This is a genomic window from uncultured Flavonifractor sp., from assembly GCF_944385615.1.
Lineage (GTDB): Bacteria > Bacillota > Clostridia > Oscillospirales > Oscillospiraceae > Flavonifractor.
On sequence record NZ_CALWXV010000001.1, the window covers coordinates 1 to 55696 of the forward strand.

Annotated in this window: 58 protein-coding genes and 1 pseudogene (1 of these 59 cut by a window edge); 32 read left to right on the forward strand and 27 right to left on the reverse strand. The window is 59.0% G+C overall.

What is annotated here, in order from left to right:
- Positions 1-102: 102 nt before the first annotated feature.
- The 6 genes and pseudogenes from Q0J75_RS00005 to Q0J75_RS00030 all read right to left on the reverse strand — a co-directional run bounded on the left by Q0J75_RS00005 (position 103) and on the right by Q0J75_RS00030 (position 2791).
- The gene (locus Q0J75_RS00005) at positions 103-504 is read right to left on the reverse strand and encodes a hypothetical protein (protein ID WP_297195729.1); all 402 of its coding nucleotides are present in this window, start codon (positions 502-504) and stop codon (positions 103-105) included.
- Between the two features lie 17 nt (positions 505-521).
- Positions 522-695: pseudogene (locus Q0J75_RS00010) on the reverse strand (transcriptional regulator); the annotation flags it as partial.
- A gap of 106 nt (positions 696-801) precedes the next feature.
- Positions 802-984 carry a transposase gene (locus Q0J75_RS00015; protein ID WP_297195730.1) on the reverse strand — a complete coding sequence of 61 codons (183 nt, stop codon included), beginning with the start codon at positions 982-984 and terminating at the stop codon, positions 802-804.
- 160 nt (positions 985-1144) lie between these two features.
- Positions 1145-1486, reverse strand: coding sequence for a cyclophilin-like fold protein (locus Q0J75_RS00020; RefSeq protein ID WP_297195731.1), 342 nt, complete (start codon positions 1484-1486; stop codon positions 1145-1147).
- 187 nt (positions 1487-1673) lie between these two features.
- On the reverse strand, positions 1674-2213 hold the full coding sequence (locus Q0J75_RS00025) for a flavodoxin family protein (RefSeq protein WP_297195732.1): 540 nt from the start codon (positions 2211-2213) through the stop codon (positions 1674-1676).
- Positions 2210-2791 carry a sugar O-acetyltransferase gene (locus Q0J75_RS00030; protein ID WP_297195733.1) on the reverse strand — a complete coding sequence of 194 codons (582 nt, stop codon included), beginning with the start codon at positions 2789-2791 and terminating at the stop codon, positions 2210-2212. Before Q0J75_RS00030 ends, Q0J75_RS00025 begins: the two co-directional genes overlap by 4 nt.
- A gap of 144 nt (positions 2792-2935) precedes the next feature.
- On the opposite strand from Q0J75_RS00030, the gene Q0J75_RS00035 reads away from it, so the two are divergent.
- Both Q0J75_RS00035 and Q0J75_RS00040 read left to right on the forward strand, forming a co-directional pair.
- The gene (locus Q0J75_RS00035) at positions 2936-3832 is read left to right on the forward strand and encodes a LysR family transcriptional regulator (RefSeq protein WP_297195734.1); all 897 of its coding nucleotides are present in this window, start codon (positions 2936-2938) and stop codon (positions 3830-3832) included.
- Positions 3833-4132: 300 nt separating this feature from the next.
- Complete coding sequence (locus Q0J75_RS00040) at positions 4133-5716, forward strand: hypothetical protein (RefSeq protein WP_297195735.1); 1584 nt, start codon at positions 4133-4135, stop codon at positions 5714-5716.
- Positions 5717-5832: 116 nt separating this feature from the next.
- Here the strand turns inward: Q0J75_RS00040 and Q0J75_RS00045 are convergent, their stop codons facing one another.
- Both Q0J75_RS00045 and Q0J75_RS00050 read right to left on the reverse strand, forming a co-directional pair.
- Positions 5833-7122 carry a cation:proton antiporter gene (locus Q0J75_RS00045; protein ID WP_297195736.1) on the reverse strand — a complete coding sequence of 430 codons (1290 nt, stop codon included), beginning with the start codon at positions 7120-7122 and terminating at the stop codon, positions 5833-5835.
- 155 nt (positions 7123-7277) lie between these two features.
- The gene (locus Q0J75_RS00050) at positions 7278-7862 is read right to left on the reverse strand and encodes a TetR/AcrR family transcriptional regulator (RefSeq protein ID WP_297195737.1); all 585 of its coding nucleotides are present in this window, start codon (positions 7860-7862) and stop codon (positions 7278-7280) included.
- Between the two features lie 152 nt (positions 7863-8014).
- Here Q0J75_RS00050 and Q0J75_RS00055 point away from each other — a divergent pair, with 152 nt between their 5' ends.
- Positions 8015-8263: a TIGR03905 family TSCPD domain-containing protein gene (locus tag Q0J75_RS00055; RefSeq protein ID WP_297195738.1), complete on the forward strand. Its 249-nt coding sequence runs from the start codon at positions 8015-8017 to the stop codon at positions 8261-8263.
- A 76-nt stretch (positions 8264-8339) separates the two neighbouring features.
- Here the strand turns inward: Q0J75_RS00055 and Q0J75_RS00060 are convergent, their stop codons facing one another.
- Both Q0J75_RS00060 and Q0J75_RS00065 read right to left on the reverse strand, forming a co-directional pair.
- The gene (locus Q0J75_RS00060; RefSeq protein ID WP_297195739.1) at positions 8340-10487 is read right to left on the reverse strand and encodes a 5'-nucleotidase C-terminal domain-containing protein; all 2148 of its coding nucleotides are present in this window, start codon (positions 10485-10487) and stop codon (positions 8340-8342) included.
- Positions 10488-10677: 190 nt separating this feature from the next.
- The gene (locus Q0J75_RS00065; protein WP_297195740.1) at positions 10678-11193 is read right to left on the reverse strand and encodes a DUF6512 family protein; all 516 of its coding nucleotides are present in this window, start codon (positions 11191-11193) and stop codon (positions 10678-10680) included.
- 263 nt (positions 11194-11456) lie between these two features.
- Here Q0J75_RS00065 and spoIVB point away from each other — a divergent pair, with 263 nt between their 5' ends.
- From spoIVB to Q0J75_RS00085, 4 genes are all read left to right on the forward strand, one after another.
- Positions 11457-12518 (forward strand): SpoIVB peptidase, encoded by a 1062-nt coding sequence (spoIVB, locus tag Q0J75_RS00070; RefSeq protein ID WP_297195741.1) that lies wholly within the window; start codon positions 11457-11459, stop codon positions 12516-12518.
- Between the two features lie 253 nt (positions 12519-12771).
- Positions 12772-13539, forward strand: a complete 768-nt coding sequence (gene spo0A / locus Q0J75_RS00075) for a sporulation transcription factor Spo0A (protein WP_297195742.1) — start codon at positions 12772-12774, stop codon at positions 13537-13539.
- Between the two features lie 144 nt (positions 13540-13683).
- Complete coding sequence (locus tag Q0J75_RS00080; RefSeq protein ID WP_297195743.1) at positions 13684-14286, forward strand: pentapeptide repeat-containing protein; 603 nt, start codon at positions 13684-13686, stop codon at positions 14284-14286.
- A gap of 75 nt (positions 14287-14361) precedes the next feature.
- A complete protein-coding gene (locus tag Q0J75_RS00085) occupies positions 14362-15741 on the forward strand; it encodes an alanine/glycine:cation symporter family protein (protein ID WP_297195744.1) in 1380 nt (459 codons plus the stop codon).
- Positions 15742-15789: 48 nt separating this feature from the next.
- Here Q0J75_RS00085 and Q0J75_RS00090 read toward each other — a convergent pair whose 3' ends face one another.
- Positions 15790-17553, reverse strand: a complete 1764-nt coding sequence (locus tag Q0J75_RS00090; protein WP_297195745.1) for a CvpA family protein — start codon at positions 17551-17553, stop codon at positions 15790-15792.
- A gap of 266 nt (positions 17554-17819) precedes the next feature.
- On the opposite strand from Q0J75_RS00090, the gene Q0J75_RS00095 reads away from it, so the two are divergent.
- The gene (locus tag Q0J75_RS00095; protein ID WP_297195746.1) at positions 17820-19478 is read left to right on the forward strand and encodes a Na/Pi cotransporter family protein; all 1659 of its coding nucleotides are present in this window, start codon (positions 17820-17822) and stop codon (positions 19476-19478) included.
- A 131-nt stretch (positions 19479-19609) separates the two neighbouring features.
- On the opposite strand, the gene gatB is transcribed toward Q0J75_RS00095, so the two are convergent.
- The 4 genes from gatB to aspS are packed head-to-tail and all read right to left on the reverse strand — an operon-like array spanning position 19610 to position 24079.
- Positions 19610-21031 (reverse strand): Asp-tRNA(Asn)/Glu-tRNA(Gln) amidotransferase subunit GatB, encoded by a 1422-nt coding sequence (gene gatB, locus Q0J75_RS00100; RefSeq protein WP_297195747.1) that lies wholly within the window; start codon positions 21029-21031, stop codon positions 19610-19612.
- The gene (gatA, locus tag Q0J75_RS00105) at positions 21028-22470 is read right to left on the reverse strand and encodes an Asp-tRNA(Asn)/Glu-tRNA(Gln) amidotransferase subunit GatA (RefSeq protein WP_297195748.1); all 1443 of its coding nucleotides are present in this window, start codon (positions 22468-22470) and stop codon (positions 21028-21030) included. Before gatA ends, gatB begins: the two co-directional genes overlap by 4 nt.
- A 10-nt stretch (positions 22471-22480) precedes the next feature.
- Complete coding sequence (gene gatC / locus Q0J75_RS00110) at positions 22481-22768, reverse strand: Asp-tRNA(Asn)/Glu-tRNA(Gln) amidotransferase subunit GatC (RefSeq protein WP_297195749.1); 288 nt, start codon at positions 22766-22768, stop codon at positions 22481-22483.
- A 12-nt stretch (positions 22769-22780) separates the two neighbouring features.
- Positions 22781-24079 carry an aspartate--tRNA(Asn) ligase gene (aspS, locus tag Q0J75_RS00115; protein ID WP_297195750.1) on the reverse strand — a complete coding sequence of 433 codons (1299 nt, stop codon included), beginning with the start codon at positions 24077-24079 and terminating at the stop codon, positions 22781-22783.
- A gap of 476 nt (positions 24080-24555) precedes the next feature.
- Between aspS and Q0J75_RS00120 the strand changes: the two genes are divergently transcribed.
- The 3 genes from Q0J75_RS00120 to Q0J75_RS00130 all read left to right on the forward strand — a co-directional run bounded on the left by Q0J75_RS00120 (position 24556) and on the right by Q0J75_RS00130 (position 26622).
- Positions 24556-25125, forward strand: a complete 570-nt coding sequence (locus Q0J75_RS00120) for a uracil-DNA glycosylase (protein ID WP_297195751.1) — start codon at positions 24556-24558, stop codon at positions 25123-25125.
- A 107-nt stretch (positions 25126-25232) separates the two neighbouring features.
- Entirely contained in the window at positions 25233-25706 is a 474-nt protein-coding gene (locus Q0J75_RS00125) for an RNA polymerase sigma factor (protein WP_297195752.1), read from the forward strand.
- On the forward strand, positions 25699-26622 hold the full coding sequence (locus Q0J75_RS00130) for a hypothetical protein (protein ID WP_297195753.1): 924 nt from the start codon (positions 25699-25701) through the stop codon (positions 26620-26622). The genes Q0J75_RS00125 and Q0J75_RS00130 overlap by 8 nt, the downstream gene beginning before the upstream one ends.
- Before the next feature lie 46 nt (positions 26623-26668).
- On the opposite strand, the gene Q0J75_RS00135 is transcribed toward Q0J75_RS00130, so the two are convergent.
- Genes Q0J75_RS00135 through Q0J75_RS00150 form a run of 4 tightly spaced genes read right to left on the reverse strand, consistent with a single transcriptional unit; the run spans position 26669 to position 28229 of the window.
- Complete coding sequence (locus Q0J75_RS00135; RefSeq protein ID WP_297195754.1) at positions 26669-27121, reverse strand: hypothetical protein; 453 nt, start codon at positions 27119-27121, stop codon at positions 26669-26671.
- Positions 27122-27134: 13 nt separating this feature from the next.
- On the reverse strand, positions 27135-27437 hold the full coding sequence (locus tag Q0J75_RS00140; protein ID WP_297195755.1) for a hypothetical protein: 303 nt from the start codon (positions 27435-27437) through the stop codon (positions 27135-27137).
- Between the two features lie 3 nt (positions 27438-27440).
- Positions 27441-27653 carry a helix-turn-helix domain-containing protein gene (locus tag Q0J75_RS00145; RefSeq protein WP_297195756.1) on the reverse strand — a complete coding sequence of 71 codons (213 nt, stop codon included), beginning with the start codon at positions 27651-27653 and terminating at the stop codon, positions 27441-27443.
- A gap of 12 nt (positions 27654-27665) precedes the next feature.
- A complete protein-coding gene (locus Q0J75_RS00150) occupies positions 27666-28229 on the reverse strand; it encodes a DUF2975 domain-containing protein (protein WP_297195757.1) in 564 nt (187 codons plus the stop codon).
- Between the two features lie 145 nt (positions 28230-28374).
- Between Q0J75_RS00150 and Q0J75_RS00155 the strand changes: the two genes are divergently transcribed.
- The 4 genes from Q0J75_RS00155 to rpsU all read left to right on the forward strand — a co-directional run bounded on the left by Q0J75_RS00155 (position 28375) and on the right by rpsU (position 32679).
- Complete coding sequence (locus Q0J75_RS00155) at positions 28375-28857, forward strand: RNA polymerase sigma factor (protein WP_297195758.1); 483 nt, start codon at positions 28375-28377, stop codon at positions 28855-28857.
- Entirely contained in the window at positions 28851-29798 is a 948-nt protein-coding gene (locus Q0J75_RS00160) for a hypothetical protein (RefSeq protein ID WP_297195759.1), read from the forward strand. Before Q0J75_RS00155 ends, Q0J75_RS00160 begins: the two co-directional genes overlap by 7 nt.
- Before the next feature lie 134 nt (positions 29799-29932).
- Positions 29933-32353, forward strand: a complete 2421-nt coding sequence (leuS, locus tag Q0J75_RS00165) for a leucine--tRNA ligase (protein WP_297195760.1) — start codon at positions 29933-29935, stop codon at positions 32351-32353.
- A 143-nt stretch (positions 32354-32496) separates the two neighbouring features.
- Positions 32497-32679, forward strand: a complete 183-nt coding sequence (gene rpsU, locus Q0J75_RS00170) for a 30S ribosomal protein S21 (RefSeq protein ID WP_009259223.1) — start codon at positions 32497-32499, stop codon at positions 32677-32679.
- A gap of 56 nt (positions 32680-32735) precedes the next feature.
- Here the strand turns inward: rpsU and Q0J75_RS00175 are convergent, their stop codons facing one another.
- On the reverse strand, positions 32736-33518 hold the full coding sequence (locus Q0J75_RS00175; protein ID WP_297195761.1) for a hypothetical protein: 783 nt from the start codon (positions 33516-33518) through the stop codon (positions 32736-32738).
- Positions 33519-33598: 80 nt separating this feature from the next.
- Between Q0J75_RS00175 and Q0J75_RS00180 the strand changes: the two genes are divergently transcribed.
- The 10 genes from Q0J75_RS00180 (at position 33599) to Q0J75_RS00225 (ending at position 42728) form a co-directional block, all read left to right on the forward strand.
- Positions 33599-34108 carry a YqeG family HAD IIIA-type phosphatase gene (locus tag Q0J75_RS00180; protein WP_297195762.1) on the forward strand — a complete coding sequence of 170 codons (510 nt, stop codon included), beginning with the start codon at positions 33599-33601 and terminating at the stop codon, positions 34106-34108.
- A complete protein-coding gene (locus Q0J75_RS00185; RefSeq protein WP_297195763.1) occupies positions 34105-34950 on the forward strand; it encodes a TIM barrel protein in 846 nt (281 codons plus the stop codon). The genes Q0J75_RS00180 and Q0J75_RS00185 overlap by 4 nt, the downstream gene beginning before the upstream one ends.
- A gap of 52 nt (positions 34951-35002) precedes the next feature.
- A complete protein-coding gene (locus Q0J75_RS00190) occupies positions 35003-36064 on the forward strand; it encodes a M24 family metallopeptidase (RefSeq protein WP_297195764.1) in 1062 nt (353 codons plus the stop codon).
- A 350-nt stretch (positions 36065-36414) separates the two neighbouring features.
- Positions 36415-36984 (forward strand): elongation factor P, encoded by a 570-nt coding sequence (gene efp / locus Q0J75_RS00195; RefSeq protein WP_087335698.1) that lies wholly within the window; start codon positions 36415-36417, stop codon positions 36982-36984.
- A 101-nt stretch (positions 36985-37085) separates the two neighbouring features.
- Positions 37086-37553 (forward strand): CD1247 N-terminal domain-containing protein, encoded by a 468-nt coding sequence (locus Q0J75_RS00200; protein WP_297195765.1) that lies wholly within the window; start codon positions 37086-37088, stop codon positions 37551-37553.
- Between the two features lie 195 nt (positions 37554-37748).
- Positions 37749-40196 carry a ferrous iron transport protein B gene (gene feoB, locus Q0J75_RS00205; RefSeq protein WP_297195766.1) on the forward strand — a complete coding sequence of 816 codons (2448 nt, stop codon included), beginning with the start codon at positions 37749-37751 and terminating at the stop codon, positions 40194-40196.
- Positions 40197-40200: 4 nt separating this feature from the next.
- Positions 40201-40365: a FeoB-associated Cys-rich membrane protein gene (locus Q0J75_RS00210; protein WP_297195767.1), complete on the forward strand. Its 165-nt coding sequence runs from the start codon at positions 40201-40203 to the stop codon at positions 40363-40365.
- Between the two features lie 14 nt (positions 40366-40379).
- Positions 40380-41108: an NAD-dependent protein deacylase gene (locus tag Q0J75_RS00215; protein ID WP_297195768.1), complete on the forward strand. Its 729-nt coding sequence runs from the start codon at positions 40380-40382 to the stop codon at positions 41106-41108.
- 103 nt (positions 41109-41211) lie between these two features.
- On the forward strand, positions 41212-41667 hold the full coding sequence (locus tag Q0J75_RS00220; protein WP_297195769.1) for an AlbA family DNA-binding domain-containing protein: 456 nt from the start codon (positions 41212-41214) through the stop codon (positions 41665-41667).
- Positions 41668-41798: 131 nt separating this feature from the next.
- Positions 41799-42728: a helix-turn-helix domain-containing protein gene (locus Q0J75_RS00225; RefSeq protein WP_297195770.1), complete on the forward strand. Its 930-nt coding sequence runs from the start codon at positions 41799-41801 to the stop codon at positions 42726-42728.
- Between the two features lie 39 nt (positions 42729-42767).
- Here the strand turns inward: Q0J75_RS00225 and trxA are convergent, their stop codons facing one another.
- The 3 genes from trxA to Q0J75_RS00240 are packed head-to-tail and all read right to left on the reverse strand — an operon-like array spanning position 42768 to position 44260.
- A complete protein-coding gene (trxA, locus tag Q0J75_RS00230) occupies positions 42768-43082 on the reverse strand; it encodes a thioredoxin (RefSeq protein ID WP_297195771.1) in 315 nt (104 codons plus the stop codon).
- Between the two features lie 30 nt (positions 43083-43112).
- A complete protein-coding gene (locus Q0J75_RS00235; protein ID WP_297195772.1) occupies positions 43113-43964 on the reverse strand; it encodes an NAD(P)/FAD-dependent oxidoreductase in 852 nt (283 codons plus the stop codon).
- Positions 43946-44260 (reverse strand): ArsR/SmtB family transcription factor, encoded by a 315-nt coding sequence (locus Q0J75_RS00240; RefSeq protein ID WP_297195773.1) that lies wholly within the window; start codon positions 44258-44260, stop codon positions 43946-43948. The genes Q0J75_RS00235 and Q0J75_RS00240 overlap by 19 nt, the downstream gene beginning before the upstream one ends.
- A 154-nt stretch (positions 44261-44414) precedes the next feature.
- On the opposite strand from Q0J75_RS00240, the gene Q0J75_RS00245 reads away from it, so the two are divergent.
- From Q0J75_RS00245 to Q0J75_RS00275, 7 genes are all read left to right on the forward strand, one after another.
- Positions 44415-44678, forward strand: coding sequence for a metal-sensing transcriptional repressor (locus Q0J75_RS00245; RefSeq protein ID WP_297195774.1), 264 nt, complete (start codon positions 44415-44417; stop codon positions 44676-44678).
- A 210-nt stretch (positions 44679-44888) separates the two neighbouring features.
- Entirely contained in the window at positions 44889-47411 is a 2523-nt protein-coding gene (locus tag Q0J75_RS00250; RefSeq protein ID WP_297195775.1) for a heavy metal translocating P-type ATPase, read from the forward strand.
- Positions 47412-47631: 220 nt separating this feature from the next.
- Positions 47632-48834 carry a BMP family lipoprotein gene (locus tag Q0J75_RS00255; RefSeq protein ID WP_297195776.1) on the forward strand — a complete coding sequence of 401 codons (1203 nt, stop codon included), beginning with the start codon at positions 47632-47634 and terminating at the stop codon, positions 48832-48834.
- 177 nt (positions 48835-49011) lie between these two features.
- A complete protein-coding gene (locus Q0J75_RS00260; protein WP_297195777.1) occupies positions 49012-50541 on the forward strand; it encodes an ABC transporter ATP-binding protein in 1530 nt (509 codons plus the stop codon).
- Positions 50542-51732 carry an ABC transporter permease gene (locus tag Q0J75_RS00265; RefSeq protein ID WP_297195778.1) on the forward strand — a complete coding sequence of 397 codons (1191 nt, stop codon included), beginning with the start codon at positions 50542-50544 and terminating at the stop codon, positions 51730-51732.
- Complete coding sequence (locus tag Q0J75_RS00270; protein WP_297195779.1) at positions 51729-52691, forward strand: ABC transporter permease; 963 nt, start codon at positions 51729-51731, stop codon at positions 52689-52691. Before Q0J75_RS00265 ends, Q0J75_RS00270 begins: the two co-directional genes overlap by 4 nt.
- Before the next feature lie 64 nt (positions 52692-52755).
- The gene (locus Q0J75_RS00275; protein ID WP_297195780.1) at positions 52756-53220 is read left to right on the forward strand and encodes a helix-turn-helix domain-containing protein; all 465 of its coding nucleotides are present in this window, start codon (positions 52756-52758) and stop codon (positions 53218-53220) included.
- A gap of 83 nt (positions 53221-53303) precedes the next feature.
- Here the strand turns inward: Q0J75_RS00275 and ribE are convergent, their stop codons facing one another.
- The 4 genes in view from ribE to ribD are tightly spaced (at most 17 nt apart) and all read right to left on the reverse strand, a layout consistent with a single transcriptional unit that may run on beyond the window.
- A complete protein-coding gene (gene ribE, locus Q0J75_RS00280) occupies positions 53304-53771 on the reverse strand; it encodes a 6,7-dimethyl-8-ribityllumazine synthase (RefSeq protein ID WP_297195781.1) in 468 nt (155 codons plus the stop codon).
- A gap of 1 nt (position 53772) precedes the next feature.
- Positions 53773-55002 (reverse strand): bifunctional 3,4-dihydroxy-2-butanone-4-phosphate synthase/GTP cyclohydrolase II, encoded by a 1230-nt coding sequence (locus Q0J75_RS00285; protein ID WP_297195782.1) that lies wholly within the window; start codon positions 55000-55002, stop codon positions 53773-53775.
- A gap of 17 nt (positions 55003-55019) precedes the next feature.
- On the reverse strand, positions 55020-55649 hold the full coding sequence (locus Q0J75_RS00290) for a riboflavin synthase (protein WP_297195783.1): 630 nt from the start codon (positions 55647-55649) through the stop codon (positions 55020-55022).
- Positions 55630-55696, reverse strand: partial view of a bifunctional diaminohydroxyphosphoribosylaminopyrimidine deaminase/5-amino-6-(5-phosphoribosylamino)uracil reductase RibD gene (gene ribD, locus Q0J75_RS00295; protein WP_297195784.1) — the end only. The gene runs 1040 nt beyond the window's last position; 67 of the gene's 1107 nt are visible here — the last part of the coding sequence; the start codon falls outside the window, past its right edge — the gene reads right to left on this strand; its stop codon occupies positions 55630-55632. The genes Q0J75_RS00290 and ribD overlap by 20 nt, the downstream gene beginning before the upstream one ends.

Below are 55696 nucleotides of genomic sequence, written 5' to 3' on the forward strand. Positions count from 1 at the left end.
ACAAGACCCCCTGATGTAGTCTATTTTCCTACATCAGGGGGCCTTTTGTCACTGTCCGTTTTTACTGGACCGGTTCATTTGATTCGTCAGTTAGCTCTCTTTCTATTTGCTGGATAGAAATGCTGTGAGTGAATTGATTTTATCGTCAATACCTTTCATTCTATCACTTATCCCACTTTGGCAGATAATTTGTTGCGCATTAAGCGTTTCATTTATTATTTCTTTCTCGCGATGCTTACGATTTTGACTATCATCTATTTGCTCCAACATTTCGAATTTTAATATTATTTGATCATTTTCAATATCTTTTTGGGTAAATCCAAAATAACCTGGATTCCTCATTAATTCAAATAAATGAGTAGCGCAACGTACCAATACAAAAACAGATTCGCCAATATATAGTGGTGCATTGTCACCATCTGGTTTAATAACACTTGCCTTATATATGCCTGCTCCAATAGCTTTTACCAAATCTTCTGAAAAGAAATCAATTTTAATTTTCATTGATAGACTCCTTTTAATCATTTTTTGCTCTCGTTTAACGTTTCCGCTAGTAAATCGCTTAATTCCTTTGATATAACTCCAGCAATCTTCTGAGTCCTATCAAACTCCGGATAGTGATAGCGCCACTTGTCGTAATCCTCTAGGGTAAACAGGGTATGCATGAGCCCCACATAGGAGTCTATGTCCAGGACGTAGGATATCAATGACCTCTTCTTTTTCGCCCAGTTGTTTACGCAAAGTGCGGATTTCAGCCTTCAACTCCCGAATGCGCAACTGTTTCTGGTTGTAGCGATTGACCTACTCCAACTGCATCGCTGTGGCCTTCAGCCAGTTGCGCAGGGGGTCAATATAAATGCCGAGATCCAGGGCTACTTCCTTGGGCTCCCGCCCCTGCTCAGTTACCATGCGTACTGCGCCGGCTTTAAATGCCTTGTCATATCGAGGCAGCGGTGTCCCTTTTTTACTCTTTTGATTTTCCATTGTTTGGCCCCTTTCTTTTCTATTTTACGACTGACTTTTCTGTCCGTCAATTCGTATATGGGGGCAATTTTGAGAAAAAACTGCTCCAATAGCAACGACAGGTCCGATTCCATTCGGACCTGTCGTAATTTTATGGACGGGTGGTTATTAAGTACTTACTCTATTCCAAAGAAAACGTAACCGAAACAGTTCCATCTCCCAGCTTTTCCTGTAAGCTGGAAGGATCGTCGATTTTGGCCAGCCTGGTAAAGTTCCAGGAGTTGGTGCCATAATAGATGGTGATTTGATTGCCCTGGTAGAGAATTACGTCACCGGGCTCTGTGATGATCCGCGTATCATTGCGGGACAGTGTGGTACCCAAGGGGCCCACCTTCTCGAAGCCGCCGTAGTCATCCATTTCAATGGTCAGCGGTCCCTGGGAGAGCAGTTTCTGAAATTCCTCGGCGGAGCTGTTGTTTTCAAAGGTGGCTGACCATTCATACGCCCCTACAGTGATCTTCAAAGTGGACGCCTCCTGACCTGGTTTTATCTCTGTGGACGGCTGTGCTTCCACAGCCTCTTGATCTGAAGCAGCGATTTGGGGGCGGAATGTTTCAGCGCCTGTTGGCATCCGACCAACCAAACAGGGAAAAAGTCCGAGGACAGTAAGAAATATATAGAGTATTTTTGTCATAGAGCCTGTTCCCAAACTAGACAGTTTTACCCATCTCATAGGCCTTTTGCAGCGCGGGATGGCCTTTGATTTCTCCAACGGAGGTTACGCCGCCGGCGAAAACACACCCGGCAAGACGCGCCTTTTCAAAGCAGGTAATCCAGCCCTGTAAGCCATGGATGACGCCTTCCACCGTGGTTTCCTCATCCTCGGCGGCAGTAGCCAACAGATAAATGTCCCGAAATTGATAATCAGAAGCGTATAGGGGATTGGCGCGGTCCAGCATGGTTTTCATCTGACCGCACATGCCGTAGTAATAGACGGGGGTGGCAAAGACGATGGCGTCGGCCATCAGCATTTTTTGAGCAATGGCGTCCGCGTCATCGCGGATGACACATCGCTGGGTGTTCTGACAGGCGAGGCACCCTTTGCAGAAGCCTATGGTCTTATCGTACAACGCAATTTTCTCTACCTTGTGCCCGGCATCCTGAGCGCCGCGGATCAACGCATCCGCCAGCTGGTCTGAGTTGCCGCCCTTCCGGGGGCTGGTGGAGATCACCAAAACATGCTTACTCATTGTGTTTCCTCCTCATCAATAGAGCGTATGATTTTTGCGGGCACACCGCCAACTATGGTGTTTTCCGGTACATCTTTTGTCACCACTGCCCCGGCGGCAATGATTGCACCGTCCCCAATGGTCACACCGGGGAGAACAGTTGCGTTGGACCCGATCCAGACATTTCTCTCTATATGGATGGGCTTGGGAATCATGGTGCCCCGATCATCCGGCGACATGGCGTGGTTTAGCGTCGCCAAAACCACATTATGTCCGATGAGAGCGCCGTCGGCGATAAAAATACCACCCTGGTCCTGGAATTTGCATCCCATGTTGATAAATACATGGGTTCCAATGTGGATATTTTTTCCGCAATCGGTATAGAACGGCGGGAACAGCCCAAAAGTCTCATCCACAGGCGTTCCAATCAGCTGAGAAAACAGAGCCCGCAGCTCATCGGGGGTATGGTACCGGCCATTGATCTCCGAGGTAATACGTAACGCCTCCTGGCTGACATGGTGCATAAAGAGATGGACTTCACTGCCGCCTTTTACTGGCTTTCCACTGTTCAAATGTTCTAAAAACCCTTGTAAATCCATAAATAACTCCTGATTGATAAGATGATATTGTCTGTAATGATTGTATCACTCTGTATATGTAATAGCAAATACTTATAAAAAATATATTCCCATGCTTGTAAGGCATGGGAGTATATCATATACTGGTACTGGGAGTGAGTTTTTATGGAATTGAGAGTTTTACGGTATTTTCTTACTGTGGCAAGAGAACAAAGCGTCTCCGCAGCGGCCCAGTTCCTGCACCTTACACAGCCGACGCTTTCCAGACAACTCAAAGAGCTGGAAGAGGAGCTGGGAAAGCAGTTGATGATTCGAGGCAACCGAAAAATCACGCTGACAGAGGAGGGAAGGTTGTTACGGAAAAGAGCGGAAGAAATCCTGGCGCTGGTAGGGCGCACTGAGAAAGAGATCACGCAATCAGGCGATACCATCGGTGGGGATCTCTATATCGGGACAGGAGAGACTGAAGGGGTACGGCAAATTGCCAGAACCGCCACCCAGCTGCAAAAAGACCACCCAGGGATCCAGTTTCATATCGTCAGCGGCGATGCCATGGACGTCTGTGAGCGTTTGGACCAAGGCCTGCTGGATTTTGGGATCCTGTTGGGGGATATTGATAAAACAAAATACAATTATATAGAACTGCCCTTAAAAGACGTTTGGGGTGTTTTGATGCAGTGCGGCAGCCCTTTGGCCCAAAAGGACCATGTTACGCCGCAGGATCTGTGGGATAAGCCGCTGATTCTGTCCAGGCAGGTGGGAAACAAAAGCGGCCTGTACCGCTGGCTGCAAAAGGAGCCCGCTGACCTGAATACCGCCGCAACCTACAACCTGATCTATAACGCCTCTTTGATGGTAGAGGAAGGAATGGGCTATGCCTTCACGCTGGACAAGCTGGTCAATACAGCGGGGCGGCCCATCTGCTTCCGGCCATTGAAGCCCCGTTTGGAATTGGGGATGTATTTAGTATGGAAAAAATATCAGGTTTTTTCAAAGGCTGGGGAACTTTTCTTGGAAAACTTACAGAAAAATTTTGGGCAACTCAATGCAACCGCTCAATAACAGCGGCCCCTCAAAAAGTTTAAAAGATCCTGTCCCTAAACAGGAAGCTGCTTACATAATTATGATAGTACGATAAGGAAGAAGGGGACCGGACACGGCGTAGAGGGTAATGGCATGATAAACCACACAAAGGGGGGCTATATCCTGGTCTGTCTGGCGGCTTTTACGGTGGGCTGGGGTAGGAAGAAACGGATTTTACAAATACAGTGGAAAACGGGGGGATGATTTGCTATAATAGATGCGATGCGCGAAAGGTACGAGGAAAGAAATTTACCGGATTAGAAAGAGAGGAGAAGGATTATGGAGCGAATGTCGAAGCGAAGATTTTGCGCACAGTATGCCAGTAAACAGGACCGGGCCAATATCAACGCCGCGGGGATCATCGCCTATCTTTGCGCTGCGATATCTCTGGTTATGGGCCTGCTGCAGCAAAACTATGGTGTGATTTTGGATGTCATGCTGGTGGTGGGTCTGGGCCTTGGTGTTCAGCTGGGGAAAAGCAGGGTGTGTTCCATCCTGCTTCTGATTTATGGCTGCATCAATACCCTGGTCTATCTGCTGAGCACAGGAAGACTGGGCGGCTGGTGGCTGATCCTGGTGGGTGTGTATGGGATCAAGGCTACCTTCCATCTGCACAAGGAGTATCAGCGGTTTTTGGCAGACGGGTCCATCCCTCAGCAGGAAGAACCGCAGGCCGTGGAGCGCGCCAAGCCAACCTGGGGAAAAGTGGTCGCCACACTTGCCCCCTTTTTTGGGCTGATCCTGTCCCTGCTGCTGCTTCTGGGAGCCATCAGCCCAGCCCTCCTTAATTTGCTGGTGGGGGGCAAGCGGACGCCGGAGCTGCTGCTGTCGGGATACTGTTTCTGGTACATGGCCCTCATCGGCGCTGTAATCACCGGCGTGCTGCTTGTGGCGGTAGGCGTGCTGCTGTCGGTCTGGAAGGGAACACGGACGTTTATGGCCATCATCCTGATGGTGGTTTCTCTGGCGGGAGCCGGGCTGCTGGGCGGGGCTATGCTGCTCAGTGAACGTGTGCCGGAACGGCTTCTTCAGGCCCAGGCGGATCTGGCCCAGATCGGAATAGGGCAGTTGGAGACGGCGGAGGTGCAGCTGTGGACCCGAGGAGATAGAAGCGGACTTCCCGGACCTTATACCGAGGGGCAGCCCACCCCTGTGGAGGAGTATACTGGGTACATCAATGATGAGGCCCGGACCAAGGTATCCCTGCTGATGACTGAGGGAATGTTTACACCGGGCTCCGGTGATCTCTATGACAACAATCAGAGCATTCAGTGGAACCAGGAAAATACGCCCTGCTATCAGGTCTCCTATACAGAGAATTTCCATTTGGTGATCTCTGTGGAGCCCACTGGAAAGACGCCTGCAGGCACCGCTCCGTCCGGGGGAGTGGAGACTGCCCTGCCCGGCGACTTTACCGTACCTGAGGGCTGGGTGAAGGATGAGGCGTATTCTACCGACACCATGCTGCTTTATGTGCCGGAAGGCCAGGAGGCAGCGGAATATCCCGACAACATCTCGGTGGATGTGGGCAGCTGTCCCTACAGCGCCCAGGAGCACGAGGACTTTCGGAGCGCCATCCTGCGGCAGCTTGCCGCACAGTCCAGCGGTGTGGGTGCGGAGCTGACGGGCAGCGGGTCAAACACAGCCCAGGGATATGTGGTTTATACCTTTACCATTCAGGCGGCTGAGATGGGTCTGGATATCCGGCAGTACTATATTGTAGGGGATTATCAGTATTGCCGTGTCCACGCCACCAACAACAGCGGCCAGGACGAGGTATATGAAGCCGCGCAGGAGATCGTGGACAGCTTTGTCTGGGACGGGGACAGCGCAGCGGAAAGCGGTGCGTCCACTGACCTATGACCGCTTTGGTTTGTAGGCTGCTCAGATTGCGCAAGCAAGCGGTGTAAAAAGGGAAATGGCCGGCGTCCCAGTGGATTTCTACTGGGACGCCGGCCGTTTTATGTTGGCAAAGCTTCTTATTTTTTCTGTGCCTCAGCGTTATCGCGCAGACGCTCGTGGTCCTCCAGCAAAGCTTGAGCGGCCAGGTCGAAGGCGGCAGCGTCCTCGTAACGATTGACCAGCTCGCTTTCCTGCAAGTCGCTGTAGTCTTTCTCCTTGCCGCGATAGACCAACTTCAGCAGGATGGGGGTCAGGATGGTGGTGGCGATAACCATCAGCACCACAGGACCAAAGAATTCGTTTTTCATCAGCCCGGCGGCAATGCCGTTATTGGCCACAATCAGGGCTACCTCACCACGGGAGATCATGCCTACGCCGATCCGGAGGGAGTCCTGCCCGGAGTAATGGCACAATTTCGCGCCCAGGCCGCATCCCACGATCTTGGAGAGCACGGCCCACAGAATGAGCAGCACCGAAAAGAGAAGAATGGAGGCGCTCATCTCAGGCAGTACCACCTTCAGGCCCAAGCTGGCAAAGAAGATGGGGGAGAGCAGCGTATAGGACAGGGTCTCAAACCGGTCCTGGAGGTAGGTGACACGGGGGGTCTTGGCGAAGATCAGGCCCGCGATGTAGGCTCCCGTGATATCCGCCACACCGAAAAATTCCTCCGCAAAGTAGGCGTACAGCAGGCAGAAGGCAAAGGAAATGACCACAAAGCGGCGCTTGTCCCGGTCATATCGCTTGAACCACCACTCCGCCAGCCGGTGGAGCAGCATCCATACCACCACACTGATGGCAAAAAAGGCGACGATCTTGAGCAGGATCATCAGTACATTGGCGCCAGTGCCGGACAGACTGGTGATGATGGTGAGGGCCACAATGCCCAGTACGTCGTCAATGATGGCGGCGCCCAGAATGGCGTTGCCCGAGCGGGTGGACAGTTTGCCGATCTCTTTCAGCGTTTCCACTGTAATGCTCACTGAGGTGGCGGTAAGAATGACGCCGATAAATACGTTTTGCAGCAGAGCCTCAGACCCCTGGTTGAAGAAACAGGCCAGAACGAAGCCGCCGGCCAGAGGAACCAGTACGCCGATGAGGGCGATCACAAAGGCGGACGCGCCGCCCTTTTTCAGCTCGCCCAGGTCGGTCTCCAGACCGGCGTTGAACATGAGCACGATAACGCCCAACTCGGCCAGTTGATCCATCAGGGCGGTCTCCTGCAGCACACCCAGCATGGCGGGACCCAGCAGCAGGCCGGCCAGCAGCGCGCCTACCACCTGAGGCAGGGCAAACCGCTTGGTGACGATACCGAGGACCTTGGTGCTGAGCAGGATCACCGCAATTTCAAACAAAAAATGGTAATCCATACGATCCACTCCCCTCTCCAAAAGGATAAAATAAAGCACCATACATAGTAGGAGGGGCGGGCGAAAAAGTCAATGGTCAACCTGGATAGAAATCGGGAGGATTTGGACGAAAAATATGACAACAAAACTTCCCGGTATGACCAGCGGACAGCTGTTTACCGGGAAGTTTCCATGTCGGTATGAGAAAAGGTGGAAAAACGCTCCGCCACCCGCTGAAATTCGCCCTCCAGCAGAAAGCAGATGCGGGCGGCCAGCTGGTCAGGCTCTTCTTTCATATCCTCCGCCAGCCAGCCCAGCATCGTGCCGGCCAGAGCGTACATGTAGAAGTCCACCAGAAATTCCTGGTCCTGCTCCGACAGGTCCAGACGGCTGGCGGCGTTCTCCAGCAGCTTGACCACCAGGGTGCGGGATAAGGTGAACAGCTGACAGTCCAGGTGCTCCCGGCCACTGGAGCGGTAGATGTGGTAGACCAGCGCGTGATTGTTCTGTATGTACCGGAAGGCGGCCATCAAAGCCTCCTGCCAGGAGGCGGCGCCCTGAAAGGCTTCGGTGGTCTCATGCTCCAAAAACCAGTGGAGCAGATCATAGATATCCTGAAAATGATAGTAGAAGGTCTGCCGGTTGACCTCGCAGTCCTCCACAATCTCCTTGACGGTGATATCGTCCAGAAATTTCTTTTGGAGCAGGCGTTTAAGCGAGTTGGACAATGCGAGCTTGGTGCTGGGGGCCAATGAGCGCACCTCCTTTTGGGAAAGATGGGCGACGTGAATCGACCGCCCCGCGATTCATTCAGCAGACATTATTATACCACAATGGTATAAAGAATTGCAATCCTGTCGAAAGTATGGTATGATTTGCCCCGTTCATTGGAAAACAAAAGGAGAGAAGCGATATGACCATCGATTATCGTCCCAGAGGAGTCTGTTCCCAGCGGATGCTGGTGGACGTGGAGGACGGTGTGATCCGTTCCCTACAGGTTCAGGGCGGGTGCAACGGCAACCTCCAGGGCATCTCCCGTCTGGTAGAGGGCATGAAGGTGGAGGAGGCCATCCGCCGCCTAGAAGGGATCCGCTGCGGCTTTAAGGCCACCTCCTGCCCGGATCAGCTGGCGCAGGCGTTGAAGCAGACGGCCCAGGGCTGAAAACAAGGTCAGAAAAAGAACGTGGAGGGCGTACCCAGTACGCCCTCCACGTTCTCTGTTTTTAGAACAACCAGCCTCAGGCGGCGCTGGCGCTCAGCGCCTGAAAGGCGGCCAGCATCTGATTGAGTTCGGTATTCAGAACGGCGCTGTTGGGATGCAGAGCGCCGGTGCTATCGGTGGTCATCAGGTTGCTGTTATAGCAGAAGGACATCCCTTCCAGAGCCCAGCTGGGGATCTGAGCGTAGTCGGAGGCCTCCCGCATGGACATGCCGCCTTCTTCCGCGGTCACACCGGTGAGGGTGGCATACCGGCCCAGAACCGTGGCCAGCTCGGCCCGGGTGATGGCACGATCGCCCTCAAAGAGCCCCTTGTCATTGCCCTTGCTCAGACCGTTGTCCTCTGCCCAGGCAGCGGCGTCGGCATAGCTCTTGCCGGTTACGTCGGTAAAGGTGGCCTTATCCGCCACGGCAGGCTTGCCGGCCAGCTCATACAGAGCCTGATACGCCTCTCCACGGGTAATGGGCTCAGCGGAGGTGCTGAGGATGGTGATACGGCCGTCTCCCTTGGGGTTGGCGTACTGCTGGCCAACCACACCGCCCAGCTCGTCTTTGATGTAGTTGATGAGGACTTCGTTGTCCACCATGACCTCATCCTTCAGGATGGTGATGTTGTCGGCGCCGAACATGGCGTAGCCGTCGCCGCCGTCCTTCAGCATGTAGTTGTGAGAGGCCAGAGTATAGGTGGCGGTGGGGTCAATGGGGGCGTAGGTACCGGTCTCGCTGTCCAGCACCTGCACGTTGCTCACCCGGCGGGCGCCGGTCACGGATACAAAGTTGCCCGCATCATCCAGCTGCACAGAGGTGGGGATGGAGGGGTCAATGGTATACTTCAGGCCGGAGACCTGGAGGAAACCGCCGTTTTCAGACACGCCCACCTGCATGGAGCCCAGCTCCAGGGCATCCAGGATCTGCTGACCAGTGACTTCCACCAGACAGGCCAGGTTGCCAAAGGGATGGACGGCGATGATATCGCCATAGGTGATGTCGCCGGCGGCGATATTATCCCGGACGCCGCCGCCGTTGACCCAACCGATATCGGCCCCCAGCATGACCCGGTAGGCGTCGGCGCACAGGTCGCCCAGGTTGGTCTCGGCGGAGCGGACCGCCCGCTCACCGGTAGCGGGGTCATTGATGGTCAGATCCACGGAAGAGGTGGCCACAACCTCTTCGGCCTTGGCCTTATACTCGCTCTGAATCCCCTCGATAAAGGTCTTGGCGTCGGTATAGGCCTGGGTGGTGGTATCCACATCAGCCAAAGCCACCAGCTCGGTGGTCATGGTACCGTCAGAGCCAATGACCAATTTGCCGATGGACTCGGCCTTAGTGCCGGTCTGGCTCAGCAGGACATCCTCCCCGTCGGCATTGGCCACGGTCTTGGAGGGCTCCACGGTATGGGAGTGACCGTCCAGCACCACGTCGATGCCGGTGGTATTGGCGATGACCTCAGTGGACATCCAGGGAGAGCTCTGGGCGTCCTCACCCAGGTGGGCCAGGGCCACCACATAGTCGGCCCCCGCCTCACGGGCGGCGTCCACCGTATCCTGGACCTGGTCGTACAGCTCCTGGCCGTCGCTCCCCTGACAGAAGCCGTAGATATACTCGCCGGCCTCATTCTGGAAATAGGCAGGGGCGGATTTGGTCAGGGTCTCCGGGGTGGAGATGCCCACATAGGCCACATCCACAGCGCCGTAGGTCACCATGCTGTAAGGCTCCAGTACGGGATTGCCTTCGGCGTCTACAAAGTTGCAGCTCAGATAGGTATACTCCGCCTGATTGGCGGCGATATCCAAGAAGGTGCTCATTTTGAAATCAAACTCGTGGTTGCCGGGAATGGCCAGATCATACCCAACAGCGTTCATGATGTCTACGATCCAGCTGCCGTTGGACATGGACCCCAGGATACCGCCCTGAATGGCGTCGCCATTGTCCACCAGCGTGACGTGGTCGGCCCCATAGGCCTCCTCCATCTGGGCCTTGTACCCGGCAATGGCGGCATAGGCCATGCCGTCGTCACTGGTGCAGTGGACGTCGTTGGTGTAGAGTACGACGATGCCGTCCTCCGCGGGCTCGGCGCTCTCGTCAGCAGCCATAGCGGGCATACAGAGGCTGCCTGCCACCGACAGGGACAAGACCAGAGACAGGGCTTTGCGTGTGTGTTTTTTCATACCACATTCCACCTTTCCTTCTGCCTTTCTCCAGGTGTGCAAACGTGCACATGGGATATGCTTAATGGTAACAAAACGGAAACAGAAATACAAGAGGGTGACAGAGAAAAGTGGAAAAAATAAGGTGTTGTTTGTGTAAAGTCACGGAAAATATAAATAATTTGTAAAAAAAGGAAATAAAAAGAAGACATTAACAGGGGAGCGTCACCCAGGTGGGGGTTCCGGACAGATCAGCAAAGAGCAGCCCATTGGGGGGCAGGAAGGTAAACAGCAGCGTGACCCCACCCAGAATCAGCACCAAAAGCACCAGCAGATCCCGGTGGCGCTGCCAAAAGGGCTGGGGCAATTTGTGAGGCAGCAGGAAGAACAGGGCCATCATCAGCACATAGAGCACGATATCAAACCAAAGGCTGTCACCCTGAAGGGGGATGTGGTAAAGATAACCCACCGCCAGCATACCGGCAACGGCGGCCAGCAGGGCAAAGGCACGCTGGCCCAGCAGCGTGGGGTCATTCCGGCTGAGCAGCACGCCGGTGATGAGACAGGGCCAGTAGATCAATTTGACGTGCTCCCACAAGCTTTCGCTGACCGGCGCCACCAGAGCGGTGGCCACACAGGGCAGCAGGGTATAGAGAAAGTGCAGACAGGCGCCGCCCACAGTGGCGGCGGCAAAGAGAATCAGTTCCCGCTTGTTCAGATGCGGCATGGCGGACCCCCCTTTTCCGGTTCTATTCTGTAAGATATGCAGAATATAGAAAAAAATACCACCGCCGGAGCGGAGGTGAAAACCAGGAAACGGCGGGAGAAAACGGCCGGGCGGAAAGGGGAATCGCGGCTGGCGTGGGGATTGGGGGGGTTGCCCAAACCAAAGGAGAATTTCATTGCCAGCGTTTTTCCCGTCGCCGCCGTCCATATTAAACACAGGCGCGAAAGGCGCCGGCGTTGTGGGAAAGGAGTGTGCAAAACGAAATGCCAAAGGAAGAACCAAAGATCAAGCCCTGGGTGGGAGCGGCCCTGGCGGCGGTGGTGCTGTTGAGCTGCCTGGCCTGGGCCCAACCGGCCAGGGCGGCGGAGGAGCAGCGGGAACTGATCCCCATGGGGCGTACCGTGGGCATCAAGCTGTTTTCCGACGGCGTGATGGTGGTGGGCTTTGGTGAGGTCACCACCGCCCAGGGACGGCAGACGCCAGCCAGGGACTGTGGCCTGCAGGAGGGCGATATCATTACCCATATCAACCGGGAGGAAGTGGACAGCATTGAAGAGGTCCAGTCTGTGCTTCAGGAGGTGGGCGGTGAGGCCATGAGCATCCGGGCGGTGCGGGATGACAAAGAAGTCCAGTTCACCGCTCAGGCGGCCCAGTGCAGTGCAGACGGGCAGTATAAGCTGGGCGCCTGGATTCGGGACTCCATGGCGGGCATTGGTACCCTGACCTTTTGCGACCCGGAAACCGGTCTGTTCGGCGCTTTGGGTCATGGGATCAATGATGTGGATACCGCCCGGCTCATGCCCATGCAGGAGGGCTCGATTCTGTACTCTGAGGTAGTGGATGTGCAGAAGGGGGCAAAAGGCACCCCCGGCGAGCTTCACGGGGCCTTCCAGGCAGACACGGACCTGGGGGCGCTGTGGTCAAACACCACCAGCGGCGTGTTTGGTCAGCTGAGTGATGAGCGCCTGACCCAGGGGCTGGAGCCGGTACCGGTGGCTGAGCGCAGCCAGGTCCAGGTGGGTCCAGCCGTCATCCGCTCCAACGTGGCCGGTGACCAGGTGGAGGAGTACACGGTGGAGATCACCCGTATCTTTCCCGAAAAAGAGGGAGATACCCGCAATCTGATGCTGAAAGTCACCGACCCCCGGCTGCTGGAAACCACCGGCGGCATCGTACAGGGCATGAGTGGTTCCCCCATCCTTCAAGATGGAAAGCTGGTGGGCGCGGTGACCCATGTTCTGGTCAACGACCCCACCCAGGGCTATGGTATTTTGGCGGAAAATATGCTGCTCCAGGCCGAGGAGACCGCCAAACTGGAATCCTAACGCTTAGATGCGCCGGGAGCGGAGGTCCGCTCCCGGCATCCTTTTTGCGGAACGGAGCGGAAGCGATGAGAAGAATGTAGCTCCCCGTCGGAATTTCTGGAGAAAAGTCGAACGAAGTCGAAGAGAAATAACCATAAATTACCAGTAAAACCCTTGCGCTTGCTGTCTTATTATGGTAAATTATAGCCAACCGGTAATCAGACTTGGCCAGTCGCAAATGCTGAGCAGGAGGAGCCTGCTGGAAAGGGTGTCAATGTTGGAACGGAAAATCAAGGTTCTGGTGGCGGACGCCGGTGAGGAGTTTCGCCACATTCTGGTGGAACAACTGGAATCGGAAGCTGGAATCGAGGTGGTGGGAGAGACGGGAGATGGAGAGGAGGCGCTGAAGCTGGCAGAGCGCGCCACGCCCGATGTGCTGGTGATGGACCTGGTGCTGAACCAGGCGGATGGCGTGGAGGTTTTGCAGACGGTAGCCCAGCGGGAGGAGCGGCCCAAGGTGCTGGTGCTCTCTAGTTTTGCCCGGGGCAGTGTGGCTGAGCTGGCCGCTGCCGCCGGGGCTGACTACTATATGCGAAAGCCATGCCGGCTCACGGCGGTGGCGGAGCGGGTCCGCCAGCTGGCTACCTTGCAGGAGACGGAGGAATCCGCCGACGAGGAGGAAAAGGCCAGAAATCTGGAGAACATAGTGACCGCCATCATCCATGAGATTGGGGTACCTGCCCACATCAAGGGCTACCAATACCTGCGGGAGGCCATTATCATCGCCGTGGGGGACATGGACGTTATTAACGCCGTGACCAAAATCCTCTATCCGGAGGTAGCCAAGCGATTTGGCACTACCGCCTCCCGGGTGGAGCGGGCTATCCGCCACGCCATCGAGGTGGCCTGGGATCGGGGAGACCTGGAGACGCTGCAGAAATATTTTGGCTACACAGTCTCCAACGCCAAGGGAAAGCCCACCAATTCGGAGTTTATTGCCATGATTGCCGACCGGCTCCAGCTGCAGCAAAAGGAGCGGTAACGATGCATTCGCGCCCGGCGGACGGGGAGCACCCCGGAGGCCGGACGCGTTTTTCTCTACCCAAAACAGGAAAAAAGGAGTATAACATAGGGGGACCTGCCGGGAAACAATCTGCCGTCCGGCGGGCCGTAAGGAGGCGTACCTATGCTGGAGCAACAGCTGCACAGAGCCAGGACGGAGGAGCGGGACCTGGAGGATCTGGTGGTGGAGCAGGAACAGCTGGCCGGGCTGGACCTGTCCCGATTGGAGTATATCCGGGTCCGGTTCCATAAATGCCGTTTTACCCGGTGCGATTTTTCCAGAGCGGTTTTTTATCAGAGCGTTTTTGAGGGCTGTGATTTTTCCAATTGCAGCTTTTTGGATACTGTGTGGAACAAAAGCCAGGTCAACGGCTGCAAGGGAGACGGCGGCAAGTTCATCGGCAGCCGCTGGAAGGACTGCGTGGTAACGGACAGTACCTTTCGGTATGGGAATTTTTCCAAATCCCAGTGGAGCCGCAGCACGCTGACCGGCTGTGATTTGCAAGAGGCCGCCCTGGCGGAGGCACGGGTGGCTGGACTGGAAGCACACAGCACCAGCTTTCTGGGCGTGGACTTTTTTCGCACACCGCTGAAGGGGGTGGATCTGTCTGATTGCCAGATCCAAGGCATTACTGTGTCCGAGAGCTTGCAGGAGCTGCGGGGGCTGCGGATCAACCCCGGCCAGGCGGTGGACCTGGTGCCCTTGATGGGGATACAGCTGCTCTGATTTCCCGGCTTAGGGATAAGATACAGGCATGACCCGCCCCCCTGCCGCATACCTCTGGGACAAGGGGGTGGGGCTATGACGGGATTGGAACGGCTGGCCGATCTGATCTGGAATCCATGGCTGCTGGGGCTTTTTCTTGTCACAGGACTTTATCTGTCGGTACGGACCGGCTTTTTTCAGCTATTCCACTGTAACCTGTGGCTGAAAGCCACGGTAGGAGCCTTGCGGGAGAGCCGGGGCAGAGGAACGGGGCAAGGGTTGACCCGGCTCCAGGCCATGTCCACCGCCCTGGCTGCCACCATCGGCACCGGGTCCATCGCGGGGGTGGCTACCGCCATCTTTTACGGCGGACCGGGGGCGGTGTTCTGGATGTGGGTCTCCGCCTTTCTGGGCATGATGACCGGATATGTGGAAAAGACCTTGGCGGTGCGCTACCGGGAGAGGGATGAGAAGGGCCGCTGGCAGGGGGGACCCATGTGCTACATGGAAAAGGGGCTGGGGAACCGTACCCTGGCCACTCTTTTTTCCCTGTGCTGTGTAGCCGCCTCCCTGGGCGGCGGCAATATGGTACAGTCCAACTCCATCGCCGCCGCCCTGAAGGCCGCCTTTGGCTGGGATCAGCTGGTGGTGGGGGTCGTGGTAGCCCTGCTCACCGGCATGGTCATTGTTGGAGGCATTGGCCGCATCGGCAGGGTCAGCGAGACGCTGGTGCCCTGCATGGCCCTGCTTTTTGTGGGGGGCGGACTGGTGGTGTTGGCCTGTCACGCCCAGGCCCTGCCCGGGGCGCTGCATCAGATCGTAACGGGAGCCCTGACGCCCAAAGCGGCCCTAGGCGGCGGTATGGGCTACGGCATGGCGGCCGCCCTGCGCTATGGTGTGGCCAGGGGGGTATTCACCAACGAGGCGGGCATGGGGTCTTCCTCCATCGCCCACGCCGCCGCCGATACCAAAGACCCGGCTGAGCAGGGAATGTGGGGGATTTTCGAGGTGTTTGTGGCCACTATCGTAGTGTGCTCCATAACCGCACTGGTCATCCTTACCACTGGGGTGTACCACCCGGAAACCGCGCTGGCCGCCATCCGCAATGGGCAGGTGGAGCCCGACATGTTGGGCGCTCCTCTGTCGGCTGCCGGGTTTTCCACCGTATTCGGCCCCTTTGGGGAAATCTTTGTGTCGGTGTGCCTGCTGCTGTTCGCGTTTACCTCGCTGCTGGGGTGCTGCTATTATGGCGAGCGGGGGCTGGAATACCTGAGCGGCTCCAACCGCTGGCGGTGGCTCTACCGGCTGATTTTTTTGTGGGCCTTGGTGTGGGGCAGCGTGGCGGATGTTACATCGGTGTGGCAATTGGCGGATATTTTCAACGGTTTGATGGCCCTGCCCAACCTGTGTACCCTGTTGCTGCTGTCACCGGAAGCTCTGGCGCTGCTGAAGCGATGGCAGGAGAAACTGAGCTGAAAAAGGAGCGCGCCGCAGATGCGGCGCGCTCCTTTGCATGTGGAAAACTTATTCCGCTGGGGCAGGTGATTCCACCGTGGTTTCTTCCTCATGTGGAGAGGGAGTGACTGTGGGAGAGGGAGCCGGTTGGGCGGCGCCGTCCAGGGTGATGGAGCTGCCGTCCAGAATAGAGCTGGTTTCCCCTTCCACAGCGGGGGTGTGTTGGATGGTCACCTGGTCCCCCACGTTCAGAATGACAGCCAGGGGATTCTGAGCGGCGGAGATGGAGTAATAGGTGGGGTCTCCCTCCAGCTGGATAAAGTAGTAGGAGTTGCCATCCATGACAGCAGAGCGGATGTCGCTGATGACGCCGGAGACTTCGTTACGGGGCAGTTCTTCCTCAGTGGTGATGCCGCCTTCCCGCAGCAGGCGGATATACTCCTGCTCACACTGGGAAACGGTGGTGCCGGTGGCCACCAGCTGATACTGGGCCACGTTGACCATGGCGTACATTTTGACCAGATTGCCCTGGTCCTTCAGGGGAATAAAATAGGTGGGCTGACCGTCAATGTTGAGCAGCAGGGGGAAGGTGGCGATATAGCCCAGGTCCTGGACCTCGCCCTGGGCGGATACCTTGGCGGCGGCTTCGGTGGCGCCGGGGGCGGAGTAGAACTTGGTCTCCTTGGTACGCTGGTTGGAGAGCAGGAAACCCAGGTTGGACTGGTCGGCGTTGGCGGAGGTGACGCCGGTATACATATACACGTCGTCGTTGAGGGCAATATAGTTGGAACCGTCGGTGGTGATGGTCACATCCCGCTGGCCAAAGACGGAGTTGATAAAGCCGTTGACCAGGGTGCCGTGATAGTCGTACTGCTCCATAATGAGATCCGGGGTAAACACATTGTCCACCCAGGTGGGGATATCGGCCAGCTCATAGTAGACACATTCACCGGTGATGGCATCCACCAGCACCGCGCCCTGGATATCCGCGCCCCCGAACAGACCGATGGTTTTGACGATCCGGGGTGCGATCCAGTAGGGGTGGCCCTCCTCGTTGATTTCAAACTGGGGGGTGCCGAAGATATAGGTGGGGTAGTGGAAGCGCAGGTGGCGCTCAATATTGCGGTTGAGAGGCTCGGAGAAGGAGTACTTCATACCCTGCTCCAGCCGGACCACAGTGGCCTCCTGGGTGACCATGTCCACAATCACATAGGCGGGCAGACCCTCTCCCCGGTTGGTAAACCATTTGATGAGGTCGGCGTAGGCGATGGGGGCCACCCGGACAGGCCGGCCTTGGTAATTGATCTGGGTGGAGTCAAAGGAGTATTCAAATTGACTTACCATGTCGCTGAGGGTACCCATCTGCCGGTCGCCCAGATACTCGGCGCTGGCCTCGTCCAGGGTCGGGATCTTGTCAAAGGAGATCTGGCTGATGTCCTGGGTGAACTTGCCGTCCTCCACAGTGAGCAGATCCCGGTAGGCCCCCGCCCGAAAGATGGGCAAGGAAATGAGGCCGCCCACAACGGCGACTATTATGAGCGCCAGGAAGAGAATCCCCACCGGCAGGCAGCGGGATTTGATGAAGCGTATATAGTCCCTGGGACTGACGCCGTTCTGCATCACATCCATGCCGGAGGTGACCAGGGCGCAGAGCACATAGACCGCGCACAGGATGGCGATGAAGACGTAAAAATCACCGGACTGAAGGTTCAGGGGGGGAAGGGCCACATAGAAATAGATCAGACCTATGATGGTGGTGACGAGCAGGCAGGTCGCCAGTTTTCCAGCCCTGCTTTTGGGTCCGCGGGCGTTTCTGGCCGGTTGCTGTTCCATGAGCGTTTCTCCTTTTATGCAGTTTCGACATTTTTTGCGGGAATGGGATGGCGCCGGTAAGGGTAGTATAGCCGAAAGCGGGCAAAAAGGCAACCGAAGGGCGGCTGAAATCGGGAAAAAGAAGGCTGGGAAGCCTGCCGGAAGCGGTGACAAAACTCGTCGAAACTTCGTACAAAATTCCATTGACGGCACACTTTACATCCGATATACTTAAACAGGATATTGTAAAGAACCAGGAAAAAATTTGTAAAGATGAGGGAAGAGACGTGGAAGAGATAAGTATCCTTCTGGGGCTGCTGGGCGGCCTGGCCCTGTTCCTCTACGGTATGCAGATGATGAGCTCCGGCCTGGAGGCCGCAGCCGGCAACCGTATGAAGCGTATCCTGGAGCGACTGACTTCAAACCGTTTCCTGGGCGTCCTGGTGGGCGCGGTGATCACTGCGGTGATCCAATCCTCCTCCGCCACCACCGTCATGGTGGTGGGATTCGTCAACTCCGGTATGATGACCCTGCGGCAAGCGGTGTGGATCATCATGGGCGCCAATGTGGGTACCACCATCACCGGACAGTTGATTGCGCTGGACGTAGGCGAGCTGGCCCCGCTGTTCGCCTTTGCAGGCGTGGCTATGGTAGTGTTCCTGAAAAAGCCCCAGATCCATCACTACGGCAACATTCTGGCCGGCCTGGGTGTGCTCTTCATCGGCATGGACATGATGAGCTCCTCCATGGAGCCCCTGCGGGAGTGGCCCGCCTTTGTGGATGCGGTAAGCACCTTCTCCAACCCTGTGATCGGTATTCTGGTGGGCACGCTCTTTACCGCCTTGATCCAGTCTTCCTCTGCCTCGGTGGGCATTCTTCAGGCTCTGGCGGTCAGCGGCGTCATCGGTCTGGACAGCGCGGTGTTTGTTCTCTTCGGCCAGAACATCGGCACCTGTATCACCGCTGTGCTGGCCTCCATCGGTACCAGCCGCAACGCCAAGCGGACCACGGTGATCCACCTGATGTTCAACGTGTTTGGTACGGTCCTCTTTACCGGCATCTGCATCCTGACCCCGCTGACCGGCTTTATGGAGAGCCTGACGCCGGGCAATCCGGCGGCGCAGATCGCCAACATGCACACCCTGTTCAACATTGTCACCACCATTTTGCTGCTGCCCTTCGGCAACAGCCTGGTGAAGCTGGCCATGCGCATCCTGCCTGACCGGCGGGAGAGCGGGGAGGAAGGAATGCACCTGGCCTACCTGGTGCCCAACCCCACCCACACCAAGCAGGAGCACCCCATCGGCTTTTCCGCCATGTATATCACCCAGCTGCGGCAGGAGATCAATCGGATGCTGGGCATGGCGCGGGAAAACATCGCCACCAGCTTCCAGGCGGTGCTGGATGTAGACCCCAAGAAGATGGAGGGGGCGGAGGCCACCGAGGATTATCTGGACTATCTGAACAAGGAGATCTCCCAGTACATCTCCCAGGTCATTGTCCATGAGACCAACGAGCAGGATTCCACCGCCGTCAGCGCCTATTTTAAAATCACCGGCAACATTGAGCGCATCGGTGACCACGCCATGAACATCTGCGAGTACACCCAGATGATGCACGACAAGCGGATCCAGTTCTCTCCCGAGGCCCGGGAGGAGATCCAGCAGATGGAGCGGGTCAGTCTGGAGACGCTGGACTTGCTCCGGCAGGAGGTCATTGAACCTACCCAATGGCTGGCCAAGGTTGCCGCGCTGGAGCAGCGGATCGACGACATGACCGAGAACTTCCGCCGCAATCAGCTCAAGCGGATGCGCAAAGGCGCCTGTTCCGATGAGGCATGCATCATTTTCTCCGAGATGCTCACCGACTTTGAGCGTATCGGCGATCATGCCCTGAATATTGCCGAGGAGCGGGCTTCCATTGCCTCAGACGCCACCGGCGTATAAAAGAGAACGATCCCCTGATACCGTTGTGATTTGCGGTGTCAGGGGATCGTTTTCTGTCAGAGAGACAGCAAACCCAAGGCATCCGTTTTTCCTATCAATAAAGGTAGGAAGGGACAATCCGTTGGTATGGGTTACTTTGACAGTTTTTCCCGCAGCACCTGGTTCACCACCGCTGGGGCGGCCTGGCCCTTCAGCTGGCGCATGACCTGACCCACCAGAAAGCCAAAGGCCTTTTCCTTACCGGCCTTGAAATCGGCTACCGATTTCTCGTTGGCGGCCAGTACCTGCTCCACTACCTGCTCCACCAGTCCGGCGTCGGACACCTGCTCCAGGCCGTGCTCCTTGACGTAGGCGTCCACGTCCCCGTCGTCGGCAAAGACTGCCTCAAAGACCTTGACCGCCGTGTTGCGGTTGAGCTTGCCTTCCTGGACCAGGGCGATGAGTCGGGCCAGGGTGGGAGGCGTCAGGGCCATGTCCTTGGCCTCCAGACCGTGGGTAGACAGCTGGCCCAGCACCTGCCCCATGATCCAGTTGGAGGCCTGCTTGGGATCGGTTCCCAGGGCAACCACTTCTTCAAAGAAGTCGGCCAGGGCCTTCTGAGAGGTGAGCATCTCAGCGTCATAGGCGGGCAGACCCCAGTCGGCCTGGTAGCGCGCCCGCTTGGCCTCCGCCAGCTCGGGCTGGGCTGCCCGCAGCCCGTCGATATACTCCTCCGACAGCTCCAGAGGGGGGATATCCGGCTCGGGGAAGTAGCGGTAATCCTGGGCGTTCTCCTTGGAGCGCATGGCATAGGTGGCATCTTTGTTCTCGTCCCAGCGTCGGGTCTCCTGGACCACCCGCTTGCCCTCCTCCAGCAGCTCGATCTGCCGCCGGGCCTCGTAGGCGATGGCCCGGGAGATGGCCTTGAAGGAGTTCAGGTTCTTCATCTCGGTGCGGGTGCCGAATTCCTCGGAGCCAGCCGGGCGCACCGACAGGTTCACGTCGCACCGCAGGGAGCCCTCCTGCATTTTGCAGTCGGATACCCCCAGGTATTGCAGGGTGGAGCGCAACTTTTCCAGGTAGGAGATGACCTCCTCCGCCGAGCGGAAGTCGGGCTCGGTGACGATCTCAATAAGGGGCACGCCACAGCGGTTGTAGTCCGCCCGGGTCTGGTCCAGCCAGGGATCGTGGACCAGCTTGCCTGCGTCCTCTTCCATGTGCAGCTCGTGGATGCGGATGGTCTTGCCGCCGCCGATGTCCACCGCCCCGTCGTGGCAGATGGGCAGGTAGAGCTGGGAGATCTGATAGGCCTTGGGCAGGTCGGGATAAAAGTAGTTCTTCCGGTCAAACTGGCTGCGGCGGCTGATCTCACAGTTCAGGGCCAGCCCGGCCTTTACCGCAAACTCCAGCACCTTTTCGTTGAGCACCGGCAGGGTGCCCGGCATACCGGTACACACCGGGCAGCAGTGAGTGTTGGGGTCCCCGCCGAACTGGGTGGTGCAGGAACAGAAAATCTTGGTTTTGGTGGCCAGCTCCACATGGGTCTCCAGGCCAATCACAGTTTCCCAGGTCATTGGGCGTCGCCTCCTTTGGGTGCTTTCTTGTGCCAGTCGGTTTCCTGCTGGAAGGCGTGGGCCCCGTTGAGTACCATGCCGTCCCCCAGCGGAGGGCCGATGAGCTGGGCTCCGATGGGCATCCCCTTGCCGTCGAAGCCGCAGGGCATGGACAGGGCGGGCAGACCCGCCAGGTTCACCGACACGGTATAGATGTCGCTGAGGTACATCTTCAGCGGGTCACTGAGGCTCTCCCCCAGCTTGGGGGCGGTGGTAGGGGCCACCGGGGTGAGCAGAAGATCATATTTGGTAAAAGCCTCGTCAAAGGCCTTCTTGATAACCGCCTTCACCTGGAGGGCCTTTTTATAATAGGCGTCGTAGTAGCCGGAGGAGAGCACAAAGGTGCCCAGTAGAATGCGCCGCTTCACCTCGGTGCCGAAGCCCTGGGTGCGGGTCATGGTGTACAGGTCTCCCAGGGTCTCATAGCTTTCCGCCCGCCAGCCGTACTTTACCCCATCGAACCGGGATAGGTTGGAGGAGGCCTCAGCGGCGGCGATGATATAATAGGTAGGCACCACGTACTCCATCACCGGCAGGGCAAATTCCTCCACCGTGGCCCCACAGGCCTTGAGGACCTCGGCGGCGGCCAGCACGGCGGCGCGCACTTCGGGGTCCAGGCCCTCGCCGAAGCAGTCGATGGGCAGGCCAATCTTCTTGCCCTTCAGGTTCCCGGTGAGGGAGGCCAGCAGTCCTCCGGCAGGGGCGTCCAGGCTGGTGCCGTCCCGGGGGTCTTTGCCCTGGATCACATCCAGCACCGCCGCGCAGTCGGCGGCCGACCGGGCAATGGGGCCCATCTGGTCCAGAGAGGAGGCGTAGGCAATGAGGCCGTACCGGGACACGGTGCCGTAGGTGGGCTTCATGCCGGTGACCCCGCAGTAGGCGGCGGGCTGGCGGATGGAGCCGCCGGTGTCCGAGCCGATGGCGTACCACACCTCACCGGCTGCCACTGCCGCCGCCGCGCCGCCGGAGGAGCCGCCTGCCGCCCGGGTCAGATCCCAGGGGTTTTTCACCGGCCCGGCATAGGAGGTCTCCGAGGTGGAGCCCATGGCGAACTCGTCCATGTTCAGCTTGCCCAGGCTCACCGCCCCGGCAGCGGACAGCCGCTCCACCACTGTGGCGTCGTAGCAGGGCACGAAGCCCTCTAAAATCTTGGAGGCGCAGGTGGTGGGCACCCCCTTGGTGCAGATGTTGTCCTTGTAGGCCATGGGCACCCCGGCCAGAGGAGAGGCGGACAGGTCGGCCGCCGGGAAGGCGGGGCCGTCCACCGTTACAAAGGCGTTGTTGTCGGGCTGAGCGGTGTGGATGCGGGAGAGGGCAGTGTCCACCGCCTCCTGCTGGGTCACCTCGCCGGTGCGGAGCTTTTGAGCCAGCTCCAGGGCGGTCAGTTTGTGCAGTTCCATGTGCTTCACCTCACTCTACCGCTTTGGGGACCAGGAAGGTCTCCCTGTCTCCGGCGGGGGACCCGGCCAGCAGGGCCGCCCGGTCATAGGACGGCGTTACCTCGTCGGCCCGCAGTACGTTTTTCAGGGGGAAAATGTGGCTCAGCGGCTCCACGCCGGCGGTATCCAGACGGTTGAGCACGTCCATATAGGCCACAATGCGCTCCAGCTCCGCCGTCATGGCGGTTTTTTCCTCTGCCGGCAGCTGGAGCCGGGAGAGCTGGGAAATATAGTCGACCATATCTTCGGTGATTTTCATGTTCAATCCTCCTTAGGGCTCCAGCCGGGTGCGGTCTCTGGGGAAGAGACAAGCCCGCCGCACGTTGTCCAGCCCACACAGCTGCATGGTCAGCCGCTCCAGGCCGATGCCAAGACCGCCGTGGGGTGGCATACCGTGTTTGTGGATCATCAAATAGCTTTCAAACTCTGCCGGGTCCATGTCCCGGGCTTCCATCTTGGCCACCTGGGCGGCGTAGTCGTGGATGCGCTGGCCGCCGGTGGTCACCTCCAGTCCCCGGAACAGCAGGTCGAAGGACAGGGTAAAGCGGGGGTCTATCGGGTCATCCATGGCATAGAAGGGGCGCTTTTTGCTGGGATAGTGGGTGACGAATACAAAGTCGCTGCCCCACTCCTCCTTGGCATACTTGCCGATGGCGTGCTCTTCCTCCGGCTCCAGGTCAAAGGGGTCCCGAATCTGGTAGCCGTATTTGTCCGCCGCCAGCTTTTTGATCTCGTCGAACCGGACGGCGGGGATTTTGGATGCGTCGGGCAGCTCCACCCCCAGCAGGTCCAGCTCTGCGGTATACTCCGCCTTCAGCAGGTCCATCAGGTGCTGTAGGAAGCCCTGCTCCATCTCCATGATCTCGGTGAAGGACTGGAGATAGCCCATCTCGAAGTCCAGGGAGGTGTACTCGTTCAGGTGGCGCTGGGTGGCGTGCTTCTCCGCCCGGAATACCGGGGCCACCTCGTACACCCGCTCAAAGGCCCCCACCATAGTCTGCTTGTAAAACTGGGGGGACTGGGCCAGAAAGGCCTTTTTGCCAAAGTAGTCCAGCCGGAAGATGTTGGAGCCGCCCTCCGCCCCGGCGTGGACGATCTTGGGGGTGTGGATTTCGGTAAAGCCTTCCCCCTGGAGGTAGTCCCGGAACGCCCGGCCAATGGCGGCCTGGATGCGGAACACCGCCCGTTCCCGGGGGGAGCGGAGCACCACCGGACGCAGGGACAGCTCGGTATCCAGGTTCAGGTCCAGCTTTTTCTTGGACAGGGGCACCGGCAGGGGGGCGGCGGGACGGGAGAGTACCGTCAGTTGGGCGTCAGTTAGCTCCATGCCGCCAGGGGCCCGGGGGTCGGCCCGCCAGATACCGGCAGCGGTGACGGCGCACTCCTCGGTAGCCCCGTCCAGGGCGGCTTTCTGGGTGCACACGCACTGGACCAGGCCGGTCCGGGTGCGCAGAGTGACAAAGGTGATGCCGCCCATGTCCCGCAGGGCGTGGACTGCGCCGTGAAGGGTGACCGGCTGATTGTTCCGGCCCTCCACCGCTTTGTCGATTTGTTTTGTCAGGAACATCATACCGTTCACAACCTTTCGTTTCTATTTTGCGCTTTGGGCGCGGTTCAAAGGGCCGCGAAAAGGGCGGAAGAGGGGGAGGTATGGGAAAAAGAATAAAAAAAGTCCCGAAGTCGTCAAATTCGACTTCGGGACGGAATCAACTCCGCGGTACCACCCGTAGTTGCCCCATCACCATTGATGGAGCCACTTGGAACTCTTAACGCGAGCGTGACGGGCAGACCTACCTCCCAGACGGGGCTCGGAACGCCGGCTCAAAAGTGTTGCGCCATCCCATCCTGCCGGACCGGGCTCTCAGTCGGTGACCCGGATTCTCTGGCGGCTCTCGCGGGGGGCGGTCTTTATCGCAGCCTTTATGGGCGTAGTATATGCGCTTTCTTCTGGAAAAGCAACTGTGAATTTTAACAAAATCTGTCCTATGCAATGGGGGTTCAGGTGTGGTACAATGAGAAAAATGTCGAAGAAAGGGGGAGCGCCGGATGAAAAATTGGGAGGAGCTCTATGCCGACTGCATGGAGTGCCGTAGGTGCGGTCTGGCGGATACCCGGCATAACGTGGTCTTTGGCGAGGGGGCCAGAGACGCGGAGGTCATGTTCATCGGCGAAGGTCCCGGCGAGCAGGAGGACCTGACCGGCCGCCCCTTTGTGGGCCGGGCGGGGCAGCTGCTGGACGATATGCTGGATATGATCGACCTGCGCCGGGAGAAGGTGTTTATCGGCAACATGGTCAAGTGCCGTCCGCCGGGCAACCGGGACCCGCTGAATGTGGAGCAGGAGGCCTGTATCGGCTACCTGCGCAACCAGGTGGCCCTGATTCGGCCCAAGATCATCGTCTGTCTGGGGCGGATCGCCGCCATTCGGCTGATGAAGGGCGACTTCAAGATCACCCGGGAGCATGGTCAGTGGATGGAGAAGGCAGGGGTGTGGATGATGGCTATGTTCCATCCCTCCGCCCTGCTGCGGGACCCATCCAAACGGCCGGAGAGCTTTGTGGATTTGAAAACCCTCCAGGCCAAGATCAGGGAGATCTGCACCCATACCTACGATTAAACAGCAGGACCTGCCCAGAGCAGGTCCTAATTTTTTGCGCCATTTTGTAACCGAAGCCCCCGCTGGTCCGTATATAGGGCAGAACGAAAGGAAAGGAGGCGAACGCCTTGGATCATGAGGAACTGGAGCGCATCGTGAACCGCTACGGCAGTTCCATCTACCGGCTGGCCTACGCCCGGACGGGCAGCCATGCCGACGCCCAGGACGTAATGCAGGAGACTTTTCTCCGCCTGGTGCGGGCGGGACCGGACTTTGCCAGTGAGACCCACTGCAAGGCCTGGCTGCTGCGGGTGGCGGCCAACTGTGTCAACGATGTGTTCCGCTCCCCCTGGCGGCAGGCCCAGCCCCTCAGCGAGGGGATGGAAGCCCCGGCCCAGCCGGAGGAGGGGGGCGTGCTGGAGGCAGTGCTGGCTTTGCCGGCCAAGTACCGGCTGCCGGTGCATCTCTACTACTACGAGGGGCTCAGCGTGGGGGAGATCGGGGAGATTTTGGGCAAGAGCGAGAGCGTCATCAAAACCCGGCTGTTCCGGGCACGAGGGATGCTGCGGCTGGAGCTGGAAGGAGGACGGGAACATGTTTGAATCCAATTTTGAAGACAGATATCGTGTGGAAGTGGAGCAGATAGGCCCCACACAGGAGCAGCTGCGGGAGGTGATGGAGCGGATGGACCAGGAGAAACAGCATCCAATGATAGGAGGCAGGTCTGTCCGTCGTGTGGGACGCACCCTTCTGGCCGCGGCGGTCCTGTGCGCTTTGGTGACTGCTGCGGGGGCGGCGGGCATTGCCCTTTCTCAGAGCAGAGTCCACTTTTTCAGCGAGGAAAAGGACTTGCTGGAGGCGGCAAATGCCGCCGGTGTGAATGGTTATACCGTCTATCTGGGCGGAGACTACGACCCGGACGGCTTGGCCGAGGAAAACCGGCGGATGTGGGATGACTACGCTGGGGGTACGCTGGTGGAGGAGCGGCAGGGAACGGAGCGCGACGGCTGGACCGATATGCGGGCCTTTGCTGTTGAGAACAGGGAGGGTTCCTTCCGGGCAGAGCTCTACCGGGCGGATAAGCTTTCTGATCTCAATGGGCTGTGGACGGTACCCAGCTGGGACGTGAGCTGGCTGGAGGAGCACTATGATACCATGCCGGACAGCTGCATGTACCATACCGAGACCGATCTGGAGCAGGACGCCCTGGTCTACCAGTCCTTTATCGGCGGCTATGAACGGGCGGATGGGGCCTCCTTTACTATGGAGTGCAGCTGGTTTTTCCAGCATGAGATGCAGGACCAGTATGTCCTGGGTGAGGGAGTCAACTATGAGACACAGGACGGTGTAACGGTTGCCATTACCATGGAGACCACCGAAAGCGGCCAGCAGCAGTTCTGGGCCGACCTTTCTTCCGGCCATATGTGCTGGACCATGCACGGCGCCGGGCTGACCCTGGAGGAGATTCAGGAAGTTGTGGATCACATGGGGCTGGCCGCCCTATGCGAGACAGCATGAGCAAAACAGCCGGGGACCCGCTGGTATCAGCGGGTCCCCGGCTGTTTCAGGTGTCCAATTCCAGGTAGTAGAGGGTATTGGTATCTGAGTCGTAGCAGGCGAAGGTATAATTGTGGGAGGGACGGTCAAACATACTGCCTTCGCCGTCGGTCTGTCGGTCCAGCAGATACCACCAGCCCTCCTCCGGTACTGGCCAGCCTGCCATTCCGGCCCCGCTGTTCCAAAGATAATCCGCCATCTCTTGGTCCATGGGGAAGGCGTTCCAGCAGCCGCTGGAGTGGCTGGATATCTCCTCCGCTACCGTTTCACCGTTTTTTGGGGAAAAGACCAGCTCCATCTGGAGCAGACCGTCCCCGTGAAAGCCGCCGTGGCTGTCGGCAGCGGTAAAGCTCTGGCATTGGGGCAGGTCCAGGTCCAACTGCCGGGCGGCGTAGTCCGGCGAATCGCTCCCGCCGCCGCAGGCAGACAGCAGGAGCAGGGGCAGGGGCAGCAGGATCAACCAAGCCGGGCCTTCATGCGCTCCCTCCCCGGCTCCAACGCGGCAGAGCGATGCCGTTCAGGAGCAGACTGACCGCCGTCAGGATCACGCCACAGCGCAGCATGGCTTCGGAGGTGTCCATCAAGGCGCTCCAATCCTCATATCGTACTCCGCCGTAAAAGTAGGAGAGGGCCAGCAGCAGAGCCAGGGCACAGCAGGCCAGACTGCACACACTGAGCCGTCCGCTCCGCAGACCCACAGCGGCAATGCCAAGCCCCCAGGACAGCAGCCCCAGGCCAAGGGCTCCCAACAGAATCATAGCTACCAGTACCGCCATGGCTCACTCCTCCTCCGGCACATATTCCAAAATATCCCCGGGCTGGCAGTCCAGAGCCTTACAGATGGCCTCCAGAGTGGTAAAGCGCACCGCCCGGGCGTGGTTGTTTTTCAGAATAGACAGGTTGGCCAGGGTGATATCCACCTTGGCGGACAGCTCATTCAGGCTCATTTTCCGCTTGGCCATCATCACGTCCAGATTCACAACGATGGGCATGGGAACACCTCCTCAGATGGTCAGGTCATTTTCCGCTTTCAGCTCCGCCGCCTGGCGGAAGAGAGCGGACATGACCAGACAGAGCAGCCCGCCCAGGAAGAACAGGGGGACAAACAAGGCGCAGTAGCTGGCCAGCGGCAGGGGAGACTGGAAGAACCATACCCCCCACAGCACCCGGATCAGGGCGAACAGGGCGATGGCGAAGCAGCAGACAGCGGCCCGGCGGAGGCTGCCCCCGTTTTCCAGACAGAAGGGGGTACCCTTCAGGATGGTAGCCAGCACCTTACGCCCCTGCCAAAGGATGATAGCGGTACATACCCCGCACAGCAGTAAAAAGAGGGTGAGCATGATCGCATAGCTTCCCTCCCGCCAGACGCGCCACAAATATTGCCAGCATACCGCCAGAAAAAGCAACGGCAGAGGAACGCCGGTGTCCTCCAGCGCCAGCAGCGGCCCATTGACGACCATGCCCACCATGCCGGGCACCAGCAGCAGGGCTAGTAAATTGCACACGAAGGTAATGGTCACCAGAATTTTTAAGATATAAGCCAGTTTTTGCACCACGGTTCGCTCCATAGCGATCCCTCCTTTGGCTCCACTGTACCACGTGGTAGATTGTTTGTCAATGTATTTTTATTGTTTATCAATATAATTGCAGGAGCTGTAACATTTTGTTCTGCAAAAACGTGTATTTGATAGAACCGTGAGAGGGGGAGATATTATGGACCGGGAAGAGGCGGCCCGGCTGGTGGAGCAATACAGTATGGCGGTGTACCGGCTGGCCTATGCCAGGACTGGGAACCGGGAGGATGCAGAGGACATCACCCAGGAGACATTCCTGCAGCTGGTGCGGACGGCGCCAGCCTTCCGGGACGGGGAACACTGCAAGGCTTGGCTGCTGCGGGTGGCCGCCAACTGTGCGGTGGATTTGCATCGCTCCCCTTGGCGCAGAAGGTCGGTACCTCTGGAGGAGGCGGAACAGATGGCCTCGCCTGAGCCGACAGTGGAAGACGGGATGCTGGCGTCCATCCTGGCGTTGCCGGAGGAATACCGAGTGGTGGTGCATCTCTATTACTACGAGGACTTGAGTACCGGGGAGATTGCCAAGGTGCTGGGCAAACGGGAGGGGACCATCCGTACCCGCCTGAGCCGGGCGCGGGCCATGTTGCGGGAGGACTTACAAGAGGGGGAAACGCCATGCTGAAACAGAATTATCAGACCTGGATGGACCAGGTAGAGCCGGACAAGGCCTTTCGGGCCCAGCTGGTGGAGGCCATGGCGGCCCAATTTGACCGTCAGCCCGGTCCAAGAAGGCGGACCCGCAGAGTAGGGCGGACTGTGCTGGCGGCGGCAGTGGCGTGCGGTGTGCTGATGGTATCGGCCTTTGCTCTGTCACCCACCCTGCGGCAGGTGCTGAAGGGAGCTCTTGGGGGATATGCAGAGTATGCCCAGCCGGTAGAGGGCACAGATGTATCTAATGGGATGGAGCTTCGGGTGGTATCTGCACTGAATGGCGGCTCCATGCTCAAGGTCTACGCTGAACTGCGGAATCTGAACGGGGAACCGGTCCGTGATCCGCTGTATGTGGATGGGATACTCATCCCACGTGAAGAGGGAGAGGAAGGTGCTGGCTCCATAACCGCCGGAGTGGAATGGGTGGGATATGAGGCAGAGAGCGAGACCGCGCTTCTGGAGTTCACAACGTGGGGATTCCCAACGCCAATCGGGGACCGGATGGAGCTGATGGCTGTCGTCCTGGCGCCGCCGGGAGAGTTGGCTATCGAGTATGAATGGCGCATTGATTTTACGGTGGAACAGCTGTCGGTCAGAAGTATCCCGCTGACCGGTGCGGTTTCTAATACACCGCTGCTTCAGGCGGATCTGTCCGCCCTGGGCGTTTCCATCCGAACCGGCGGCTGGAATACCATTGATGCATTCCCGCTGACTGTTTTCTGTAAAGACGGCAGGCGGCTGACTTTGCCCCATGGGGGCGGCGGCAGCATGGGGGATACCCGGCTGACCTGCTGGGAATATGACGAGCCTGTGGAGCCGGGGGAGGTAGCTGGCCTGGCTCTGGGACAGTGGTATATCCCTCTGAAGGGGGAAAACGCCGGACAGGGCTATTGGCTGGAGGAATTACCATAAAACCATAGAGTCCCGCCGTATGTCGCGGCGGGACTCTATGGTTTTTCTTGCATTAGAGTCGGGTTTCAAGTATAATATTCTGGATTATGGAGGCGGCAGCCGCCGCCAGGATACGATACAAGGAAGTGCAGTCAATGAAATACGATTTCGCTGCCATTGAGCCCAAGTGGCAGAAAAAATGGGCGGAGGAAAAGACCTTCCGCTGCGAAAACCACAGTGAGAAGCCCAAGTTCTACGCCCTGGTAGAGTTCCCCTATCCCTCCGGTCAGGGCCTGCATGTGGGTCACACCCGGCCCTACACCGCCATGGACGTGGTGGCCCGCAAGCGCCGGATGGATGGCTACAACGTGCTGTTCCCCATGGGCTATGACGCCTTCGGCCTGCCCACCGAGAACTACGCCATCAAGAACCACATCCACCCCGCCAAGGTGACCCACGACAACATCGAAAACTTCACCAAGCAGCTCCACATGCTGGGTTACTCCTTTGACTGGGACCGGGTCATCAACACCACCGACCCCGCCTACTACAAGTGGACCCAGTGGATTTTCCTCCAGCTGTGGAAAAAGGGGCTGGCCTATAAGACCACCATGCCTGTGAACTGGTGTACCTCCTGTAAGTGCGTGCTGGCCAACGAGGAAGTGGTGGAGGGCGTGTGTGAGCGCTGCGGTGCCCCTGTGGTCCGCAAGGAGAAATCCCAGTGGATGCTCAAGATCACCGAGTACGCCCAGCGGCTCATTGACGATCTGGACGACCTGGATTTCATCGAGCGGGTCAAGACCCAGCAGAAAAACTGGATCGGCCGCTCCACCGGCGCCGAGGTTACCTTCAAGGCCACTACCGGCGAGGATATCGTGGTGTTCACCACCCGGCCCGATACGCTGTTTGGCGCCACCTATATGGTGCTCTCCCCCGAGCACGCTCTGGTAAAGGGCTGGCTGGAGAGCGGCAAGCTGAATAACGCCGACGCGGTCAAGGCCTACCAGGCCGCCGCCGCCTCCAAGTCCGACCTGGAGCGCACTGAGCTCAACAAGGAAAAGACCGGCGTGTGCCTGGATGGCGTGAAGGGTATCAACCCGGTGAACGGCAAGGAGATCCCCATCTTCATCTCCGACTATGTACTGGCCACCTACGGCACCGGCGCTATTATGGCCGTGCCCGCCCACGACGATCGCGACTGGGAGTTTGCCAAAAAGTTCGGCTGTGAGATCATAGAGGTGGTCTCCGGCGGCGAGGACGTGCAGAAGGCCGCCTTCACCGCCAAGGACGAGACCGGTATCCTGGTTAACTCCGACTTCCTCGACGGCCTGACCGTCAAGGACGCCATCCCCGTCATTACCAAGTGGCTGGAGGAAAAGGGCATCGGCGAGGCCAAGGTCAACTACAAGCTCCGGGACTGGGTGTTCTCCCGCCAGCGCTACTGGGGCGAGCCCATCCCCATGGTGTATTGCGAAAAGTGCGGCTGGCAGCCCATCAGCGAGGACCAGCTGCCGCTGCTGCTCCCCGATGTGGATTCCTATGAGCCCACCGACGACGGTGAGTCCCCCATCTCCAAGATGACCGACTGGGTGAACACCACCTGCCCCCACTGCGGCGGCCCCGCCAAGCGGGAGACCGACACCATGCCCCAGTGGGCCGGCTCCAGCTGGTATTTCCTGCGCTATATGGACCCCCACAACAGTGAGGCCCTGGCCTCCAAGGAGGCGCTGGATTACTGGTCCCCGGTGGACTGGTACAACGGCGGCATGGAGCACACCACCCTCCACCTGCTGTACAGCCGGTTCTGGCACAAATTCCTCTACGACATCGGCGTGGTGCCCACCAAGGAGCCCTACCAGAAGCGTACCTCCCACGGCATGATCCTGGGCGAGGGCGGCGAGAAGATGTCCAAGAGCCGGGGCAACGTGGTCAACCCCAACGACGTGGTGGCCCAGTATGGCGCCGATACCATGCGCACCTATATCATGTTCATCGGCGACTTTGAGAAGGCCGCCTCCTGGAGCGACAATGCCGTCAAGGGCTGCAAGCGCTTCCTGGACCGGGTGTGGAACCTGTCTGAGAACCTGACCGACAGCCTGGAGTATACCCCCGCCAACGAGAGCGCCATCCACAAGACCATCAAGAAGGTGGCCGATGATATCGAGGCCATGAAGTTCAACACCGCCATTGCCGCCCTGATGGCGCTGGTCAACGACTTCTATGCCAACGGCTGCTCCAAGGGGGATTACAAGACCCTGCTGCTGATGCTCTCCCCCTTCGCACCCCACATGTGTGAGGAGCTGTGGGAGACCTTGGGCTTCAATGCCGCCGGTATGGCCTGCCAGCAGGCCTGGCCGGCCTATGATGAGAGCAAGACCGTGGCCGCCGAGGTGCAGATGGCTGTTCAGGTGTGCGGCAAGCTGCGCTCCACCATTACCGTGCCTGTGGACAGCGACGAGGCTGCCGTGGTGGCCGCCGCCCTGGCCGACCCCAAGGTGCAGAAGTTCACCGAGGGTAAAAATCTGGTTAAGACCATTTTGGTACCCAATAAGCTGGTTAACCTCATCGCAAAATAATCCTCGCCGGGCAGGACGAACAAGAAAGAAAAATCTGCTCTTGACATTTGCGCGGGGATAGCATACAATGATTCTGTTAAAGCCATATCTATGTGTGGCCCTTTGGCGGTGGAACCCCGCCGCTTCGGAGGGAGGGGAAGTCAATGTCGGAAGTCCATGTGAAGGACGGCGAGTCCTTGGAGAACGCGCTGAAGCGTTTCAAGCGCAGCTGTGCCAAGTCTGGTGTTCTGGCCGAGGTTCGCAAGCGTGAGCACTATGAGAGCCCGAGCGTCAAGCGCCGCAAGAAGTCTGAGGCCGCCCGCAAGAACCGCAAGAAGTATTATTAAAACTTATAAACCCCCGCGCCAATCTAATTTGGCGCGGGGGTTTGTTGTATTTTTGGCTACTGCCGGTTCAAAATATCCTCCAGCAAATCCTCTACCTGAGGATAGGACAGCACCGCCTGGCGGATCCCCAGGCTGTTGGCCACATGGAGCTTTTTTCGGATGGAGCCGGCATCGTCAAAGAGAACGAAGTGAGCGCCGTTTTCCTTTGACATGTAGGTAAAGTAGTGGGCGCACAGCTCACTGGAAAAGAAGACCGAGGGATTGCGCTCTTCCATCATCTGGGCCAGCTCGGTCCGGGTGAGGGGATGCCCCTGGCCGGTGGGGGAGGGGAGATAGAAATCCTCTGCCACCCGCTCCACCGCCAGCACCACCCGCCCGGCGCCGTAGGTCTCTGTGGCATCCCGCAGCCGTTGGGCCAGGGAGCCGCCGGAGAGGGCGGAGGAGATGAGCACCTTGGCGCTGGGAGCATAGCCGCCGTAAGCCTCGGGTACAAAAAGGGGCCACCCCCGCTTTTGGGTCAACCCGGCCAAAGTGTGAACAATGTCGGCCAGCAGGGGGAGGGGGCGGCCCTCAAAGTCGCATAAAATACCGTCATAGCCCCGGGCAGAACACTCCCGCAGCACCTCCTGGCAGAAGGGACCGGCCTCACCCCGTCCATCAAAGCCCACGCAGTCCAGAGCCATCAGGCCTCCCCGGACAGATATGGGCATATTGGCACGGAACAGGTGGGGCCCGCCCCCCACCCGATAGGCCGCGTGGGCCATGGGAAGGCCGAACCGCAGGGCCGCCCGGCTGTGGGCGGGCGGTGCGGTGAGGATCAGTGTGGAATTCGGCTGCATATCAGCTACCCCCTTGTCCAAGTTGTAAGAAGCGTGTATAATTCTATGCGGACCACACTGCAAATAGACGAGGTGATGCCATGCCTCTTTCACTGACGGCCCACTGGGCGGGGAAGAGCATTTACGACATCGACCCGGCGGCCCTGGCCCGGCGGGGCATCCGCCTGCTGCTGGCCGACCTGGACAATACCCTGGTGCCCTACGGTATACCGGAGCCCACCGAGCCGGTACGGGCGTGGACGGCGGCGCTGAAGGCGCAGGGGGTGACCCTGTTTGTGCTGTCCAATAACCGGCATCCCCAGCGGCCGGAGCGGTTTTCAACGGCTCTGGGGGTCCCCTTCATCGGCCATGCGGGCAAGCCTAAGCCGGGGTCCTTTTTCAAGGCCATGGAGCGGATGGGCTGTACTCCGGAGCAGACCGCTATTGTGGGGGACCAGATTTTTACCGATATTTTGGGCGGCAGCCGGGCGGGGGTGACCACCCTGTTGGTGGAGCCCATCCGATTGGCGGGCAATCCGGGGCGCTACCTGCGGTACGCCGTGGAGTGGCCCTTCCGTGCCCTGACAAAAAGGAGAGCAAAACCACTATGAGCGCGATTTTTGGCCCTGCGGGCAACGCAGAGTCCTTTCCCTATAAGTCCTCGGCGGACGCCCCCCGCTGGCTGGCGGAGCTGGGGCTGGACTGCTACGAGTACCAGTGCGGCAAAGGGGTCAACGTAGGGGAGGCCACCGCCCGGAAGATCGGGGCGGCGGCCAGAGAGGCGGGTATCGCCCTGTCCCTCCACGCCCCCTACTTCATCAATCTGGCCAACCCCGACCCGGACAGCCTGCAAAAGACCATCGGCTATATCACCTCCGCCTGCCAGGCGGCGGACTGGATGGGGGCCACTCGGGTGGTCATCCACTCCGGCGCCCTGATGAAGCGCACCCGCCGGGAGGCTCAGGACATCGCCTTAAACTCCATGCGGGCGGTGGTGGAGGCCTGCGACAGGGCGGGCTTTGGTCATATTACCCTCTGTCCCGAGACGATGGGCAAGATCAACCAGCTGGGGGATCTGGACGAGGTGCTGGAGCTGTGTACCCTGGACGAGCGGCTCACCCCCTGCGTGGATTTCGGCCACCTGTACGCCCGCTCCCTGGGGGAGCTGGAGGGACAAGAAGCCTGCGTCCGGATGCTGGACCGGATTCAGGAAGTGCTGGGGGAGGAGCGGGCCAGCCATTTCCACAGCCATTTTTCCAAAATCCAGTTTACCCCCAACGGGGGCGAGAAGATGCACCTGACCTTTGACCAGGAGGACTTTGGGCCCGACCCGGCCCCCCTTATGGCGGAGGTGGCCCGCCGGGGCTGGAGCCCGACTTTCATCTGTGAAAGTGCGGGGACTCAGGCAGAGGATGCGCTGGTCATGAAGCGCCTCTATCAAAATGCGTTATAGGGCCGTCATTTAGGACGGCTGTGCCACTTATACCAGAAAGGAAGTCTTTCAAATGAATCATCTCAATCAAATCGCGGCCAAGCTGGACGAATACAAGCTGGACGCCATGCTCATCACCAGCGAGCCCGGCGAATTTTATGCCATCGGCTTTCACGGTGAGGGTATGGTCATCGTGACCAAGGGGGAGAGCCGCTATTTTACCGACTCCCGGTATATCGAAGCGGCAGGCAAGCAGGTCACCGGCGCCGCTATCACCATGACCGACCGGAACAAGAACTTCATGACCCTGGCCCAGCAGGCGGTGGAGGAACTGGGCATTGGCAAGCTGGGCTTTGAGGACGGCTATATGACCGTAGCCTCCTATAACCAGTACAGCAAGCTGCCCTGCGAGCTGGTCCCTGCCCAGAGCCTGGTGAACAACCTGCGGGCGGCCAAGGACGACGAGGAGATCGCCCTGATGAAGAAGGCCCAGGAGATCACCGACCAGGCCTTTGATGCCATCCTGAAATTCATTCAGCCCGGCATGACCGAGCGGGAGATTGCCGCCCGGCTCCAGTATGAGATGCTGTGCCGGGGCGCTGACAAGATGTCCTTTGACCCCATTGTGGTGTCCGGCCCCAACGGTTCCCTGCCCCACGGCATCCCCGGGGACAAGAAGGTGCAGAAGGGTGAGTTTCTCACCATGGACTTTGGCTGTAAGTATGGCGGCTACTGCTCCGATATGACCCGCACCATCGCCTTGGGCGAGCCCACCGAGGAGATGCGCAAGGTATACGATACCGTGCTGAAGGCCCAGCTGGCCGGCATCGCCGCCGCTAAGGCGGGCGTGCCCGGCAAGGAGATCCACAATGCCGCCGCCAAGGTGATTGAGGACGCCGGTTACGGGGCATACTTTGGACACGGCTTCGGCCACAGCGTGGGCATTGAGATCCACGAATCCCCCAACGCCAACAGCCGGGACGAGACCCCCATGCCTGTAGGGGCCGCCGTCTCCGCCGAGCCCGGCATCTACCTGCCCGGCAAGTTCGGTGTGCGTATCGAGGATGTGCTCATTTACACCGCCGAGGGCAATGTGAACCTGACCAAATCTCCCAAAGAGCTGATTATCCTGTAATTGAGACCGGCTCAAAAAGCCTGCCCGGCTGGATGCAGGGTGCCATATATTTGAGGGAGGGGCTTGCTTATGCTGATGCTGATACCATTGCTGAACGTTATTTTTAGAATGGCCGAACTTTGTTTTTACATTTTGGGTATTATCGCCTTTTCGGTATACCTGAAACGCAATGGAATAGGGAAGAGATAGTATTTGTATGGCCTGGATGTTTCAGCCGGAGCCCGGGAGCAGATGGAAGGCTGTATGGCAAAATCCCTTAAAAAGATGGGACTACCCCTTGCAAAGCGGGAAATAATAGGGTAAAATGACTTAGCTGATTATATAAAATACCTTTTGGAGGATGAATTTCAATGCCTACGATTTCTGCCAGTGATTTCCGCAACGGCGTGACCTTTGAGATGGACGGCCAGGTCATGCAGGTCGTCGAGTTCCAGCACGTGAAGCCCGGCAAGGGCGCCGCTTTCGTCCGCACCAAGATGAAGAACGTCATCACCGGCGGCGTGACCGAGACCTCCTTCAACCCCACCGCCAAGTTTGAGCAGGCCTATGTGGAGCGCAAGGATATGGAGTACAGCTACAACGACGGCGATCTGTACTACTTCATGGACCCCGAGACCTACGATCTGGTGCCCATTGGCTCCGAGCTGCTGGGTGACAACTTCCGCTTTGTGAAGGAGAACATGGTGTGCAAGATCAACTCCTACAAGGGTAAGATCTTCGCCGTGGAGCCCCCCACCTTTGTGGAGCTGGAGGTCAGCGAGACCGACCCCGGCTTCAAGGGCGACACCGCCACCAACGTGACCAAGCCCGCCACGCTGGAAACCGGCGCCGAGATCAAGGTGCCTCTGTTCATCAACCCCGGCGACAAGATCAAGATCGACACCCGTACCGGCGAGTACCTGGAGCGCTGCAAGGCCTAAGCGTCCGAGCATCCGGGAGCAGGCGCACAGTGAACCACCCCAAAACCATTCCCATTCCACTGGCCCTTCGAGGCCGATGACTGAGAAAAGGAGAACGCATTATGACGATTTCTGAGAAGGTCGCGTATCTGAAGGGCCTGGCAGAGGGCCTGAACATCGACACCGAGAAGTCCAAGGAGGGCAAGCTCATCTCCGTGATGATCGGCATCCTGGAGGAGATCGGTATGTCTCTGGAGGATCTGGAGGAGAACAATGTGGCTCTGGGCGAGGAGATCGACGCCATCTCTGACGACCTGGCCGACGTGGAGAAGGCCGTCTATGAGGACGAGGACGACGAAGATGAGGACGACTGCTGCTGCGGCGACGACGATTTCTTCGAGACTGAGTGCCCCAACTGCGGGGAGACTCTGGTCATTGATGAGTCCGTCCTGGACGAGGGTGTGATCCAGTGCCCCAACTGCAAGCAGAAGTTTGCACTGGACCTGTCTGACGACTGCTGCTGCGGCGACGAGGACGGGGACGACTGCGGCTGTGGCTGTGGCTGTGAGGACCACGACCACGAGGAGTAATCCACATCATTCAGGAGCGTTGCGGAAAAACCGCAACGCTCCTTTTCATTTGGGCGATGTTTTTGTATATGGCCCAAAAACCCGTGGGATTTTGGTGAAAATGAAAAGGGATGTCTCTTGCGTCTTTCTATGGGACCGTAGTATAATGGGCTCGGATTAGATTAGATTAACTTATAATACAGTGGATGGGATAAGATGAAGACACAAGAGACACAAAACCAAAAGACCCTGGAGGAGGTGCGCCCCGGCGAACGGGGCACTATCCTGCGGGTGGGCAATGACCGGGGCCCGGTGAAGCGCCGTTTGGTGGACATGGGCCTCACCCCCGGCACCCAGGTTATGGTGCGCAAGGTGGCTCCCTTCGGCGACCCGGTGGAGCTCAACCTGCGGGGCTATGAGCTGTCCCTGCGGAAATCAGATGCTGCCCAGATTCTCATCGCCACCGGTGAGGAGGGGGAGCGGCGGGCCCAGATCCGCAAGCAGCGCATGGGCATGGTGCAGCACCTGCCTGACGAGGAGACCCTACGGCGGATGGACGCCGACCACGCTCACGAGGCCGCCGAGCACGGCGGCGTGCCCGACTATGCCAGCCACGACACCCGGGAGATGAAGCTGGCTCTGGTGGGCAACCCCAACTGCGGAAAGACCACCCTCTTTAACGCCCTCACCGGCTCCAACCAGTATGTGGGCAACTGGCCCGGTGTCACGGTGGAGAAAAAGGAGGGCAGGGCGGAGGTGGACGGCAAAGCCGTCACCATCGTAGACCTGCCCGGCATTTATTCCATGTCCCCCTACTCCATGGAGGAGATCGTGGCCCGGGATTTCATTGTGGGGGAGCGGCCCGACGCCATCATTGACATCATCGACGCCACCAACATCGAGCGTAACCTGTACCTGACTGCCCAGTTGCTGGAACTGGAGCGCCCCATGGTCATTGCCCTGAACTTTATGGACGAGGTGGAGCGCCACGGAGACAAGATCGATGTAGACCAGCTCTCCAAGACCCTGGGTGTGCCGGTGATCCCCATCACCGCCCGGTCGGGCAAGAACATCCAGAAGCTGCTGGAGGTGGCCCATCACCAGATGCACGTGGGCGTCACCGTGGAGCCAGACGACCTGTATGACGACTTTACCCACCAGATCCACCACAAGGTGGGCGAGCTGATCCACGACAAGGCCTACGCCGCCCACATTCCCGCCCACTGGGCCTCCATCAAGCTGATCGAGGGGGACCAGCTGGTGGAGGAGACTTTGGGCCTGAGCCAGAAGGAAAAGGCGGATTTGGAACGGGTGTGTCAGGAGTATGAGGGGGCCTATGAGCTGGGCGACCGGGAAACCCTCATTGCAGACGCCCGCTATCAGTTCATCCAGAAGGTGGTGGACGGGTGCGTCAAGCGGGGCCGTCCCCTGGGTACCCCCACCTTGTCTGACAAGATCGACGCCATTGTCACCCATAAATTTTTTGCCATTCCCGTATTCCTGCTGATGATGCTGGCCATGTTTGCCCTCACCTTCGGGCCGGGCCAGATGCTGGCTGACGGGGTGGATACCCTCATCGGCGGCTATTTTGCCGATGGGGTCCGTAGCGTGCTGGCAGCCGCTGGTACCGCCCCCTGGGTGGAGGCTCTGCTGGTGGACGGCGTGATCGCCGGTGTGGGCGGCGTCCTTACCTTCCTGCCCCAGATTGCCATTTTGTTTTTGTTCCTCTCCTTCCTGGAGGATTCCGGCTACATGGCCCGGGCCGCCTTTATCATGGACCGGCTGCTGCGGCGGTTTGGTCTCAGCGGCAAGGCCTTTATCCCCATGCTGATGGGCTTTGGATGTACTGTTCCCGCCGTCATGGGGGCGCGAACCATGGAGAATGAGAAGGACCGGCGGATGACCATTATGCTGGTGCCCTTCATGTCCTGCTCCGCCCGGCTGCCGGTGTACGGCCTGCTCACCGCCGCCTTTTTCCCCAAGTACGGCGGACTGGTGGTATTCTCCCTCTATCTCCTGGGCCTGATCTTTGCCATCCTCTCCGGCATCCTGCTGAAGAAGCTGGTATTCAAGGGGGAGCCCGCCGCCTTTGTGCTGGAGCTGCCCCCCTACCGCCTGCCTACCCTGAAAAATATCGCCCTCCATGTGTGGGAGAAGGTGAAGGGCTTCCTTATCAAGGCGGGCACCCTGATCCTGGCCATGAGCGTGCTGCTGTGGTTCCTCCAGACCTTTGGTGTGGAGAATGGGGGCTTCTGTATGGTGTCCAACGAGGAGTACTCCATCCTGGGGACCATCGGCTCCCTGCTGGCCCCCATCTTTGCGCCCCTGGGCTTCGGCACCTGGCAGGCGGCGGTGGCGCTGCTCTCCGGCCTCATCGCCAAGGAGATGGTGGTGTCCTCCATGAGCATGTTCTACGGCTTTTCGGTCACCGCCAGCGGGGCGGCCATTGCCGCCGCTCTGGGTGGCACCTTCCAGAGCCCTCTGGCCGCCTACTCCTTCCTGGTGTTCGTGCTGCTCTATGTCCCCTGTGTGGCGGCGGTGTCCACCATCCGTAAGGAGATGAACTCGGTGAAGTGGACTCTGGCCTCTATCGGCTGGCAGCTGTGCGCCGCCTGGCTGGGTTCCTTCCTGGTCTACCAGATCGGCTCTTTGTTCTTGAGGTAACTATATGCTGAAAATTCTGATTTACATCGGGGTGGCCGCCCTCATTCTCTGGGCGGCAGTCTACCTCATTTACCGGTTCCACCAGAGCCTGAAGGGCAAGCGGGGGTGTGACTGCGGCGGCTGCTCCAGCTGTCCCCATACCTACTGCCGCCACCGGAAAACATCATAAAAGGAGGCCGTCCCATGGAGGAAACATACAAACAGCTCCAGAAATGGATCAACGAAAGCGATAACATCGTCTTTTTCGGCGGGGCCGGAGTATCCACCGAGAGCGGAATCCCCGATTTCCGCAGCGTGGACGGCCTGTACAATCAGCAGTATGCCTATCCCCCGGAAACCATTCTGAGCCACAGCTTTTTTGAGAAAAATCCTGAGGAATTTTACCGGTTTTATCACAACAAGATGCTCTTCCCCAACGCCAAGCCCAACGCCGCTCATTTGAAGCTGGCGGAGCTGGAGCGGGTGGGTAAGCTGAAGGCCGTGGTGACCCAGAACATCGACGGGCTTCACCAGGCGGCGGGCAGTGTCAATGTGTACGAGCTCCACGGCTCGGTCCACCGGAACTACTGCATGAAGTGCCGCCAGTTCTATGACCTGGACTTTATGACCAAGAGCGAGGGGGTCCCCCACTGCCCGGTGTGCGGCGGGATGATCAAGCCCGATGTGGTGCTCTACGAGGAATCTTTGGACCAGGAGACCATCGAGGCGGCAGTGCTGGCCATCTCCCGGGCAGATATGCTCATCATCGGCGGCACCTCTCTGGCGGTGTACCCGGCGGCGGGCCTGGTCCGCTACTACCGGGGGAACAAGCTGACCCTCATCAACAAAAGCCCAACCCCTTATGACAAAGAGGCTGATCTGGTGATTGCCGGTCCCATTGGGGAGATTTTGGGGGCCATCCGAGTATTATGACAAAGCGGACCTGCTGGAAAACAGCGGGTCCGTTTTTCTCTAACTTGCCAAGGGCCGGACTTCCCGGTATAATGGAGGCACTACGAAAGGGGAGGCTGGCGTTATGTTCGACTTCACGCAGATCAGCCACTATCGGGAGAACAACCGCCTGGAGGCCAAGCTGGCCACCGGCGGCCTGCCCCACAGCATTTGGGAGACCTACTCCGCCTTTGCCAATACCTATGGCGGAGTGATTCTGCTGGGGGTGGAGGAGCTGTCCGACCACAGCCTGCGGGTGCAGGGTTTGCTGGACCCCCAGGGGATGGTGGAGGAGTTCATCGCCGGACTGGACGATCCGGCAGTGGTCAGCGTCAACCTCCTCCGGGAGGAGGATATCCAGATCCTCCATGTGGACGGCGGGGATATCGTGGCCATCACGGTACCCATGGCCGAGCGGGACCAGCTGCCGGTGTACATCGGGGGCAATCTCCGCCGGGGGGCTTACCGCCGCAGTGGGGACGGGGACTACCACTGTACCCAGGCCGAGCTCAACGCCATGCTGAGCGGCCGGTCCCATTGAGTACAAATTGGGGGCAAAAAGGCCGGTGCAACCGGAAGTTTACGTGAAAAAACCCAAACGCAACCGAAAATTGGTTCTGGTTGCGCTTGGGTTTTGCTATGCTGGGGCTACCTTGAGGGGAGGATGAGAAGATGAGTTTTGGAGCGAATTTACAATTCCTGCGGGACAAGGCGGGCATGACCCAGGAGGAGCTGGCCGAACAGCTTCAGGTGTCCCGCCAGTCGGTGAGCAAGTGGGAGTCGGACGCCAGTTTTCCGGAAATGGAAAAATTGCTGGTGCTGTGCGAGCTCTTTCATACCAACCTGGATACCCTGCTGCGGGGCAATGTACAGGAGAGTATGCGGGCCGATACCATCGGATATGACCGGTTTATGAATTGGTTTTCCAACTGGATTGCCCTGGGGGTAGGGCTCATTATCCTGTCGGTGGCGGTGGGCCTGGGGTGTCGGGGGTGGTTTGGGGCGCCGGAAATTGCCGTTCCCGCGGTGCTGCTGTCCGGCGTGGCGGTGGCGGTGGCTATCCTCATTGTGGCCGGGATGCGGTATGACCGCTTCGAGAAGGAACACCCCATGATTCAGGACTTCTATACCCAGGAACAGCGAGAGCAGTACCTGAACCGCTTTCCCTTTCTTATCGCCCTGCCGGTGGCGCTCATCATTATCGGAACCCTGTGGCTGGTGCTGCTGGGGGAATGGGCGGAACAGCAGGGGGAACGAGCCGAACTGGGACTGGTTGCCGGTTATCTGGCGACTGTGGCGGTAGCGGTGTCCGTACTGGTGTGGGCTGCCCTTCGCAAGGGAAAATATGACATTGACACCTGGAATAAAATACACAATCCCAGCCCTGAGCTGTTGGCTCGCCAGAAAAAAGCGGGCTGGGTGTGCGGGGCCATCATGATCGCCGCCACTGTGATTTACATGATCGTGGGTTTCGGCACTATGGCGATAGGAAATGACTATGGAAATAACTGGGGCTGGCGCTGGGGGTGGATCGTCTATCCCATTGCCGGTGTAGGCTGTGCTTTAGCTTCCCACCTGATCGAAAAAGAGGAGAACGAATGAGAAACATCGCCTGCCGCGGCTGCGGCAGGCGATGTTTTATTACAGGTTGGCATCCAGCACAGCGGTATAAGCCTGGGGGGGCATGACGCCCACCTTCCGGTCAAACTCCTTGCCGTCCTTCAGGAAAATAACGGTGGGGATGCTCATGACGCCGAAGCGCATGGCCAGGTCGGGCTCGTCGTCCACATTGACCTTGCCCACCAGGGCCTTGCCCTCATATTGACCGGCCAGATCCTCCATCACAGGGGCCAGCATTTTACAGGGACCGCACCAGGAGGCCCAGAAATCCACCATGGAAATGCCGTTGGAAACCGCCTTGTCAAAGGCATCGGTAGTCAGATGAATGATAGACATAAAAAACATCCTTTCTTTCTGATAAACAATTTAAGCTTGAAGCTGATCCAGATATTCCGCAGCCCGCAGGCCGGCCACCAGGCCCTCGCCCACCGCCTTGGACACCTGGAGGGGAAGGCCAGTGCAATCACCGGCGGCGAAGACGCCGGGCAGATTGGTGGACATATTCCGGTCCACCTTCAGATAGCCGTTTTCCACCGCCAGCCCGGGCAGCAGGTCAGCAGGGGCCATGGAGGGGCGGAGAATGAACACCCCTTCACAGGGAATGGTGGTGCTGCCCGCCCGCAGGGCGGTTACTCGCCCCTCACCCAAAATCTCCACCTTGGGTGCTTTGACAAAGGGAATGTCAGGCCGCAGGCCGTCAGGGTCCTTATCGCTGACATAGGTCACCTTGCAGCCCAATTCCTGAAGATAGTTGGCCTCGTGGGGCGCGTCGGCCGCTTTGCCCACCACCACGACCTCCTTGTTCCGGTAGAGCATACCGTCGCAGGTGGCACAGTAGCTGACGCCGGAGCCCAGCAGTTCCACCTCGCCGGGGTATTTGTTGGCCCACACCACGCCGGTGGCCAGAATGATGGCCCGGGCCTGCTCCATTTCGCTGCCGATACTGAGATAGAATGTGTCGCCCATGGACATGATATTCAGCACCCGGCCTGTCTTCTGCTCCGCCCCCATCTGGGCGGCGTGGGTCTGAAAACGATCCAGCAGCTCCTGACCGCTGACCTGGGGAAAGCCTAGGTAATTGTCGATCCGCTGGGTTTTGCGGAGGGGATTGTCCCGGTCGTCGCCGCTGACCACCAGCACCGACTTGTTCCGCACCCTGGCCTGGACGGCGGCGGACAGGCCAGCGGGGCCGCCGCCGATCACCGCAATGTCGTACAATGGTATTCCTCCTCACACTCTCCGAACAAAGCGGCGATCACAGAGGCCGCCTGTGGGTCGGAGACTTCATAGTAGACCTCATTGCCGGAGCGGGCCGCCTTGACTACGCCGGCCGCCTTCAGGCGCATAAGGTGCTGGGAGATGCAGGACTGGGACTGACCGGTGTTGGCCTCCATACAGCCCACATTGCGGCAGCCGCAATGGAGCAGGCCCCGGACAATCTGTAACCGAAGCGGGTGGGACAGGGCCTTCAGCAGCTCCGCTTTTTCCAGATAGATGGATTCCAACCCTTCCATGGGATCACCTCGCTGTGTTAATCTATATATTATTATATTCAAATGTTCTAATATGTCAAGAGGAATTCCATCTTTTTTTCTGAGGGATGTGGGTGGGTAGAGGTTGACAGGACTAACTCATAATAGTATACTACACCCCAGGGGGGTGTCTGACATGATGGCAGACCAGAAAACCGTCCTCCGGCTGCTGCGTACCGCCCGGGGACAGATCGACGGAATTATCAAAATGGTAGAGGAAAACCGTTACTGCATTGATATCTCTCAGCAGCTTATGGCTACCGAGGCCATACTCAATCGGACCAACAAGGAGATCCTGGCGGCCCACCTGAAGCACTGCGTTCAGGAGGCGGATACGCCGGAGGCCCGCAGCCAGAAGATCGACGAGTTTATTGGAACACTGAGCAAGATTTTGAAGTAGAAAGATGATATGGTGCAACCATGAAGCAAAAGTTTGAGGTAACTGGTATGACCTGCGCCGCCTGCTCCGTACCCCACGGCATAGGGTATGCCGTGGGGGCCCCAAGATTTGATCTGCACGGGCGAAGTGAATTCGCCCGGCATCAAGGGTTTGCTGCGCAAACCGCTTGGATGGGCGGAGCAGGCGCGGTGTGGAAAGTCTGGTGAGAATATGAAGCAAAAGTTTGAGGTAACTGGTATGACCTGCGCCGCCTGTTCGGCTCACGTGGAAAAAGCGGTGTGCAAGGTGGCAGGGGTAGATCAGGTCAATGTGAACCTACTGGGCAACTCCATGGTGGTGGAGTACAACGAGGGTCAGACCGACGCCGGGCAGATTATCCACGCTGTGGAGGAGGCGGGCTATGGCGCTGCCCTTTCCGCAACCAAGGGAACAGCTGCGGCCCGGCCCAAAGCGGAAAATGTTATGGAGGAAGAGGCCGCCGGGATGAAGCGGCGGTTCTTGACCTCCCTGATTTTCCTGGTGCCCTTGTTCTATATTGCCATGGGGCACATGATGGGCTGGCCCCTGCCCGCCTTCTTCCACGACCCGGGCAACGTATTTGTGGTGGCCTTTTTGCAGTTTTTACTCACCCTGCCCATCATGTATATCAACGATAAGTATTATCGGGTGGGATTTAAAACTCTGTGGCATCGCTCGCCCAATATGGACTCTCTCATTGCCCTGGGCTCCGCTGCGGCGGTGGTCTACGGTGTGGCGGCCCTGTTCCAGATCGCCTGGGGCCTGGGCCACGGCGATCAGGCCCGGGTGGACAAGTGGTCTATGGACCTGTACTTTGAGTCCGCAGGCATGATCCTTACCCTTATCACCCTGGGCAAATGGCTGGAGACCCGCTCCAAGGGCAAGACCAGCCAGGCCATCACCCGGCTCATGGATCTGGCCCCCAAAACGGCCACCGTCCAGCGGGATGGGAAAGAGGTGGAGGTACCGGTAGAGACTGTGGCGCCTGGAGACCTGGTGGTGGTCCGGCCCGGCGGCCGCATCCCGGTGGACGGAGTGGTGGTGGAGGGGGGCTCCGCTGTAGACGAGTCCGCCCTTACCGGGGAGTCCCTGCCGGTGGAGAAAGGGCCGGGTGATACGGTGGCCGCCGCCTCCATCAATAAATCGGGCTTCTTTACCTTCCGGGCCACCCGGGTGGGGGAGGACACCACCCTGGCTCAGATGATTCGTCTGGTGGAGGAGGCCTCCGCCTCCAAAGCCCCTATTGCCAAGCTGGCCGACCGGGTGGCGGGCATCTTTGTGCCCACAGTCATAGCCATCGCTCTGGTGACGGCGGTGGTGTGGTTGGTGCTCACCCGCTCGGTTGAATCCGCCCTCACCGCCGGGGTGGCGGTGCTGGTCATCTCTTGCCCCTGCGCCCTGGGGCTGGCCACCCCGGTAGCCATTATGGTGGGCACCGGCAAGGGGGCGGAAAACGGCATCCTCATCAAGTCAGCCGAGGCTTTGGAGACACTCCACACAGTGAAAACCGTGGTGCTGGACAAGACCGGTACCCTGACCCAGGGCAAGCCGTCGGTTACCGACTGTATTCCCTCCCCTGGCGTGACGGAGGAAGAGCTTCTATGCGTGGCCGCCTCTCTGGAGAAACCGTCGGAGCATCCCCTGGCCGAGGCCATTCTGGCCGAGGCGGAGGAGCGGAATATCCCCCTGGCCCCCATTCAGGACTTTGAAGCTGTTCCGGGGCGTGGTGTCCGGGGGAGCCTCCACGGTGCCGCCGTGCTGGCAGGCAATCGAGCTATGCTGGAGGAGGCGGGTATCCCCTTGGAGGGTTTTGTGGGTCAGGCTGAAACCTTGGCCCAGGATGGCAAGACCCCGCTGTACTTTGCGGAAAACGGAAAACTTTTGGGGGTGGTGGCCGCCGCCGATACTCCAAAGCCCACCAGTGCCGCCGCCGTCCAGGGCTTCCGGGACCTGGGCATTGACGTGGTCATGCTCACCGGCGACAACCAGCGTACTGCCCAGGCGGTGGGCCGGGCCCTGGGGGTTACCCAGGTCATTGCGGAGGTGCTGCCTCAGGATAAGGAAAAGGTGGTGGCCGACCTCCAGGCCCAGGGGGGACGGGTAGCCATGATCGGCGACGGCATCAACGACGCCCCCGCTCTGGCCCGAGCGGATGTGGGCATGGCCATCGGGGCGGGTACCGACGTGGCCATCGAGTCGGCCGACGTGGTGCTGATGAAGAGCGACCTGCTGGACGCCGTCACCGCCGTGCGGCTGTCCAAACAGGTGATCCGCAACATCAAGGAAAATCTGTTCTGGGCCTTCATCTATAATATCATCGGCATTCCGCTGGCCGCCGGGGTGTGGTATCCCCTGTTTCACCTTCAGCTCTCCCCCATGTTCGGCGCCGCCGCCATGAGTCTGAGCTCGGTGTGTGTGGTATCCAACGCCCTGCGGCTGAAGTGGTTCAAGCCCTCCCATCAGGAGATGCCGGAGAAGCAAATGCAAACAGAGAAAGGAACGAGTGCTATGACCAAGACCATGACCATCAATGGAATGATGTGCGCCCACTGCCAGGCCCATGTGGAAAAGGCCCTCAACGCCCTGGACGGGGTAGAGGCCAAGGTGGACCTGGAGGCCAAGACCGCCACCGTGACCCTGTCCAAGGAGGTCTCAGACGACGTGCTGAAAAATGCCGTCACCGAGGCGGGGTATGAGGTAGTCTCCATCCAGTGAGCATTTAGCACAGGGACGGCCTACGGGCCGTCCCTGTGCTATTTTGATGGAAAGGACAGGAAAAAAGGTGGCCGTTTTGTAAAAATTGAATGGTTTGTGTAAAATGCAGATTGCCCTTTTTCCGGTAAGAGAGTATAATAGGACCAAGCTCAGGGAGGAAAAACAACCACGTTGCACCGACCTGGGCTATTTGTGTGATAGGAAAGGAAGGTAGATCACATTGAAGAAGTCTAAGAAGCTCCTTGCGCTGCTGCTCTCTCTTGCCATGATCGTGGGCCTGGCGGCCTGCACCAGCACCAACCCCAGCGGCGGCAACACCGAGACCCAGTCCGGCAACAGCGCCTCCCCCTCCGGCAACACCGAGACCCAGAGCGGCGGCACCGTCACCGACTCCGCCGGCAGCATCCTCAACGAGGACGGCACCTTTGAGATCGCCATGATTACCGATAAGGGCGATATCAACGACAAGTCCTTCAACCAGGGCACCTGGGAGGGCATCCTGGACTACTGCCAGACCAACGGCAAGACCTGTAAGTACTATAAGCCCGTGGACGCCACCACCGACGACTATGTGGCCGCCATGGAGCAGGCTATCAAGGACGGCGCCAAGGTGGTCGTGACCCCCGGCTTCCTGTTTGAGGAGCCCGTCTATATCGTGCAGGAGAACCACCCCGACGTGAAGTTCATCCTCATCGACGGCAACCCCCACAACGCCGACTATTCCGACTATAAGACCACCGACAACACCGTGGGCATCCTCTTCTCCGAGGAGCAGGTGGGCTATCTGGCCGGTTACGCCGCTGTGAAGGACGGCTACACCAAGCTGGGCTTCTTCGGCGGTCAGCCCGTCCCCGCCGTTATCCGTTACGGCTACGGCTATGTCCAGGGCGCCAACGACGCCGCCAAGGAGCTGGGCATCACCGTGGATATGCGCTACTTCAACACCGACAGCTTTGACGCCACTCCCGAGGCTCAGACCCGTGCCGCCAGCTGGTACACCGCCGGCACTGAGATCATCTTCGGCTGCGGCGGCTCCGTGGGCAACTCCGTCATGGCCGCCGCTGAGCAGAACAACGGCCTGGTCATCGGCGTGGACGTGGACCAGTCCACCGAGTCCGATACCGTTGTCTCCTCCGCTATGAAGGGCCTGTCCGCTGCCGTGGAGCAGATGCTGGATTCCTACTACAACGACAACTTCTCCGTGGGCGGTCAGAACCTGACCCTGGGCGCCGCCGATGACGCCGTCAAGCTGCCCATGGATACCTCCAAGTGGCAGAACTTCACCCAGGAGGACTATGACGCTCTGTATGCCAAGCTGGCCAGCGGTGAGATCACCCTCCAGAAGGACACCGACGCCAATGGCAATCCCATCGCCTCCCCCGTGGATCTGGGCTGCACCAACGTCAATGTGACTGTGGAGTAAGTTTTTCTCCGCACAGGAGCGGACGCACTTTGCTGCGCCCGCTCCTTTTTTGTGCCAGTATACAGTTCTGCTTGCGCATAAGAACAAGAAACGGTATAATAGTAACAACTGAACAAACCGCACCCGGCAGTTTGTTCCCGCGCCTATGCGGATCACCAGGAAAGGGAGGGATGGCGGATGAGTGAGTATGTCATTGAGATGTGTAATATCACCAAGGAGTTTCCTGGCATCATTGCCAATGACAACATCACTTTACAGCTAAAAAAGGGCGAAATCCACGCGCTGTTGGGCGAGAACGGCGCGGGTAAGTCCACCCTGATGAGCGTCCTGTTCGGACTTTACCAGCCGGAAAAAGGCGTCATTAAAAAAGACGGAAAAGAAGTGAAGATCAAGGACCCCAACGACGCAAACGCGCTGGGGATCGGCATGGTACACCAGCACTTCAAACTGGTACACAACTTCTCGGTGCTGCAAAATATTATTCTCGGCGTGGAGACCACCAAGGGCGGCTTTCTGAAAATGGACGATGCCCGGAAAAAGGTCATGACTCTGTCCGAGCAGTACGGCCTGCGGGTGGACCCGGACGCCCTCATTGAGAACATCACGGTAGGCATGCAGCAGCGGGTGGAGATCCTGAAGATGCTCTACCGGGACAACGAGATCCTTATTTTTGACGAGCCCACCGCAGTGCTCACCCCCCAGGAGATTGACGAGCTGATGAAGATCATGAAGGGGCTGGCCGCTGAGGGCAAGAGCATCCTGTTCATCACCCACAAGCTCAACGAGATCAAGGCGGTGGCAGACCGCTGCACTGTGCTGCGCAAAGGCAAATATGTGGGCACCGTCAATGTCGCCGACGTCTCCAAGGAGGAGATGAGCGAGATGATGGTGGGCCGCAAGGTCTCTCTGAACGTGGAGAAGGAGCCCTCCCATCCCTCCGAGGTGGTCTTTGAGGTGGAAGGCCTCACCGTGGTCAATAAGGAGCACGGGAAAAAGGTAGTGGACAATGTCTCCTTCCAGGTGCGCCGGGGCGAGATCGTCTGTATCGCCGGTATCGACGGCAACGGTCAGTCGGAGCTCATTCAGGCGGTCACCGGCCTCATCAAGGCCGACAGCGGCACCGTCAAGCTGAAAGGAGAGGACATCACCCATGCCTCCATCCGCCACCGCAATACCCACGGCATGAGCCACATCCCGGAGGACCGTCACAAGCACGGCCTGGTGCTGGATTACCCTCTGTCCTACAACCTGGTGCTACAGAGCTATTTTGAGCCGGAATACTGCCAGGCCGGGTTTTTGAAGTATGACAAGATCAACCAATACGCGGAAAAGCTGATTGGGAAGTACGACATCCGTTCCGGCCAGGGCGGGAGCACCATTGCCCGCTCTATGTCGGGCGGCAACCAGCAGAAAGCCATCGTGGCCCGGGAGATTGACCGGGACCCGGATCTGCTTATCGCAGTCCAGCCTACCCGAGGCCTGGATGTGGGCGCCATTGAGTATATCCACCGGCAGATCGTAGCTGAGCGGGACCGGAACAAGGCGGTGCTGCTGGTCTCCCTGGAGCTGGACGAGGTCATGAATCTGTCCGACCGGATTCTGGTCATCTATGAGGGGCAGATCGTGGCCGATCTGGACCCCAGCAAGGTCACCGTGCAGGAGCTGGGCCTCTACATGGCCGGTTCCAAGCGAGAGGAGGGGAAGTAAATGAAGGACAAGCGTCTGGGCAATCCTCTCCAGCGGCAAGGCGTGCAGAACACCATTGCCGCCATCATTGCCATTCTCATCGGTATGCTGGTGGGCCTGATCGTCCTGCTGTTTACCGACGCATCCCGGGCTGGGGAAGGCATGATGGCCATTCTCACCGGCGGTCTCACCGACCTGAAGAACATGGGCCAGGTGCTCTATTACGCCACACCCCTCATTATGACCGGCCTGTCCGTGGGCTTTGCCAAAAAGACCGGCCTGTTCAACATCGGCGCGCCCGGCCAGTATATGATGGGAGCCTTTGCCGCTGTCTATGTGGGCGTTAAGTGGACCTTCCTGCCTGCGGGCATCCACTGCATCGTGGCCGTTCTGGCCGCCTGCCTCTTCGGGGCCATCTGGGGCATCCTGCCCGGCCTGCTCAAGGCATGGCGTGGCATTAACGAGGTCATCACCTGCATCATGATGAACTATATCGCCATGAGTATGTCCAACGTGCTCATCCGGGCCTTTATCTATGACCGGGCCAAGAACCAGTCCTTCCGCCCTGATGAGACAGCGGAACTGCCCAAAATGGGCTTTGATAAGATTTTCGTAGGGGAGAGCGGTACCCCCTCCAGCGTCAACGCCGGTATCGTGGTGGCCATTGTGCTGGCCATTGTGGTGTGGGTGGTGCTGGAAAAGACCAAGATGGGCTATGAGCTCAAGGCCTGCGGCTTCAACAAGGACGCGGCCAAATACGCCGGTATCAGCGAAAAGCGCAACATCGTGCAGGCCATGATTATCTCCGGCGCTCTGGCGGGCATCGGCGGCGGCCTGAACTATCTGGCCGGCGCGGGCACCGGTATCATGGTGGCCGATACCCTGGCGCAGCAGGGTTTTGACGGCATTGCCGTGGCGCTGCTGGGTATGTCCAACCCCATCGCCATTATCTTCACCGGCATCCTGATGGCCTACCTGACGGTGGGTGGTCTGGCCATGCAGAGCTTTGGCTTTGTGTCCCAGGTCATCACCATCATCACCTCGGTGATCGTCTACTTTGCCGCCTTTATTCTGTTCTTCAGCCAGATCATTGCCAAGTTTGCCAAGGGAAAAGGCGAGAAGCAGAACGCCAACGCTGAGCCGGGCGACAGCGGACAGGCCCCGCCTGCCCAGCCGCCAACGCCCCCCACGGAAGGAGGTGAGCAGGCATGAGTGGTCTTGATCTGATTATCTTCCTGGTCCAGCAGACCATGACCTTTGCTATCCCTCTGCTGGTGGTGGCCCTGGGCGGCCTGTTCGCCGAGCGGTCCGGTATCGTCAACATCGCTCTGGACGGTACCATGATTATCGGTGCCTTTGCTGGTATCCTGTTCATGCACATCATCCAGGCCAGCTACACCGGTCAGGGCATCCTGCTGCTCTCCCTGCTGGTGGCCGCCGTTTCCGGTATCGTCATCAGCCTGGTCCACGCCTTTGCCTCCATCAACATGAAGGCCGACCAGACCATCTCCGGCACCGCCATCAACACCTTTGCACCCGCCTTTGCCATCTATGTGGCCCGTATGGTGGTGGGCGTGCAGCAGGTCCCCTTCCAGAATGACTTTCTCATTCAGAAGGTGCCGGTCCTGGGGGATATCCCCCTGATCGGGCCCATGTTCTTCCAGAAGGCCTATATCACCACCTATCTGGGCATCGTCATCCTGGTATTGTCCGCTGTGGTGCTGTACAAGACCCGCTTCGGCCTGCGGCTGCGGGCCTGCGGCGAGCACCCCCAGGCCGCCGACTCGGTGGGTATCAACGTTTACAAGATGCGCTATGCCGGTACCCTGATTTCCGGGGCTCTGGCCGGTATGGGCGGCGTGATCTTCGTGGTGCCCACCTCGGTGAACTTCAATGCTACCGTGTCCGGCTACGGCTTCCTGGCTCTGGCGGTGCTCATCTTTGGACAGTGGAAGCCTGGTCGTATCCTGTTCGCCGCCATCTTCTTCGGCTTTATGAAGACTCTGTCGGTGACCTACGCCAACATTCCGGTGCTGTCCGATATGGGCTGGTCCAGCGATATCTACAAGATGATCCCCTATGTGGCCACCCTGATCGTGCTGGCCTTTACTTCCAAGAAATCTGCCGCCCCCAGAGCGGAGGGCATCCCCTACGACAAGGGCGAGCGCTAAAAAAGCAAAATGAAAGGGGCCGTCGGCCCCTTTCGTTTTATGCAGCAAAAAGGAGAGATGAAACATGGTAACCATGGCACAGCGGATCGAGGCCCTGCGTAATGAGGCGGGGCTGTCCCGGCCCGCCCTGGCGGCGGCCCTGGGCTTTCCCAAGAACGCCATTGAAAAGTATGAGACCGGCCGGGCCACCCCAACCAAAGACCAGCAGGAGAAGATGGCCTCCTATTTTGGGGTGTCCCTTTTGTACCTGCGGGGAGAGAGCGGCGATCGGACCCGGCAGGAGGACTGGATGAGCGGCGGACTGTCCGCCAGCGAGGAGGAGCCGGTGTACCGGCCCGTCCCTCCTGTCAAGCGGTCCAAGCCGGAGCCTGCCTCCAGTGGCGGCGGCGCCACCATGCTGGACGCCCTCTTTTCCAGCAAGCAGGCCAAGGACCAGTTCAAGGCCATGGTGCTGGAGGCCCTTCGCTCCCCAGAAGGTCAGGAGCTGATCGCCCAGGCGGTGTGGAAAGAGCTGGCCAAACGGCGCTGAGGGAAAAACAGAAAACCGCCCCCGCCTCAGGACCAAAGTAACGGTCCCGAGGCGGGGGCAGTTTTTTGTAAAAAGGATGCTGCTCAGCCCAGCTGGCCCAGCAGATTGACCATCTCAATGGCGGACAGGGCGCAGTCGTATCCCTTGTTGCCCGCCTTGGTGCCGGCCCGCTCAATGGCCTGCTCAATGGTGTCGGTGGTGAGCACGCCAAAAAGCACCGGCTTGCCGGTCTGGAGGGAGGCTTGGGCCACGCCCTTGGACACCTCGGCGCATACATAGTCGTAATGAGAAGTGGAGCCCCGGATCACCGCGCCCAGGCAGATGACGGCGTCATACTTACCGCTTTGGGCCAGCCGCAGGGCCACCACCGGGATTTCAAAAGCGCCGGGCACCCAGGCCACGTCGATATTCTCTCCGGGAACGCCGTGGCGCACCAGGCCGTCCTCCGCGCCGGAGAGCAGCTTGCTGGTGATAAACTCGTTGAACCGGGACGCCACAATGGCGATGTGTACTTGTTCGCTGCCGACCAGCTTGCCTTCCAGAATGTTCATGTCAATTACCTCCCTGAATGTTGTCTTCCTCGGTCACCTGCTCCAGCAGGTGGCCCATTTTTTCCCGCTTGGTCCACAGATAGAAGTGGTCGTGCTCCTGAGGAGCGATCTCGATGGGTACCCGCTCGGTGATCTCCAGGCCAAAACCGGACAGGCCGTAGATCTTGTCCGGGTTGTTGGTGAGCAACCGCAGCTGGCGTACCCCCAGGTCTCGCAAAATCTGAGCGCCGATCCAGTACTCCCGCAGGTCGGGGGCGAAGCCCAGCTTGATGTTGGCCTCCACCGTATCATAGCCCTGCTCCTGGAGGGTGTAGGTTTTGAGCTTGTTGATAAGGCCGATTCCCCGGCCCTCCTGCCGCATGTAGAGCACCACCCCCCGGCCCTCCTGCTCGATGCGCTCCATGGCGGCGGCCAGCTGCTGGCCGCAGTCACACCGCTGGGAGCCGAACACATCGCCGGTGAGGCACTCAGAGTGGACCCGGCACAGTACCCCCATGCCGTCCCCAATGTCCCCCTTCACCAGGGCCACATGGCTCTCCCCGGTCAGGTCGTTGGTGTAGCCGTAGATGGTGAAGTCGCCATACTTGGTGGGCATCTGAGCCACCGCCTCCCGTACCACGTGCTTGTCGTGGAGGCGGCAGTAGTCCTGTAGATCGTGGATGGTGATGACCTTGATGCCCCACTGCTGGGCGTGCTGCAACAGCTCGGTGGTGCGCATCATGGTGCCGTCGTCCCGCATGATCTCACAGCACAGACCGCACTCGGCCAGCCCCGCGTGGCGGCACAGATCCACCGTGGCCTCGGTGTGGCCGTTGCGGGCCAGCACCCCGCCCCGCCGGGCCACCAGGGGAAACACATGGCCGGGCCGGCGGAACTCCTCCGGCTTGGCATCAGGGGCGGCGCACCGGCGGCAGGTGAGGCCCCGCTCCTCAGCGGAGATGCCGGTGGTGGTGTCCACATGGTCGATGGACACGGTAAAGGCGGTCTGGTGGTTGTCGGTGTTCACCTTCACCATCTGCTCCAGCCCCAGCCGGGTGGCTACCGCCGTCGACATGGGGGTGCAGATCAGGCCCTTGGCGTGGACCGCCATAAAGTTGACATTTTCCGTGGTGGCGAACTGGGCGGCACAGATCAGGTCCCCCTCGTTCTCCCGGTCGGGGTCGTCGATACACATAATGAGGTGTCCGGCCCGCAGCTCCTCCAGGGCCTCCTCAATGGTGGCAAATCCCATGGTTACTTCCTCCTTCTTTAAAATCCATGCTGGGCCAAAAACTCCATGGTGATGCCGGAAGACTTGGGTGCCTCCCGACCCAGAAGCTTGGCCACGTATTTTCCTAAAATATCGGTCTCCAGATTGACGGTGTCCCCTGCCTTCCGGTCCAGCAGGGTGGTCTGGGCTCCGGTGTGGGGGATGATGGATACCGCGAAATCCCGGTCGGTGACGTCGGCTACCGTCAGGCTGATGCCGTCGATGGCGATGGAGCCCTTTTCCACAATGCCTGCCAGCAGCTCGGGGGGAGCAGCGATGGTCACCCAAACCGCGTTGCCCTCCCGGCGGAGGGAGGACACCGTACCGGCGCCGTCAATATGGCCGGTGACGATGTGGCCGCCGAACCGGCCGTCGGCTGCCATGGCCCGCTCCAAATTGACCTTGGAGCCCGGCCGCAGCTGGCCCAGGCCGGAGCGGCGTAGGGTCTCCGGCATTACGTCAGCGGTAAAGCCGCCGGGGGAGAGGGCGGTCACCGTGAGACACACCCCATTTACTGCAATGGAGTCCCCAAGGCGGGTGCCCTCCAGCACCATTCGGGCAGCCAGCTCCAGATTGCCTGGTGCCACATGGCGGACGGTGCCCAGTTCCTCAATGATCCCCGTGAACATCCTGTATCACCTCGTATTCCAACAGCAAATCCTCTCCCAGGGGGGTA

Coding starts and splice junctions, on each gene's coding strand:
- Q0J75_RS00175 (WP_297195761.1), bottom strand. CDS start 33,518: ATGCAGCCGAATTCCACACTGATCCTCACCGCACCGCCCGCCCACAGC.
- Q0J75_RS00290 (WP_297195783.1), bottom strand. CDS start 55,649: ATGTTCACGGGGATCATTGAGGAACTGGGCACCGTCCGCCATGTGGCA.
- Q0J75_RS00080 (WP_297195743.1), top strand. CDS start 13,684: ATGCTGGAGCAACAGCTGCACAGAGCCAGGACGGAGGAGCGGGACCTG.
- Q0J75_RS00155 (WP_297195758.1), top strand. CDS start 28,375: ATGGACCGGGAAGAGGCGGCCCGGCTGGTGGAGCAATACAGTATGGCG.
- Q0J75_RS00285 (WP_297195782.1), bottom strand. CDS start 55,002: ATGGGATTTGCCACCATTGAGGAGGCCCTGGAGGAGCTGCGGGCCGGA.
- Q0J75_RS00180 (WP_297195762.1), top strand. CDS start 33,599: ATGCCTCTTTCACTGACGGCCCACTGGGCGGGGAAGAGCATTTACGAC.
- Q0J75_RS00090 (WP_297195745.1), bottom strand. CDS start 17,553: ATGGAACAGCAACCGGCCAGAAACGCCCGCGGACCCAAAAGCAGGGCT.
- Q0J75_RS00275 (WP_297195780.1), top strand. CDS start 52,756: ATGGTAACCATGGCACAGCGGATCGAGGCCCTGCGTAATGAGGCGGGG.
- spo0A (WP_297195742.1), top strand. CDS start 12,772: ATGTTGGAACGGAAAATCAAGGTTCTGGTGGCGGACGCCGGTGAGGAG.
- Q0J75_RS00065 (WP_297195740.1), bottom strand. CDS start 11,193: ATGCCGCATCTGAACAAGCGGGAACTGATTCTCTTTGCCGCCGCCACT.
- Q0J75_RS00035 (WP_297195734.1), top strand. CDS start 2,936: ATGGAATTGAGAGTTTTACGGTATTTTCTTACTGTGGCAAGAGAACAA.
- gatB (WP_297195747.1), bottom strand. CDS start 21,031: ATGACCTGGGAAACTGTGATTGGCCTGGAGACCCATGTGGAGCTGGCC.
- feoB (WP_297195766.1), top strand. CDS start 37,749: ATGAAGACACAAGAGACACAAAACCAAAAGACCCTGGAGGAGGTGCGC.
- Q0J75_RS00085 (WP_297195744.1), top strand. CDS start 14,362: ATGACGGGATTGGAACGGCTGGCCGATCTGATCTGGAATCCATGGCTG.
- gatA (WP_297195748.1), bottom strand. CDS start 22,470: ATGGAACTGCACAAACTGACCGCCCTGGAGCTGGCTCAAAAGCTCCGC.
- spoIVB (WP_297195741.1), top strand. CDS start 11,457: ATGCCAAAGGAAGAACCAAAGATCAAGCCCTGGGTGGGAGCGGCCCTG.
- Q0J75_RS00200 (WP_297195765.1), top strand. CDS start 37,086: ATGACGATTTCTGAGAAGGTCGCGTATCTGAAGGGCCTGGCAGAGGGC.
- Q0J75_RS00030 (WP_297195733.1), bottom strand. CDS start 2,791: ATGGATTTACAAGGGTTTTTAGAACATTTGAACAGTGGAAAGCCAGTA.
- Q0J75_RS00270 (WP_297195779.1), top strand. CDS start 51,729: ATGAGTGGTCTTGATCTGATTATCTTCCTGGTCCAGCAGACCATGACC.
- Q0J75_RS00150 (WP_297195757.1), bottom strand. CDS start 28,229: ATGGAGCGAACCGTGGTGCAAAAACTGGCTTATATCTTAAAAATTCTG.
- Q0J75_RS00240 (WP_297195773.1), bottom strand. CDS start 44,260: ATGGAAGGGTTGGAATCCATCTATCTGGAAAAAGCGGAGCTGCTGAAG.
- aspS (WP_297195750.1), bottom strand. CDS start 24,079: ATGATGTTCCTGACAAAACAAATCGACAAAGCGGTGGAGGGCCGGAAC.
- Q0J75_RS00260 (WP_297195777.1), top strand. CDS start 49,012: ATGAGTGAGTATGTCATTGAGATGTGTAATATCACCAAGGAGTTTCCT.
- Q0J75_RS00120 (WP_297195751.1), top strand. CDS start 24,556: ATGAAAAATTGGGAGGAGCTCTATGCCGACTGCATGGAGTGCCGTAGG.
- Q0J75_RS00015 (WP_297195730.1), bottom strand. CDS start 984: ATGGAAAATCAAAAGAGTAAAAAAGGGACACCGCTGCCTCGATATGAC.
- Q0J75_RS00025 (WP_297195732.1), bottom strand. CDS start 2,213: ATGAGTAAGCATGTTTTGGTGATCTCCACCAGCCCCCGGAAGGGCGGC.
- Q0J75_RS00040 (WP_297195735.1), top strand. CDS start 4,133: ATGGAGCGAATGTCGAAGCGAAGATTTTGCGCACAGTATGCCAGTAAA.
- Q0J75_RS00140 (WP_297195755.1), bottom strand. CDS start 27,437: ATGGCGGTACTGGTAGCTATGATTCTGTTGGGAGCCCTTGGCCTGGGG.
- Q0J75_RS00055 (WP_297195738.1), top strand. CDS start 8,015: ATGACCATCGATTATCGTCCCAGAGGAGTCTGTTCCCAGCGGATGCTG.
- Q0J75_RS00210 (WP_297195767.1), top strand. CDS start 40,201: ATGCTGAAAATTCTGATTTACATCGGGGTGGCCGCCCTCATTCTCTGG.
- Q0J75_RS00220 (WP_297195769.1), top strand. CDS start 41,212: ATGTTCGACTTCACGCAGATCAGCCACTATCGGGAGAACAACCGCCTG.
- gatC (WP_297195749.1), bottom strand. CDS start 22,768: ATGAAAATCACCGAAGATATGGTCGACTATATTTCCCAGCTCTCCCGG.
- Q0J75_RS00250 (WP_297195775.1), top strand. CDS start 44,889: ATGAAGCAAAAGTTTGAGGTAACTGGTATGACCTGCGCCGCCTGTTCG.
- rpsU (WP_009259223.1), top strand. CDS start 32,497: ATGTCGGAAGTCCATGTGAAGGACGGCGAGTCCTTGGAGAACGCGCTG.
- Q0J75_RS00215 (WP_297195768.1), top strand. CDS start 40,380: ATGGAGGAAACATACAAACAGCTCCAGAAATGGATCAACGAAAGCGAT.
- Q0J75_RS00005 (WP_297195729.1), bottom strand. CDS start 504: ATGAAAATTAAAATTGATTTCTTTTCAGAAGATTTGGTAAAAGCTATT.
- trxA (WP_297195771.1), bottom strand. CDS start 43,082: ATGTCTATCATTCATCTGACTACCGATGCCTTTGACAAGGCGGTTTCC.
- Q0J75_RS00190 (WP_297195764.1), top strand. CDS start 35,003: ATGAATCATCTCAATCAAATCGCGGCCAAGCTGGACGAATACAAGCTG.
- Q0J75_RS00265 (WP_297195778.1), top strand. CDS start 50,542: ATGAAGGACAAGCGTCTGGGCAATCCTCTCCAGCGGCAAGGCGTGCAG.
- Q0J75_RS00060 (WP_297195739.1), bottom strand. CDS start 10,487: ATGAAAAAACACACACGCAAAGCCCTGTCTCTGGTCTTGTCCCTGTCG.
- Q0J75_RS00045 (WP_297195736.1), bottom strand. CDS start 7,122: ATGGATTACCATTTTTTGTTTGAAATTGCGGTGATCCTGCTCAGCACC.
- Q0J75_RS00160 (WP_297195759.1), top strand. CDS start 28,851: ATGCTGAAACAGAATTATCAGACCTGGATGGACCAGGTAGAGCCGGAC.
- leuS (WP_297195760.1), top strand. CDS start 29,933: ATGAAATACGATTTCGCTGCCATTGAGCCCAAGTGGCAGAAAAAATGG.
- Q0J75_RS00185 (WP_297195763.1), top strand. CDS start 34,105: ATGAGCGCGATTTTTGGCCCTGCGGGCAACGCAGAGTCCTTTCCCTAT.
- ribE (WP_297195781.1), bottom strand. CDS start 53,771: ATGAACATTCTGGAAGGCAAGCTGGTCGGCAGCGAACAAGTACACATC.
- efp (WP_087335698.1), top strand. CDS start 36,415: ATGCCTACGATTTCTGCCAGTGATTTCCGCAACGGCGTGACCTTTGAG.
- Q0J75_RS00130 (WP_297195753.1), top strand. CDS start 25,699: ATGTTTGAATCCAATTTTGAAGACAGATATCGTGTGGAAGTGGAGCAG.
- Q0J75_RS00245 (WP_297195774.1), top strand. CDS start 44,415: ATGATGGCAGACCAGAAAACCGTCCTCCGGCTGCTGCGTACCGCCCGG.
- Q0J75_RS00225 (WP_297195770.1), top strand. CDS start 41,799: ATGAGTTTTGGAGCGAATTTACAATTCCTGCGGGACAAGGCGGGCATG.
- Q0J75_RS00145 (WP_297195756.1), bottom strand. CDS start 27,653: ATGCCCATCGTTGTGAATCTGGACGTGATGATGGCCAAGCGGAAAATG.